This window comes from Pseudoalteromonas sp. BMB (assembly GCF_001709235.1).
Taxonomy (GTDB): Bacteria; Pseudomonadota; Gammaproteobacteria; order Enterobacterales; family Alteromonadaceae; genus Pseudoalteromonas; species Pseudoalteromonas maricaloris.
Genome location: NZ_MBQA01000156.1, coordinates 1 through 57671 on the forward strand (window position 1 = coordinate 1; position 57671 = coordinate 57671).

Consider the following 57671-nt stretch of genomic DNA (forward strand, 5'->3'; position numbering starts at 1 on the left):
TTGGAACGGTGATTTTAGGACGGAGTTACTCTTTGGTTAATCTATAAGCAAAGTGGAATCCCACCCTGGCAATTATCCCTTTACGAAAGATATCTGTAATTTTTATTTTCACCGAACTTCAAACCTAATTGGCACATAACATTTTAGTATTTATGCGACACGCAGTTTGTGTTGCATAATCGCTTGTTGGATTGAGCCGCAACCGGCTCGGCGACAGAGTTGGTGTTGTTTATACTATGGCTTACTTAGAAAAAACAGGCTTTTTGGAGGCTCTCACTTTCCTAGCTAGTATTATGTAAGCTTTCCCTGCATTGCTCAGCGCTTGTTAGGTGTTCATTACGCCTAAACTTGCCCTAATAAGTAATTATATTTTTTACGCGTACAAAGGCCGCTAGCCTGAGCAATTAAGCAGGTTAACTACTTGATTTTAAGAAGCTATCTAGCTGCCAACTCGTTCGGTTTACTTTGGTCGTTGTTGCTTCTACTTGAATACGCATAAACCCTTAATATCCCTTGGTAATCACACTACTACAGCTAAATAGAATAGACTCAATCGGCTACTTGGTTGAGCCTATTCTTCCCTTAAGGTATTTCCAGTTAGCGCGAGCGTAATGTTTTGCGCCTAATTGCAACCACGACGCTACTCAATAGAATAAACAAGTAGCCGAACGCACCGCCTGAACTGCCTTTATCTTCCTTATCGGTCGTCGTTGGCGTTGCGTTCGCTTTGTACTGTGCTTTTACAACCAGCTCACTGGTGACTTGGTCAAAAGCTAGATCCCAGCCGGTAAATGTATGACCATTTCGTTTTGGCTCAGTGGGCGGCGTTGCGGCTTGTCCATGAGCAACTTCTGCTGTTTTGATGACGGTGTCATTCCAATCCACAAACTTCACTTGATACTTGTTAATCTCAAATTGTGCCGTAATGGTAAGATCTTGATTGACATTATTAAAGTCGGTATTCCAGCCAGTAAATGTATAACCTTCCCGGGGCGGAACTTGAGGAGCCGTTGCTGCACTATTTTCTTCAATAGTTTGAGTAGAAAGCACGCTTCCATCCCAGTTCTTAAACACGACACTAAATTGCTGTGGTTCATAGCTTGTTACCTGAAATGCGACTTTGTTGTCTGTGTAGTCTAATTCAGGGGCTTCTGATGAAAAGCGAACAGAGGGTGTAAACACGCCGGCTTCGCTTGGCGTTACAGTAAATGAAACTTGAACAGATTTAATATCAGACGCGCCAGAAAAACTACATAAGTGACTGTTACTCAGGTTGATGCAGTCAACTGTATATCCTTGATCTATAGAATGGAAATCCAATTTGACTGCGGCGTCAGCATCGGGGTAGAGATCAAATAGGCGCGGTAAACTGGACAATGTGTTTTCAGTTATTTCCAGCGTAACTCGATTGCTGGCTCCCGTTTTTACCTGTTTTGCTCCCGTTATATCTTTCACTGAGATTTTACTGATCTGTTCTTCATCAACAAAGATATAAGGCGTGGCACCTAACGTTGTTAATTCTCGTGCTTTTGCACCTTGGCTATAAATGCCAGCAGAATCTATTTGAATGTTGGCATCTAACTGCCAAACACCTTGACCTTTTTGCAAGTCATCTGTGCTGAAATTTAGGCTTGCAGTGCCAACAAACGTGTTCTGAACACTGCCTTGTTGCCACTGTTCTATGGTAAATAGTTTATCTTTTGCCTCGGAGCCTTCCGGTGCCCTGAGAGAGTAGTAGCCTTTAGCCATGCCAGATATATCTGACGCCGTGACGGTTAAGGTAACGTTTTGCTCACCATTCGTTGAGGTCAATTGATGTGACGAAAAAGCGATATTGTCGATGCTTGGTGGCATAATATCTAGTTCAGTTTGATTTTTAACCGTAATAACAGACGGTAGACCGAGTTGATTAAAGTGACCTCGATTGTAAACCCCCATATTCCCATTGCTATCAGTTAGCATCGCTGAGGCAACAAACCATTCACCTGGTAACGCTTTATCAGTAAAGGTAAAAGAGTAATTCGAACGATACACCCCTTCGACGTCCGTTTCTTGCCAATCAGATGACTCAACCTGTTTTATCGCAAGTGATTTATATTGGCTAGGTGGTGAAACCCTTATTACACCTTTAGACATCGTTGAGTGGTCATAAGCTTCTATGGCTATATTTACCGTTTTATCACCTGTATTTACATCAACTTCAGTGTCAGAAATCGTAATAGATTTTATTTCAGGGTTAACGCCCTCTGAGACTTTATCATTCGCGACGATGATATGTGGGTTAAAGCCTGCAGCTTCAATTTCACTCTCGCGCAGCCAAAAGCGAACAGCGTTGTTTACATCAAGTATATGGCCTAGGGTTAAAAACCATTTACCATTTAGGTCGGCATCAGTGAAAGTGAAACTAACCGTACTTTCGTAAACTCCCGGCTCGTCCGTTTTTTGCCAATTAACAGCGGCTGCAGATTTATTGCCACCCCAACTGAAGCCTGTTGGTGGTGATAAATAAACGCGTGCGGCTTTTACACCGCTTTCATCATAAAACCTTAATGTAATATCAACGGTTTTGTCACCGTTGTTGACATTAACTGAGTTGGAACTCAACTGGATTGATCTTAACTCTGGCGGGTTTCGTTCAGTTTCAGTTGTCGTTTTTTGTTCTTGGTAGCAGTGGGTATTGAGTACATCCAACATAGCTTCGGCGGGCAATAAATTGTCACTTGCGCCATTGGCTGCATTTGCCATCAATAATTCAATTTTTGTGTCACAGTTTATTTTTGGGTTAGTGATGGTATCTAAACTAAGCGGTTGGCTTGCTTGTACATTCATTGCTGCTAGCCCAGAGACTAGCGTTGCCAGTGTGGTTTTCTTAAAGAGATTAAAACTCATTTGTTAGTCCTTTAAAGTGATTATGTGTAGCACGATATTAGCGAAATATTCGATAAGTACCGTTTAGCACTACAAAATTGAGTAAACATCCTAAATTACCATGTAGTGCTATATCTTTAGAGGACTTTTTGTACTTGAATTGTGAACAAATGTGTAAGCCAGTTTTCCCTACTCTGTTGAGTTAAGGTGATTTTTTAGATGTTCGATAAAAAGCTGGGTTTTATAGGGGGTGTAGTTTGTCTTGGGATAATACGCCCATAATTGTTTTGTTTCGGATTTTACTTCAGGCAATACTGGTATAAGTAAACCTTGGTCGAGTTCTCTTTTCACATAGCTAGGTGCAATAAATACCAGTCCCAAACCTTGTACTGCAGCTGTCAGCATAGCGTCAAGTTGATCAGAGACAAAGTTATAGTTGTCAAACTGGAAGACATCGCCATTTTCTAAAATAATCCCGCCTAGTTTGTGGTAATAACTGCTTAACAACATTTTATGTTGGCGCAGATCATCAAGGGACTTGATAGGCTCATGTTGTTTGAGATAGTGAGGAGCACCAAAGATCTGCATTTGATAATCAATGAGTCGACTGCCTTTATGAGAGGCTGAGTCAAAAGCTTCATAGTAGCGTGTGATCACTAAATCGTGAGTAAGATCTGGGTGCGCGCCAGGGGCGATGACATTAAGATGAATTTTTAATTTGGGATATTTGGCTAAAAATGAGGCGATATTTGGCATTAAAATGGTGCTGCCTACCGCGAGTGTTGAAGCGATTTTTAAGCTACCAGATGGCGCTTGATTCAGTGCTTGTCCGTGATCAGTTAAACATTCAAACTGCGCTAGCCATAGAGAAGCCTTCGGTAAAAAGTGCTCCCCAGCCTCAGTGAGATTGACTTGGCGAGTAGTACGAATAAATAGTGTTAAGCCAAGCTGTTGTTCTAACCAGTCAATTCGCTTGCTCATTGCAGATGCTGAAACACCTTCTTCATCTGCGGCACGAGTAAAACTGCCAAACTCTACAACTTTGCTAAAACTCCGCACTCCGGTTAGCCAATCCATTAATTATTTCCTAGCAAGAATAAGTGTTTTTATTATTACCTTGTTTTTTGGATATTAAAAGCTCGATAAAATCATCCTCAGTAAATTCAAGGGGGTTGACGTGTTTCAAGTTGTGTTTTTAGCTGTTTTGCTGATGTCTTGCTCTCAAATCGCAAGCCAAATCTATATCCCTGTTTTACCTAATATCACGGATTCCTTACAGCTTACGCCTAGTCAAGGACAAGCAGCAGTAATTAGCTATTTCACTACACTAGGAGCTGCGCAACTGCTGGTTGGGCCGCTACGAGATAAGTTTGGTGATAGACCTTTATTTTTTAGTGGGCTGGGTATTTTGCTGTTAGGGACGGTTTTTTGTTCGATTGCATCTAGCGCCGAGGTATTTTTTATCGGTCGAGTGTTGCAAGGCATTGGTGCTGCGTCGCCGGTGTTAATTGGTAGAACGCTTCTTGCTGCTAGATTATCAGGTAGTGAACTTAAAAGCGCGATGGCGACGCTATCAATGTCGGTGAGTGTTACTGCGATTTGTAGTCCATTCTTGGCTGGGGTGTTATCTGGCTGGGTAGGGTGGCAGGGGATGTCATGGTTTGCGTTTGCTTATTATATTTTGATACTGGTTTATGGCTATAAAACTATGCAGCAGAGCAGTAAAATTACTATGTCGCTGAGGCCAAAAGCGCTCTTTAATGAATATCAAAGTCTATTGTTAAACCGCTCGTTTATTTCCCTCGCGTCGCTCAAGTGGTTGCCTACTTTTTTGTATCTTACCATTCAACTGTATCTGCCATTTTTATTGGCAAGGCAGTTTGGCTTGGAAGCCAATGCAATAGGTCAGGCGATGATGATCCCCATGTTTGGTTTACTCATAGGGTCAATATTAACTAAGGTATTGCAGCGTAAGCGCGCTTATTTAGATATCGTGATTTGGACTTGGCCGGCGCTCGTTGTCAGCGTGTTATTGCTGCTATTTGCAAGTGGTAGTGCGCTTGCTGTTTTGCTTGCTTATGCTGCGATTATGTTTGTATTTGGCGCTTATTTTCCAAGTTACATGCATCTTATTGGCGTTTTACATCCAGAGAAAGCAGGAACAGCAAATGCGCTAGTCGGCGCGGTTGAGTTGTTATTTTTTTCTTTCGTGGCATGGTTGGTCAACAGATGGCTACTGAGTGGCCTTGAGTCACTCGCGGCACTCGTTTTTGGTTGTGCGCTGTTACTGTTTATAACCTGGCGGCATTTACGCACTGTATTTATGCCGATTTGTAAAGAGTAATAGAGTGCGGGGTTTCTGCTACATAGCGTTTATCTATGAGACTGGTGGCTATGTATGTGATCTTAGGGTAGGGAAAAATAACAATGCAGTTCGAAACAGAACGTTTATCCATAAGGCGAATGACAATGGACGACTTAGCTGCGGTTTACAGCCATCGGAAAAACCCAAATACGTCAAAATATATCGGTGCGCCAGCCACACTCGAGTCGGCAAAAGAGAGGCTAATTCAAGCTTGTCAGCCCTGGAAAGGTGCGGTCGATGAGCGTTTGATCCTTGCGATCGTTAAAAAGCCACAGGCTCAACTTATTGGTGAACTCGTTTTTAAATATGTCGACGAAGAGAAAAAGGTTGGTGAAATTGGATTTCGATTAGCGGAGGATGAAATTGGTTGCGGCTACGGTTATGAGGCTGCAGCAGCGCTGATAAAGGAGGCTTTTCAAAGTCTCTCTGTAGATACAATTCAGGCCATATGCGCCGTTGAGAATCTGCAGTCGCAGCGGTTGATACTCAAGTTAGGGATGAGACGCAAAACTCGTTTAAAAGCCTTTTTGGATATAGGCGGTGAAAAGCATGATGTCTATATCTATCAATTAAATAACCTGAGTTGCTAGATAAGGAAATAATTTAAGGTGATTTTAAAACAATGAGTTAGCTCTAAACTTCCAGTTAAATAGAAATTAACTTGAGTTTATGAAGCTTGACCTATAAAAGGGAACTAATTACAGTGCTTGATTTTAAAGGATTAAATGTGACATGAAAAGAATAACCGTTCTGGCGTTGCTACTACTCTCTGGATGTCAAACTAGTAACACTTCTGTGCCGTTAACAGCTGAAGAGCTAAAACATATTCGCTATGTAGATATGCGACATTTACCCATCAAAACTCAAGCGGATGGTTATTGGATTCAAAAACGCCGGATAGAACCCATATATCCAATAGAGGCGGCCAAAGGTGGGATATCGGGATGTGTTTCTTTGACGTTAGGTATAACCCCTGATGGGAGAGTGGGAAGCTATAAAATTACCAGCAGTTATCCCGAGGGCGTTTTTGATATCAGCGCACTTCAGGCTGTAAGAAAGTGGCGTTGGAACCCCGATGATAATAACCCTGCGCGTCAGGCTATATTAATCGATGCGAAGCTTGATTATTTTGTAATTCAAGGGCAAAAAAATTTGGATGAAGCAAAGCGAAACTGTGAATTCACCTCCATTCCGGGGCGTTAAGTGTAGCAGTTTTACTGCATAGCGCGCGAACGTATCCGCGCTTTTATGATTTGAGGCAATTAAAATGGAATTTGAACTTTTAGCGCAGCACAAAGCGCTGATACCAATTATTGCTAAGTGGTATTTTGACGAGTGGGGGAGCATTGTTGAAGAGGCTTCTGTAGAGCGTTTTGAGCAAAAGCTTTTAGATTATCTTAACGAGTCCGCCATTCCTTGTGTAATCGTTGCGCTTGATGGCGATACAGTCGCAGGAGTCGTGCAGCTTAAATTTCATGAAATGAGCATCTACACAGATAAAGAACACTGGATTGGTGGTGTCTATGTGGACAAGCCTTATCGTGGAAATAAACTAGCGTCACGCTTAGTCAAAGAAGCGGAGCGATTAGCCATTAAATTCGGTGTTAAAACGTTATATTTACAAACGGAACACCCAAAAGGTGGACTTTATCGGAAACTTGGCTGGCAACCGCTCGAAAACGTCAATTACCGAGGCGTTGATGTCGTGGTGATGAGTAAAGCTTTGCTTTAGTTGTATACTCTTCCAAACCGAACCTGACGCAACTATGGGATCCTCCTTCCAATGGCAGACCAAGCTATTTCACTTTCTAAATATAATCAAGATTGGCCACGGATGTTCCAAGATGAAAAGCTAAGGTTAGCGCCTTTGCTATGCCCTTGGATTGAAGGTGGTATTGAGCATGTGGGTAGTACAGCTGTGGTTGGTATGGTTGCTAAGCCTGTGATAGATATTATGGTGGGTGTTAAGTCACTAGTGGCGTCAAAAGAAGCCATCCAAGTGCTCACTCAACACGGTTATTGTTATTACCCCTATAAAGCTGACGTAATGCACTGGTTTTGCAAACCAACGCCTGAGTTTAGAACCCATCACTTACATCCTGTTCCTTTCAACAGCCTACTTTGGCAAGAGCGTATTTCTTTTAGGGATAAATTAAGAGCATCATCAGATTTAAGAGCTGAGTACTGTGTGTTAAAGCAGAGGTTAGCACAAGAATACAAAGATGACCGCGAGCAATATACTCAACAAAAGTGGCCGTTTATTAGCCGGGTATTAGCTTAACGATGATTGAAATTCACCCCGTGTTACTTTACCAAGCGTGAGTAAACTGATAGCTTCAAAGTACCAGTCTCTTGAATGAGTTATTTAAGTCGATTGGCAAATCAAAAAATCATTGATAAGGAATATAAAAATGAAAATTAAGCTCAAGAAAAGTAAGCTTGTAGAACTTTCGGTAAATAGTAAGACACTTAATAACAAATATACACCGATGATTGCCGGTGGTGATACAACAATCCAGCCCCCATTGATCACTAACGCACAAGAATGCCCTATACGCACGCAGACCTGCACAAAAATAGGTTTATGCTAATTATTCTTAAAAGAAAGGGAAGCTAATTGCTTCCCTTTACCATGGTTATTACTTTAATTCGCTTTTGTCGCTTTATATTTGATAGTTACATTGTAGTAAGGGAATAAGCCGCGCAGGCGGAAATTCCATTTACCTTCCGCAGGCTCGTCAAATACACAGCTTTCTTCACTCCCCCAAAGGTATGGACGACAGTCGTACTTGAAGAAGTTTGGCATTTTCTTATGGCGCACATATAAGTCTGCTTCGCCTTGACCTGTGATTGATACTTCTAGTTTATCAAAGCCCGCTGGTAGCTCGATTGAGCGATGTTGCCACCAGAACCAACCTGCAAGGCCTGTAAACTCGCCTTCAATAATTGTCGGCTCTTTAGCAAGGTTAAGGTCGATAACTACTGGGTCATGATCCGATGCGCGATAAGCGTGCGCCGCATAAAGACTCGCTTTGTGAGTATCTGACTTGTACTCAGTGTTGTAATCTAGCGCAACGGGTTCGTCAGCATTGATATGCCAATCCGTTACTGACTTTACTTTTTCCATCATCGTGTTTGAAGCAAAGGCGTGATCTAGGCTACCGATACGTCCTTGATACACGTATGAATAATCTAAGCTATTGCCATGAAGCGTTTGCTTGATGTTGGCATAACCATTCTCGACATAGGTGTTGATTGGATCTTCCTGAGCGTACGCGTTCATGTCACCTAGAATAATCACATCATCTTCTGCAACTCCTGTCGGATTTGTGCCAAGCCAAGTTGCTAGGGTATTAACCGCTGTGACTCGAGTTTGGTTCCAACAACCCTGACCATCATTTTGGTCTTGATCTAAGCCCTCAGCTTTTGAACAACTGCCTTTAGAGCGTAAATGGGCCATTACCACAGTGAAGATTTCTTCACCGTTTGCCTCTTTGAAAGTTTGTACGATAGGAGGACGGTTACCGTAATCAAATGGTACTGCTTCGGTAAATGCTGGCGTGCCTACTTCAGCTACCTTGTTACTACGATAGATGATACCGGATGTAATTGCATCCCCACCCACTTGGTCAACATTAAGGTTTACAAATGCGTAAGTGTTAGCAGAGTCTGTCGCGTTCAAAGCGTTAACGAGATCGGCAATCGCACTAAACTCACCAAAGCCGTCATTTTCTACTTCAAGTAGACCAATAATATCGGCATCGAGCGCCGAAATTGCAGCAACCGTTTTTGCTTTTTGGCGTTCAAATTCTTCTAGATTGTCAGCACCACGTGACGTTGGGAAGCCTGCACCTTGACCGTCACCATTGAAGTAGTTTAATACGTTGAAACTAGCAATACGTAAATCTCCACGCACTTCTACCTGAGGTGCTTCTGTACGTAGATTAGTATGAACAAAGTTTGGTGTTGTTGTTGGGTGAATACGGTATTGGCTATAACCATATCCCATTACACCCTCAAGGCCTGTCACAGAATCGCCCAGTCGTAAAGTGTTATAGGCATCTAGTGTGGGTGATGGGTAAGGAATAACGTCAGGGTTTTGTACTGATGAACCATCATCGAGTAAAATTTCTTTGCGCTTGTTCTCAGCTTCTAGCTGGTTTGCTGCATCACCAGGAGTAGCTACTTGAGTGCTTTGGTATAAACGTTCAGTACCTAAGCGTACTTCGCCGTAGCGCGCAAGTCCGTATGTATCGTTAACGACCAACTCATTTGAAATCGAAACCAACATGCCTTCGTAGGCTTCAAGACCATTCTCTGCAGGTAAAGTAACGCTAGTCGCTGAAGCCGTAGCAGAACCACATAACTCAATTGCGTCGACGTTAATAAGTTGAGTTTGACCATACTTCTCTTCAACTTTACCACGTAATTTAACCACATCTCCTGTACTTACTGGTGTTGCAGTATATACGACAAAAATACCTTCGGAAGTATTACTATCAGCATCATAGTCAGTGCTTTCTTCTTGAATGAAGAAGCCACCAAGCCCTGCATCTGATTGCATGCTTGCAGTGACAACAGCTTGAACTTCAACCGTTTCTCCAGCTAATGGACTTGCATCGCCTGCGCCCTGAATGGCACTGATCAAGGTATTATTTTCGCCACAGATAACAGGCTCTGGCTCAGGTACGTCACCGCCATTAATGTGGATACCTAGGTTGCTAAAATCGTCTTTAGCAAGTGCAAGCCATTGTCCAGCGCCAACAAATGCAGAAGTTGCATCGGTGCGGCCAGTGGTTATTGCAGGATCTCTGACAAGCGTTTTATCTTTTGTTCTAATATCGCCATCAATCCATTCACTACCTGGGTCGACACCAACCTGACCTAGGCTATCAACAACTGCACCATTGAGCGTAAGCGTAACGGCGTCATCACCATTAAACCAGCTACTTGTGTTTGTTAACTGTGCCTTTGCGATGATCTCTGCTGCGGAGTCAGCATGAGCAATAACATAAGTTGATTTAGCCGCAAGTTCACCACTTAGTTCTATATTCGTGCGAGCTTCTGTTGCGCCATTAAAGAAAAAATTGACTGAGTAACCAGTTAGATCGACAGCTTCGTCACTACCATTGTAGAGCTCAATGGCTTTGTTATAACTGCTACCTTCAACATACTCAGAGATAATCACCTCTGCTTGTGCATTTAGGCAAGCTAATGCAATAGCTGAAGCTAGGATAGATTTTTTAATCATTTTTTATTTTCCCGTGTATTAGAATTATCCGAATTTTTATTCGGACGCAGTATTTTAAGCGCTATTGATGACAATTCAATTAAACTTCACTGTTTGTTTACATTGGTTTACACTAAATTGTGTGTTGAAGGACAAAAGTCGTTGAATTTTATGCCATATTCAAACGTTGCCTGTGAGCAATTATGTGTATATTTCGAGATGCAACGGTTGCGCTATACTCAATTAGGATCGGAGCAAGTATTTGTAGCAAAGTTGCCAGTCAACTTAGTTTGAAAGTGAAGGCGGGAGTGCGTAAACATGGCGATAAAGAGTGTAAAACAGTCATGCCTTCTGTTTATTGCCCTGTCATGCACATCATCGGCAAATGATGCCATAGTGGGAGCACATAATGTTTGGCCTCCCTACGTCATTAACGAACATTCCGGTTTTACTGTTGATTTAGTTCGCGCGGCATTTAAGGCCGAGAATCAAGATTTTGAAATGCTCATTATGCCATTCAGTCGTGCCATGCGAATGGTTGAAAAAGGGCAGGTCGATATGATCCCCGCTTTATGGCGTTCTGAAAGTCGCGATGAACGCTTTATTTTTAGCAATGCTTATTACAGTAATAGGCTGGTACTTATTTCACGTACAGAGCCAACCATTCATTTTAAAGAGTTGGACGATCTTAAAGGACTAAGTGTATGTGCTATTCGGGGCTTTCGTTCTGAAATTGCACTCGCTCAGATCCCACAAATTCGCCTAGAAAAGCTCACAAACCTGACTTCCTGTTTGTCGCTTCTCAATAAAGCGCGAGTAGATGCTGTAGTTAGCGACGAGCTTGCTTTTGTGTATTTACAATCTCAACACGCTGAATTTCACAGCTTCAAAGTACATCAACCGACCATAGCACAATGGCCGCTTCATATTGGCGTTAGCAAATCTCATCCGAATGCAATAGAAATTATTGAATTGTTCAATAAGGGTTTGATACAACTTAAGACGAATGGTATTTATCAGGCAACACTTAAAAAGTATCATTTAGATGAGTGAATAAACTAGTATACTCGCTTCTGTTAGCACAGTGTTTTATTGCAAAAAGAAGGGGTGATGAAGCTTAACTTCATCACCCCTTATCGTGAGGTTGTTAACCTGTTAAGGTGGTTAACGCGTAGTAGCTTGCCAACGGCGAACTACAGCAAGTGCTAGACTGACCCAAATCAACCATAATGGCATACTACCGCCATCACTCTTGTTCGTGACGGTATCGGTAGGTGCTTTGTTGACAGTAATATTCACACTACCTTGAACACTCGCCTCACCATCTGTGATTGTGTAGGTAACGGTTTCACTGCCAACAAACCCAGAATTTGACTGATAGGTTATGCTGTAATCAGCATTAACTGCGACACTACCGTGCTGTGCCGTTGCCTCAGTTACTTGCAGCGTATCGCCATCACTGTCACTGTCGTTTGCTAGCACATTAATGGTAATTGGCTTTCCTGAGACAACCGTTGCAACATCGGAAACCGTTATGGGAGCTGTATTGGCAATTACAGTAATGATAACGCTCGCTCCCGCGGTTCCTCCATTACCATCAGTTATGGCGTAATTCAAAGTATCAACTCCGACATAGCCTGCGTTTGGTGTGTAGTACAGGGTATTATCTGAATTGATCTGTACTTCGCCAAAACTGGCTGACGCATTTGCTATGGTAAGCATATCTCCATCAGCATCAGTGTCATTCGCTAAGACGTCAATAGTAATATTGGTGTTCCACTTCATACTAATTGTATCGTCTAGGGCTACAGGCATCTGATTATTTGAAAGTAGTACACCCACACCTCCTGGATCTACGATACTGCCATTTGCTTCACCATCGTCATCATTGATACCACCATCTTCTATCTGAAGTTGCACACACCAATGACCTTCAGTCAGTCCTGACGACCAGTTTTCATCTCCTGGAGGAGGACAAATGCCAGGTTCACCTTCTGCACTAAAGACAAGGTTATTTGCGTCTTCCACAAAGTTCACCCAAAGGCCTGATGACGCTTTAAACTTACGGTAAACGGCATCTCTTGGGATTGGTAAGCGCTGTGGCATCACTAATTGATACACTTGACCTGCTTTAGGTAATCCATAAGCGATAAAGTCAAACAAGCCGCCAGTGATTTGTGCATCATCATCGCTGCCCAGTTGTGAGTTACCCTCGTCATCTGTCATAAGTAGGCCACCAGTTTCACCGCTCGCGGTAAACTCGCCTTTACGTAAACAGACTCCAGGGTTACCTTCAACTAAGAAGCCATCCTGTGTCACCACTTCTTGAGGCATAACATTACACTCGGTGATCGCATCTTGGAAATCAGGGATCCCGTCACCGTCGTCATCGGCATAACCTTCTTGGCTGTCAGGGATGAGATCGCCATCGGTATCTTCCGTATCAGATAATTGCTGCAATGATTGGGTCACTTGGATAAATACGCTATCACTATCTTGTGCACTACTTGAATCTGTTGCGGTGTGTGTCACCTTGTAAGTGCCTGGTTGTAGATCCTGAGGGTTAAAGCTCAGTTGCAGTGTATCTTCCGTATATTGGTCGGAAGTCATGCCCGTTACTTTCCATGTGCTCGCCACAGTATCACCAACATTTGGATCACTTACCGTTGCAACGACAGATACCGTTCCTTCATCTTGGCTAACGGTTAACCGGTTTTGGTCGTTCTGAGTGACAACTAGCGAGACTTCAGGCGCAATATTTTGTTCACTCACCGTAATAGTGGTTTCCCGTTTTGCACCAAGATTAACACCGCTATTCAAGCTGACAGTGATCGTCTCATCACCCTCAAACTCCCCATCTGCAACAGTTTGAATTGAAATATTGGCTTTTGTACCTGAGTTTATCGTTACTGAGCCACTATTCAAGTCATGATCCACACCAGATGTTGCGCTGCCCGTCACCGTGTAGTCGACGGTTACTGGATATTGTGGAGCAGGGCCATTTAGGAGCACTTGAATATCTATCCTAGTGCCTTCAGCAATCGTTTTATCTTTACTTAACGATACTAGCGGATTAACTCTCAACAGCTGTTGATCGGTTCCTAAATTACCGTTTGCATCTGTTGCTTGCCAGTAGACGTTATGTACACCCGGTGCAAAAATGGTTTTACCTTCTGTTAGCGTAACAGGTAAAGGCTCACCGCTGCTATTGAGTGCTGTCGCAGTACCCAAGTTCACTTTAGTGAATAGACCCGTAGCATTAACTTCTAGATCGGCAGGGGCGGTGACAACAGGAGGTTCACCATTGACTGCACCACTTATTTCTAACAGCGCACTCGCTTTAGCTCGACCACCATGACCATCACGAATAGCGTAATTCAGAGTGACAGAGCCTGCGAAGTTACTTGGAGCTGTATACTGTAGTGCATTGTCGACTACGCTTGCGCTGCCTAAACTTGCCTTGACGCCTTCAATAATGAGGGTATCTCCATCAACATCCGTATCATTGGCTAACACATTCAGGGTGAATGTATTATTGGCACTACCATCAAGCTGGAAGTTATCGTTATTTGCAATAGGTAAGTCATTTACAGCTGTGATAGTTAATGTAACGGTATAGCTATCACTTTGTAGCTCTCCATCGCTCACTGAATAGGTAAAGCTATCGTCACCATTGAAGTCAGCTCCTGGTTGATATACCCAGCCTGTACCACCACTGCTGGTTAATGACCCATTTGCTGGCTGACTACCAATTGTCAGCGTCAAGGTATCATCTTCGGCATCTTGTAACGTCGGCAGAATAGTTAAAGAGGTATCTTCCTTAACGCTTAGCGAAAGGTTTTCACCCGTTGGTGCTGTATTTTCAGCAACCACTTCAAGGTTAAATGCTGGTAGGTTCGCATTGTCAGTGCCATCACTGACACTGATTTGAATACCGCTAGTCGTACCAATATCTGTCTCTGATGGTGTACCAGATAGTTCGCCGGTTGATGCTGAGAATGATGCCCAGCTTGGCTTATTCGTGATCGTAAAGTTTAGCGTGTCCTCATCTTCATCTGTTGCAGCGGGTATAAAACTATAGTTTTCTCCCACAGTGACTTTCACGCCGGGTGTACCACTGATAGTTGGCAAGCGATTGATGTTGACCACACTTAGTGTGAAGCTAAGGTTTGCGCTTTCATTACCATCACTGACACTGATTGTGATGTTGTATTGCTCACCACCGTCATTAAAGGTAGGAGTACCAGTTAGTGTACCCGTTGTACTACTGAATGTTGACCAATCAGGTGCATTGGTAATGCTAAAAGTAAGATTATCATTATCCTCATCGGAAGCACTTGGGGTAAAGCTATAAACTACTCCTTCATTTACCGTAGAAGCAGGTGTTCCACTTATTGTGGGAGCTCGATTCACATCGTTTACGGTGATAGAAAATGTCAGGTTTTGAGTTGCACTACCATCACTTACCGTGATGACAATACCACTGTAAGTACCCGACTGATCGAAGTCTGGAATTCCCGTTAGTGCTCCAGTCGTCGAACTAAATGATACCCAACCTGGCTGATTAGTAATGGAAAAACTCAGGTTGTCATTATCAGGGTCGCTTGCTGTTGGTGTGAAATTATAAACACCACCTTCAAGTACCGAAGTAGACGGAGTACCACTGATAGATGGTGCCCGATTCACATTTACAACATTAATATTAAAGCTTAGCGTTTGTGTTGCGCTGCCATCGCTGGCCGTTATTACAATACCACTGTAGTCACCTGCATCAGTAAAACTTGGCGTGCCGCTCAGGGCTCCTGTGCTAGTGCTGAAAGTAGCCCAACTTGGTTTATTGGTAATACTGAAAGTAAGCGTATCTCCATCAGGATCAGAGGCGGTTGGAGTGAAGCTATAACTACTATTTTCATCCACGCTGGTCGCTGGTGTTCCACTAATACTTGGTGTGCGATTCACATTGACGACAGTAATATCAAAATTCAGGGTATCGCTGGCTGTACCATCACTCACTGTAATAACAATACCATTGTATGCACCAGCATCGGTATAACTAGGTGTTCCCGTTAAACTACCGGTTGAGGTGCTAAAGGTTGCCCAGCTTGGTTTATTAGTGATGCTAAATGTTAAGGTGTCGTTATCTTCGTCAGTCGCAGTAGGTGTAAAGCTATATGCAACATTTTCGTTAACGGTAGCCGCTGGGGTACCGCTAATAACAGGTGCTTTATTTAGCTCAACTACAAAACTAAAGGTTTGGTTGGTAATAGCGGTAACACCGTCTTCCAAACCATCCTCTAGTGAAAAGACAAAACTATCACTCGCATTTTGAGAGTTGTCGTGGGTATAAAAGAGATTACCGCTCTCAATATCAGCTTGTGTGAATGTGCCATTACTGCCGAGTGCTTCACCACTGTCTAAGCTGTCGTTACTGTTGGCATCTACAAAGAGGCTTCCGTGACTTGGCAAGGTAGTTACCGTATACGTTAAACCTGTACCGCTATCATCCACATCGCTTGCAGACAGAGCAGAATTCGTGATGTTTATCGTTGTGCCTACATCAAGCGTTAAACCTGTATTCGTTGCGACTACGGGGGCATCATTGACATTTGTAACCGTAATGGTGAAGCACTGCTCGCTGGTCTCAGTACCATCGGAAACAATTAAACAAATATAGTGATCGCCAACATCGTCGTTGGTCGGTGTACCTGTTAAGGTCGTTTCAGCAGGTGATATCTTTCGAATTCGATGGTTACCAGTATCTGCAACGTACACAACGTCATTACTGTCAACTGCAATGCCATAGGGTTGACTAAAGCGTGCCACACTTACTAGGCCGTCGGTATTTCCTGAAGCCCCTGCGCTTCCTGCATAGGTTGTTACCACTCCAGTACTGGTGATTTTACGAATGGTGTGTGCAGCTTGCTCGGTTACGTAAAGGTTATCTGCGCTATCTGTGGCCACATCATAAGGTTTATTAAAGCTTGCTTGCGTTCCTGTACCGTTTGTTGAACCTGCAGAGCCTGTGCCTGCAAAAGTGGTTACAACGCTTGCCGAAGTTATTTTACGAATAGCGTGATTGTTGCGGTCAGCAATAAATAGGTCGTTATTGCTATTACTGCCACCATTATAAGGGAAGTTGAATGTTGCAGATGTTCCCGTTGCGTCCGTAAATCCCGACGAATTTTTACTACCAGCAAAGGTGGTTACGACGCCTGCAGGTGTAATTTTACGAACAATATGAGGGTTTGTCTCTACGACATAAAGATTCCCGTTGCTGTCAATAGTAATCCCAGTTGGTGCTGCGAAGGTTGCAGCTGTACCCGTTCCATCATCGCTACCGTAGGTGCCGCTACCAGCAAAGGTCGTTACTACACCTGCTGGCGTAACTTTACGAATAGTATTGTTAGAAGAATCTGCAACGTAAACATTACCAGATGAATCTAGCGTAACGGCTTTGGGGAAGTTAAACGAAGCTGCGCTTCCTGTTCCGTCGTCAGAGCCTGCACTTCCAGAACCAGCTAGTGTCGTTACTACCCCTTCAGGGGTTATTTTACGGATAACATGGTTACCATAGTCAGCGACGTACACGTTACCGTTACTGTCGGTTACCAAGTCATACGGCGATTTAAACGAGGCGGCAGTGCCTGTACCATCTGCATAGCCGGAACTTTGACCTGCAAGGGTCGACACTGTTGCCTCTGTGCTTGTGTTTAAGCTTAACCAGCTAGGAAGCGGAGTACTAGCCGAGATGGAAACGGTGACTGCGTCTTTGTCTGGGTCGCTAGTTGTCACTGAATATTTGTACACTGAATCCTCAGTCGATGTAGTGACTGCTGTGGAAGTAAACGTTGGCTTATCGTTGACTGCCGTGACGTTTACGGTGCTGGTTGCGGCACTACCATCAACGGTACCATCATTCGGTGTGACCGTAAGCGTCATTGCCGTTGTGTTGTCTGTTGCTGTGGTTATGTTGAGTTTAGTCGTCACATCAAGGTAGGTATTAAGCGCAGTCGCTGACCCACTTAATGTCATACTCGCTGTGCCACTCCCCGCCACTGTGACGCTGCTCACTGTACCATTACCATCAGTGCTTGCGATGGTGCCGCTGTCCAGCGCTAAGGTGACTGTTAAGTTGTCATCTTCTCCATCAGCTAACGTTACTGCGGAGAGATCAACCGTTGTCGCGACATCTTCTGTCACAGTAAAACTCGTTGGTAAATTGCTAATTGTAGGAGCTGTGTTGGAGATATTAGCGTCTAGATAGGCTGACTCATGCCATGCAACACAGATAAAGTTGATAGCGTTATTACAGGGAATACTGCCGATTAACGCGTACCAGCTGCCATTTTGATTGACTATTCCTTTGACGCTACTTGAGGATGAAGTGCCTCCTGAGCAGTTGCTTGCGGTACTTAGAGTGCCATTGGATTCTGAAAAGCTCCAAAAGTATTTTACGTTTCCCGAATTTTCTAGTATGTCGGATGGGGTGCTGAACACATTACTATTAAGAGCGCTAAGTGTGCCGTTAACAAAGTCATCCCAGTTGGCGTCAGCAAGCTTAACGCCTCCGCTATTATAGACATTGACATTAGGCATACTGTAATTGGTGTCAAGACTGGCGATATCATCCGATGCAGTGAATGACATAACCGCGTGTGCCTTCACAGGTCCATTACTTACAGCGGTTGTTGCTGAACTATCAATTTTATTGTTTAAGCGGCTATGCTTGCGGATAAATTTACTTTTGCACATTGCATCAGCATTCGCTCTGGCTTCTGCTGCAGTTGCACCAAAGTTACCGTTACTCAATTCGCTTGTTTGGTCGGCGTAGTCAAATACCATGAGTTTATCTGAAGCAGGCAACGTTGTGCCATTACTAACATAGTAGGCCTCAAACACTTCAGGCTTAATACGGTTACTCGCCGGTAACAATGAGACAACACCATTGTAGCTGGCAAGGTCGCCTCCAGAGAGCGTAACATGGTAAATCGAGCTGTTACCTGAGTCGACGGTGACTTGTGTGACTGATGCGGTTGTTTTACTACCTGTGTCAACAGTTGTGTTGTTGTCGGCGTCTTGTTTATCTTCATCGCCTAGAATCGTAAAGTCACTGGCAGTTGGTGCAACGGTATGTGCATTAACAAACGTGACTTTAAAGACCAGTTCATCAGCATTTGTCACTTCATCTGATGGCGTGAGTCGTTCGACTTTCTTCCAATTTTCGAGTGCAAATGCGGATGAGGTTAAGGCGAAAAATATACTGCCAGCTATGCAGCTGTTAGAGACAATCTTACGAACACGGCTTAAAAGTGAGCGCTGTGTAATCATAGTGACCCCTGAGTGTTTCAGTTACTAGGTTGATAACATTAATAGAACTGCTTTGGATGCACCTTTGTGGGTTTTTTATACAAAGATGTCATTTGAGTGTAGTTGATGTTTTGAAACCTAGTATCGACAGTTATTAAAAACCGTCACCTAAAACAGGGACTTATAGGATTTTTGTTTTTATTTTTGCAATTGTTTTTTTCGTAAAAATTTAATAGAACAAATTTATTAACAATATTTCAATGTAATTTGATGAATAAAGTTATTAATTGGTCTGGTTTAATATCGTTCGTTTTGTTAATGTCAATTATTGGGTTGGCATTCATTTTTGACTAGAGGAGGCTGGCTGTGTTGTTACTTTCAAAGCTACATCAACTTCCTCTGTTGTTATATTTATGTTGTTGGAGAAAACTGAAGCCGCTGTTTATCAATCATCATTTCCAATAGGTACGAAATACTGGTATCAAAATCTTGATACGCTTTACCGAACTTTGTACGCAATGTAGCTTGTAATGATTCTTGTATCTTTGCTGGCGTTGTACCTTTTACTAGTGCTTCATGTACTGCATTCGAGGCATAAGTTAAAAATTGAATATCTCTAGAAACTGATTTCACCGAGGTATTTTCCCCGTGTCCGGTTAGTACGAGGAGAGGGCTTAATTGCTCCACTTCTTTGAGTACCGAAATGAGCTGGGTAATGTTACCTCTAGGTGTCATGATGGGCATAAAGTTGGAGTTTACTACGTCACCTCCAATTAGAATGCGTTGTTTGGGTAGCCAAAGCATAACATCACCTGGCGAATGGCCGTCGTTGGCGAGCACAAATTCAACTTCAGTATCACCAAAAGCACGGGCTTGTTGATGTAAAATGGTTGAGGTAGGGATGGCGAGTGTGCTCTCACCAGTTGCGCCTTTAGTCATATTAAAAAACGCCTTAACATCAACCGGTCCATCGCTTTTCATCGTCTCAGCGGACAAAGAGGTGGAGATAAGCTCTGCACCGAGCTTTGCAAAAGCGGCATTACCAAGCCAATGATCGGCATGGCTATGAGAGTTGACTACCCAGCGAATTGGCTGTTCAGTTACACGTTTAACTGCTGCGATAATAGCGTTACCAATGTGCTCGGATGAACCAGAATCGAACACTAACACACCTTGAGTCGTAATAATAAAATGACTGTTTGAATTCCACCCTTTATTTTCAACTGTTGGTCTGCCATAAAAAGGAGATATTACGCTATAGACATTCTTTGAGACCGAAACGGCTTCTAACTCAAGTGATTGAGATTGTGCACTGACGTGAGCACAGAAGAGCCCAACAATCATGAGCCCTGATTTGATTCGATTTAGCATCGTTTATCCATATTGTTATTATTTATATCAGTACTTGAAGCTGTCTACTTCAAAGACCAATTGAAACTACATTTTCTCCAAAATGAGTTCAAGCGCGTACGCTACTTAAAGTGTAAGCAAGCGTGTCACCTTATTAAACTCGCTTTTTAAAGCCTCAAATTATCGTTCAGCAGTCGAACATCGATGATCTTATGCATACGTATTCAATAGATTGTTTAGCTAGGAATTCTATATTGTTAATCTTGTGTGAATAAGAGGCGCAATAATGAAAAATATAAAACTAAACCAAATTGCAGCGGGAGTGTTGTTAGCATCCAGTTGCGTTACACCTGCACATGCCGCTGAAGGCGACCCAACAACATTCGTTCATTTATTCGAATGGTCTTGGGCTGATGTTGCTGCAGAGTGTGAAACGTTTTTGGGGCCAAATGGCTACGCGGCAGTGCAAGTATCACCACCCAATGAGCATATTACAGGGGATCAATGGTGGACTCGTTATCAGCCAGTCAGTTATGAGATTGCGAGTCGTAGTGGCAGTCGAGCCGAATTTGCCGATATGGTCGCGAGGTGTAAATCTGTCGGAGTAGATATCTATGTTGATGCCGTTATAAACCACATGGCTCATGGCAGCGGCACCGGAGTTGCGGGTAACACTTTTGGCAACAAACAATATCCTATCTATAGTCCACAAGATTTTCATGAAACCTGTGCAATAAACCCTGAAGACTACGGTAATAATGCATGGCGAGTACAGCACTGCGAACTCGTAGGGCTTCATGATTTAGACACCGATGCGAGCTACGTACAAAATACCCTAGCGGGCTTTTTGAACGATTTACAGTCTCTGGGCGTGGCAGGGTTTAGGTTAGATGCAAGCAAGCACATGCCTGCAAGTGATATTGGCGATGTGTTAGCCAAGTTAAATCAACCAGCGGTCGTTTTCCAAGAGGTGATTGATCAAGGAGGCGAGGCGGTTTCTGCTTCTGAATATCATCAAAATGGTTTAGTCACTGAGTTTAAATACAGCATTAAACTGAGCGAGACATTTAAGCAAGGCAAGTTGGCTTGGTTAAAAAGCTTTGGCGAAGCTTGGGGTATGATGCCAAGTTATAAAGCCGTGGTATTTACAGACAACCATGACAACCAACGCGGCCATGGTGGAGCAGGGTCCATCGTTACCTTTCATGATGGTAAACTGTACGATTTAGCGAATGTATTTATGCTGGCATATCCTTATGGTTATCCTAAAGTGATGTCGAGCTACGAATTTAATGGCGACACCGATGCTGGCGGCCCTTCGGTGCCTGTTCATCAAAATGGTAACCTCAATTGCACCAGTCAATTATGGCAGTGTGAGCATCGTCGCCCAATGATTGCAGGTGCAATGCAGTTTAGAAATCATACTAATGGCAATTGGACTGTAGCAAATTGGTGGGACAATGGTAATAACCAAATTGCATTTTCTCGAGGTGATTTAGGCTTTGTCGCTATTAACCGAGAATCTTCTAGTATGGTTCAAAGCCTGCAAACGGGGCTTTCTGCCGGAACCTATTGTGATGTGCTAAGTGGAGGTATCGGCCAAGAAAACTGCGCGGGTAGAAGCATCGAAGTTGATACCAATGGTTACGCACAAATTAATTTAGCTGCTATGGATGCCATAGCCATTCATCATCAAAGTAAACTGGCAACACCACCAGAGACCGGTGATTGGCAACGCACATTAGTCTTTATTAAAGCAGAAACTCAATCTGGCCAGGATATGTTCGTTCGAGGTGGCCTTGATCATGCCGCAGCATTGCAGCAAGGGATTGATTGTAGCGCCGACCCTACGCTTTGCTCTTTACCTATCAAGCATTTGAACATGCGAAACATGACAACTTCGGCTTGGAAAGTGGCTGATACCAGATTGGATTGGCTAGCGGCTGAAACTGGGCAGTCTAGTGACGCTGAAGGGAGTCCGCTGGATTGGACAACCAATATTTGGCCTGCTAACTGGGGCGTGGAAAAACGTTACGACAGCGATGGTTTTGGCGTCATGTCACTCAATCAATGGGGAGCACATTACTGGTTGCTGGAAGTAGAAATGGACTGTAGCAAAACATTCAACGGTTGGTTTGAAGTAAAAGCATTCGTCAAAAATGGTCAAGGTTGGGAAGGGGATATTAACCAACAAGACACGCCATACACGAGCAATAATCACTTTGCTCAATGCGGAAAATTGAACGTGTTTGAGTTTGGCACAAACTCAGCCTCTATCTCTTCATTATAATAAAGATGGACTAGGGCTAACCTAGTCCAGATTTACATTCCTCAGTTCTGTAAAGATTACATCCAATCAATACATTAATCTTTAATATTTATATATATCATAAGGTTATATGGTGGTATCAATTCTGCATGCGCTTCTATCTCAATATCAGTAACGTATTGAAGGAGAGAATGATGACGGAGTCAGACAATATTTCAGTCGCGATCTTAGCCACTGATGGATTCGAACAAAGTGAGCTGATTAAACCCAAGCAGGCGCTTGAAAGCGCAGGATTTAATGTTGATATCATTTCATTAAAAAAGGGATATATTACCGCTTGGGATGAAGACCATTGGGGTGAGAAAGTCGCCGTTGATTTAACCTTGGATGAAGCCATACCCAGTAAATATGCTGGGCTCGTTTTACCAGGCGGGTTATTCAACCCTGACAGACTAAGGCAGGAAAAATCTGCGGTTAAATTTATTCAAGCCTTTTCACAGTTTGGTAATAAGCGTCCAATTGCAGCGATATGCCACGGCCCTTGGCTGTTAATCGAGGCCCAGTTGGTGGAGGGAAAAACGCTTACCTCTTTCCCAAGTATCAAAACCGATCTTAAAAATGCAGGCGCAGACTGGATTGACCTAAAAGTTGCGGTAGACGACAACTTGATCACAAGTCGCAATCCAAATGATCTTGATGCCTTTAATGAAGCAATTATTGAGGCTCTGCATCAAGATACTATCAATTAATTGAAAGAGTGGGTTTGTACCGTTTCGAGCAGACGCTAATTGGTATAAATAAGGAGAAGATAATGTCAGACATAAAGAAAACTTTTTGGGAAGCGCTAGACAGCAGCCCCAATGTGATGATTGGTTTGAGTGATGACAATAATCACCATGAGCCAATGCGAGCACAGTTGGATAAAGACGCCAACGGCGAGTTTTGGTTTTTTACCAGTAAAACAAATCGGATTGCTAAGTGTGGCAAAGCAACAGCACAATTTTCCAGTAAAGGGCACAATGTATTTGCTTGTATTCGCGGACACTTAATTGAAGAAACACGACAAGACGTACTTGATGCTCATTGGTCAAGACAGGCCGAGAGCTGGTTTGAAAAGGGTAAAGATGACCCCGACCTTATCATGCTCCGTTTTGAACTGGATGATGCTGAAATTTGGCATGTTAGCCCCGACTTGAGCGGCTTATTAAAACTAGCCGTGGGCAAAAATGTGGAACCGGAAGAAATGGGTGAGCGAGAAACCATCCGCTTTAGGTAGCTATATCACCCAATATAAAGAAACAACTAGGGCGCAAAGACGGTACTTGTTTTTGCGTCTTCATTGCTTCCACTTACATGAAAATGTTCCCAAATGTATTGTTGGTAGTTTAAATATTTAGGACTTTGGGGAATTCTCTGGACAACGGCTAACACTGTGATAACAATGAATGTATTGATTTAAAAGTAAGTTGTTTCAGCGAATTCAGGAGTGTACATGGCCACCGGGGATACCTTTGATAATTGGCAACAGGCCTTATCTGCCAGTTACGAGCAATTAATCAATCAACTTGTTACTCATACACCGCAACTATTGGGCGCGGCACTTATGCTGCTCGTCGGATGGATAGTGGCGTGGCTATTGAGCAAACTGACTATTTCGTTATTTAAGCTTTGCAATCGCGCATTGGCGGGCTTGAGCCAACGAGTGCAAACTGAACAAACGCTTCAGCTAAATCTAAAACACGCTCGATTAATAGGGAAAACCGTGTTTTGGGTCACGATGATGTTTTTTATCGCAGCAGCCACGTCCAGCCTTGGCTTAAACTTCTTCAGTGATTGGATCTCCTCGCTACTTAGTTACTTACCAAATCTACTCGCTGGTATATTTATTATCGTTGGTGGTTATCTGCTTGGCAATTTGGCCAGTGCTATGGCAAGAGCCGGAGCGCAGTCCGTTGGGTTTGCGCGAGTCGAAGTCGCGGGTAACATAGCCAAGCTCGCGATTCTATTTACCGCAACGGTAATCGGTATTGAGCAATTAGGGATCAATATTCAATTTGTGACCAATATGGTGGTGGTGTTGACGGGCGTATTGTGTGCAGGAGTTGCGTTGGCCTTTGGCCTTGGTAGTCGAGAGTTAATCGCAAATACCGTCGCGGCAAAACAAGCGCTGCGTCACTGTCGAATTAACGATCAAATTGAAATTGCAGGCGTTTCAGGCACGCTCACCGAAATCACAGCAACGATGTTAGTGATTGAAACCCAAAAAGGGAGAACCCTAATACCGGCAAGGCAATTTTTAAAAGAATCGGCACATATTACCGCGACACACAGCCATTCAAGTAAGCAGTAGGGAGGCTCTATGTCAGCGTTAAACCTCAAAATTGCGCAACACTTTTTACAAGAAGAGCCAGCAGGCGCCGCGCGCTTACTTTCTTTGCAAACACCAGATGTGGCTGCCGAGTTACTAAAAACGTTACCAAATGAAGTTGCTTTAAACGTGCTTAAAGTCATGCAGCCCCGCAGTGCCGCGGAAATTCTGATAACGCAAACGGATGTGGATATTGCGAGATGGCTTGGCAAAATGAAGTTGGCTGATATTGCTGCTATCTTAAGGCATTTACAGGACGAAGAACTTGCTCGTTTTCTTAATCTCATTTCAGTAAGACGACAAACTCTCTGTAAGATGTTAATTAGCTACCCTGATTATACCGTGGGAGCGTGGGTTGAGACGGACGTATTAATTCTTGAAGAAACAATGACAGTTGAGGAGTCACTACTGCGCTTAAAAAAGCGTGACTATATCGGGTTTGCGCTAGTTTATGTGGTAAATCAGCATCGCCATGTGGTCGGTCAGTTGTCACTAACTCATTTGCTTCGAAAAGCGCCGCAACAGAAAATTGCAGATTTGATGGATACTCACGTCGTTTCTCTAAGTGGTTATACCGAGTTGCATAGTGCATTGAAATCGCCCGTTTGGGCGCAACAAGATCAGGTTGCAGTTGCCAATCGAAGTGGTGATTTTATTGGGGTATTGCCACATTACAGAGTGAGAAGTGCACTTGGCCGAATGGACGAAACACAAGACAAGCCAAGTGAATCTTTAGATTTATTAGATGCCTATACCAGTTCGTTTGTCAGTATGTTAGATACATTGGTGCCAGTTAAGGTCAAGGGGAAATAAGCGATGAGCGTAGCGAAAGATACATTAGATTCAGCGGTAGAGCAGCTCAGTGATGAGTTTTTAAGTAAGTTTCCGCTCAAAAGTGCGCAGCTCCTTGGCACTTTACCTCCAGACGAAGCCGCGGAATTATTACAACAGCAGGCACAACATATCATTTATCGTTTATGGAAATATTTGCCGCCGGGAGCCGCTGAACAAATTTTCCAGCAATTCCCTGTGGATTATCAAGCACAATTTATCGCGAGCCTAGATAGCCATATTGCGGTCGGGCTTTTGAACAAACAGTTGCAGGAAGCGCAGCAGGTACTACTTGCTAAATTAAAGGAGCAGCATTCAACCATAGCGGATGAACTTAGTGAGTTGCTGGTTTTTCCTGAAAATACCGCTGCGAGAATGATGAACAAAAAGGTTCAAGCGTTTTACTCAGATACAACACTACGAGAAGTACTTGCGCAGCTGAAGCGATTAGACGGTAAAGTGCCAGATGTCATCTATGTGTTAAACGAACAGCAGGATTTAGTGGGCGAAACAACACTCAATATTTTAGTGGGAAGCTCCTCAAGTAAAACCCTAATGCAGGTTGCGACACCGATCCGAGTCACGCTAAATGTAATGGATCATAAAGATCAGGTCGTGGAAGCGTTTGAAGGGCACAAAGTGCGAGCAATTCCGGTACTTGATGCGCAGCAACAGCTAGTTGGGCAGATCCGATTTTTTGACGCCTATCAGTCAACCAAAGAAGATTTAGCGAGTGATATGCAAACTATGGTAGGTGCGAGTAAAGACGAAAAAGCTCTATCAAGTAGCTGGTTTGCAGTAAAGAAACGGCTCCCGTGGTTACAAATTAACTTGTTAACCGCATTTGCAGCCGCAGCCGTCGTGGGGGCATTTGAGGGTTTGATTGCTCAAGTTACCGCTTTAGCTATTTTGCTGCCAGTAGCTGCTGGACAGTCGGGTAACGCAGGGGCTCAAGCTTTGGCGGTAACAATGCGAGGCTTAACACTACGAGAAATTTCAACGCGACACTGGTATCAGGTGATGCTAAAAGAAATGATGGTTGGTCTGCTAAATGGCATAGCAATAGCCGTCACTTGTGGCATTGGCGTATATTTGTGGAGTCAATCACTCGGTCTTGCACTTGTTATTGCGCTTGCGATGATATCGTCTCTTGTCATTGCGGGAAGCTCAGGCGCTATTGTTCCAATAGCATTGAAAAAATTTGGACTCGATCCTGCGCAATCTTCATCAATTGTACTTACGACAATTACAGATATAGCGGGTTTTATGTCATTTTTGGGGATTGCGTTGTTACTGTCAGATATGTTGCCGAAAGGCTAAGTGAGGAGTGAGGAAATTCGTAGAGCTAGTGCAGGCACTAGCTCTGAGCAATACGTATTAGTTAACTACTACGTTGCTTGCTTGAGGACCTTTCTGGCCTTCTTCAACTGTGAAAGACACTGATTGGCCTTCAGTTAAAGTTTTGAAACCGTCAGAAACGATAGCACGGAAATGTACGAATACGTCTTTACCGCCGTTCTCTTGAGTGATGAAACCAAAACCTTTCTCTTCGTTGAACCACTTAACTGTGCCGTTTACTGTGTTAGACATAATTGAAACCTTTTTCAAAAAATTAAATATGTGGTGAAAATCACCGATAAAGCGATAGATAAAACTTAGCTAGTAACGCATTGGTATATCTATAAACGACTTTTTAAAAAAAAGAGTATCAAGAAAAAACAGTGCAGCAGTAGTAAGTGCTCTAAGTATCTAAAGCCTGCATATAGTATAGCGTTCTTAAGGCGCTGTCCAATGAAGTTTGCAACTTTTTTGTTTAAAAAGTGAGCGGAAATAAATATTGAGCGGATTTATTGGTGTAACTTTGATTGGGATGGACGAATTTGAAACATGTGTTTTCTTCGCTTTATTATTACCAAACTGTCCATCGCATTCTGTGTTTTCCAGCTTGCTTATTTTAAACTTCGATAAAATAAAGTGGTAACGCGCTCTTCTGGTAGCCAATTAGCATAGTTAAGATTAAGTACTTGTAGTGGGCGAGCGGCTACAACTTCTTCCAAGCTTGTATTATTTTTCATTGCATCTAGCATAATTGTTTTCGCTTTTTGTAATAGTGCCAGATAATCTTGTAAATTTTGTTTATCTGTTACAGGACCATGGCCTGGTATGACGGTGGTCTTGTCGCCGATTTTCTCTATCACATCTTGTACTGCTGCAATTATTCCGTTTAAGGAGCCGCCGCTGTCGACATCGACAAAAGGTAAGCTGCCTAAATTAAAATAGATATCGCCCATATGTACGGCATTTGCTCGGTCAAAAAAAATCACTGCATCGCCATCGGTATGGGCGTGATGATAATGCCACAAGTGAGCATGCTCTTGGTTAAAGTGGAGCTTCATATCACTGCCAAACGTCAAAGTTGGCAAGTAGTCAGAACCATCACCGTGTTTTTGTTCTAACCGCTTGTATACATTGTGATGCGCGATAACATGGCTGCCTGCTTGTGCGAAATTTTCGTTGCCTCCTGTATGGTCGCCATGATGATGGGTATTAATCACAAACTCAGGTGCGTTGGGTTGGATAGTTTTGATTTTTGCTTTAATTTGTTCGCTGAGTTTAGCGAACTGATCATCGACAATGTAAACGCCATCTGAGCCTGAACTTATCGCAATATTACCGCCTTGCCCAAATAGCACGTGAAGGCCCTTTGCTACCTCTTGCAACTTAAACTCAACTGCATCAACTTGTGCGTTTGAAGTATTTATCAATCCAAACGCAATGGCAGCGAACGAATTTCTTGCTAATTTAATCATGATCCATCCTTTTTGTTCTATTTTTTGTTTATTTCTATAAAGCAGTGGCTTAAGGTGTTTTATCATGCGTGTAGATTCACTCTTCTGCCGCTGCTGCGTTGTCTATTACCTGCCTCAATGCAGCATCCATCTTTAGGATAAAATCTTGTTTAAATGGATATTTTTCTTCAAACCCTTTTAAGTACCCAATGTGGGCAGTACGACGCATTACTATTTTATCTTCAACAATATTACTGGTGCTTAGACTTGGTGTTATCTGCGACATTTTATTGATACCAAGTAAAGTGGAAAGGCGATCATTAACGTAACAATCAATGCGCCCACGTGCGAGCTTTTCGATATTTGAACGTGTGCTTTTGTTTTCCCAAAGTTGAATAAGTCCTTGTTTTTGCGCTTCCATTAGGCTTTCATCTAAGATGATATAACCGGCATTAATGCCAATATTAACTACTCTTTCTGGTTTTACATGAGGCAAGTTTTTTAGCGTGATCCCTTGATTGCAAAAGGCAACCACCACCTCTTCTTGAAGAGGAATTGAATATGGCCAGATATAGGGGCGTTTTTTGATATGAATATAAGGTGGCATTAACGCCATTGCATCACCGGATGCCATAGAGGAAACACCTCGCTTCCAAGGTACCGCTTGCAAATTAACTTGATATTCATGACTCAGCAAACGTGCGGCTTGCTTCACTATATCGACATAGATGCCATAAAGCTCGCCGTTAATTTGATAACTATAAGGCGGGTAAGCATCGTCGACCAAAATGGTTACTTTAATAGGTACTGAGTATTCAGGTTTATGGGGAGCAGCGTTAGATAAAAGCGGCAGAGAGATACAGCAGCAAATAAAAACAAAGCGAAATAAATTCATTTTTCACTTATGTACGGAGTAGTCATTTTTTAAATATAGCCAACAAATAGCTAGTTTGTTAGGAGAGGGTACTAAACTTGTGTTATGGAGAACTTGGGCTAAAAATTCCCAATATTTATGTATTTAATATGCTTCATCAATGCTTAGATTGAAGCACTTAGGTATTGACACTGCTAAAGTATATTTAGATCTTTTTAGGGAAGATGTGTACTAAAGAAAGTCAGTTGAATAGTTGGGCAAGAGCAATCAAAGGAGGCTGAAGCCTCCTTTGTATAATGTGAACGTTGACTACAGTTTATTCTCAGCAAGTGCGATAAAGAAACTATAGCTTAATGCGACATCGTGAATACGCTTAAAGCGACCAGACGCACCACCGTGGCCGGCTTCCATATCAGTTTTTAGCAGCAGTAGATTATCGTCTGTTTTATATTCGCGTAGCTTAGCGACCCATTTCGCAGGCTCGAAGTACTGCACCTGAGAATCATGCAAACCCGTGGTTACAAGCAGGTTTGGATATGCTTGGGCTTTAACTTGGTCGTAAGGTGAGTAAGACAGCATGTAATCAAAATACGTCTTCTCATTTGGGTTGCCCCATTCGTCGTACTCATTTGTAGTTAGCGGTAGCGTTTCGTCCAGCATGGTATTGATCACGTCTACAAATGGAACTGCTGCATGCACACCATCGTACAACTCTGGCGCTTGGTTAATGACTGCACCCATTAATAAGCCACCTGCGCTGCCACCTCTAGCATAAATACGTGAAGCATCCCCATACTTTTGCTCAACGAGTGCTTTTGTGACATCAACAAAGTCGTTAAAGGTGTTCTTTTTGTTTAACTTTTTGCCATTGTCATACCAAGGACGGCCAAGCGTTTCTGAACCACGAATGTGTGCAATAGCATAGACAAAACCACGATCTAAAAGGCTTAACCGGCTTATTGAAAAGGTTGGCTCAACATTAGAACCGTATGAACCATAACCATATTGTAGTAACGGGTTTGAACCATCTTGCTTAAACTTATCTTTACGATAAACAATTGAAACCGGTACTTTTATGCCGTCACGTGCGGTGATAAAAATACGTTCAGATTGGTAGTTTTCAGGTGCAAAGTCGCCCAATACTTTGTCTTGCTTTAATAATGTTTTGTCCAAACTAGCAAGGTTGACATCATACACAGAAGCCGGAGTCGTCATACTCTGATAACCAATTCTTACCGCATTTGCATCTAGGTTTTCGTTACTAGTTAAATAAACGGCGTAAGCTGGGTCATTAAAGGTTAAACGCTTGCTTTCGTTATTATCTAAATTTAATACAGTGATTTGGCTAAGGCCATTTTCACGCGTTTCGTAAACTAGGTGCTGATTAAATAGCTCAAAGCTATCTAGTTTTGCATCGGCATTGTGCGGTACAACGGTTTGCCATTTTGAAACGTCACTTGCATCACTGGCTTTAACGCGCATCAGCTTAAAGTTTACGGCATCTTTATTGGTGTGGATGTAATACCAGTCGCCAAGTTTAGCAATGCTATATTCGTGACCACTTTCTCTTGGAATAAAGCGCTCAGGAGTTGCTTTTGCATTATCTGCGTCGAGTAAAGATACACCTGACGCCTCGGTACTTGAATGGTGAATGTATATTTTGCTCTTGTCTTTACTCTTCGAGATATACGTGTAATAGCTGTTATCTTTTTCTTCGTAAATTAATTCATCTGTGCTTTGTGCTGTGCCTAGAGTATGGCGGAACACTTGATAACCAAGCAAAGTAACCGGATCTTTTTTGATGTAATAGATAGTTTTGTTGTCATTTGCCCAAACGATAGGACCCGAAGCGCCTTCAATCGTATCGTCCAATAACTTACCTGTCGTTAAATCTTTGATTCGAATCGTATAAATTCGACGGCTTAATGTATCTTCAGCAAAAGCTAACAGGTTTTCGTTGGTTGAAATGGAAAGACCACCGACACCATAATAGTTTTGACCTTCAGCGCGGATATTCGCATCAAAGATAGCTTCTGCATTTTTACCATCTTGATGTTCGCTGCGGTAATAAGTGAAGTATTCTTTGTCACCTTCAGTGGCACTAAAATAATAATAACTGCCGTTTAATACTGGCACGCTGCGGTCATCTTTGACCACTTTGTTTTTAATTTCGTCAAATAAGGTTTGTTGGAGTTGCTCTGTGTTTACAAGTTTACTGTCGGTATAGGCATTTTCTTTGTTTAAGTGTGACAACACCTTTTCGTCACTTCTAGTATCGTCACGTAGCCAGTGATAATTATCGACAAGTTCTTTACCGTGAATGGTGGTCTTGTGTGGGATCTTTTCAGCTACAGGTGCAGTTACCGCTGTGGATTGTTCAGCTGTGACTTCAGACTTTGTGTGTTGTGACGGCGCTTCTTGACAACCGAGTACAGCAACCAAAGATGCTGCTACTAATGTAAATTTAAATTTCTTCATTTTTATTCTTCTGTAATAAATCAATTTATCGAGTCTAACTAGTTCTTATTATGAGGACAACTAATTGAGACGATATTTTGTAACAATTGCGAAAAACAAGATATTAGTTTTCTATTCAGTCAATATCAAAGCGGCCAACCAAACGCTCTAAGTCTTTGGCTAAGCTAACTAATTGGTCAGCGCCTGCATTTAATGCGGCTGTTTCTTCTCCGACTTGTCGTACAGAAACATCCACTGAGTCAATCAAACGTCTAGTGTGGCCTGCATTTTCTCCTTGTAATGAAGCTTGTGATGCTATATTGGAAACCGAAGTTTTTATTCTTGATACTGCCTGCGCGATATCAGTAAATGCTTGCTGCGCGCTTTGTGATTGTTTGATAGTCGTCTCTGACTCGCCTACGCTTGACGTCATTTGGGCTGATACCGTCCTCGTTTGGGCGATGAGATTGGTTAACACTTGCTCTATTTCCTGCGTGGCGTCATGTGAGCGCTGCGCAAGGGTTCTTACTTCATCAGCAACCACCGCAAAGCCCCGACCTTGTTCACCTGCACGGGCAGCCTCAATCGCTGCATTTAACGCTAAAAGGTTAGTTTGCTCTGCGATAGAGCGGATCACGCCTAAAATATTAGTGATATCTTGGCTTTCACTTTCGAGCTGGTTCATGGCGTTGGCGGACTCAGCCAACGAATGATTAAGCCTCGCAACCTGCGATACTGTACTTTCTATTGTGCTGTTACCACGCTGTGCGTGTCCGTCCGCAGTGACAACATCCTCCAAAGTATGACCGCAGCTTTCACTTATTTCAGTGGCAAGTTGTTCTACGGTTTCAGTGGTTGTGGTAGCACTGGCGGAGTCTTCAGCCTGCGCATGGCATTGATTACGGATATCATTGATACTCTTTTGTGACCCTAATGCAGCATCATTTAATGTTGAGGCATTGCTTTGAATATCTTTTACGAGCGAGTTAATTGAGTCCAAGAATTTATTGAACCACGCGGCCAGCTCTCCAATTTCATCATTGGTGATGACTTTTAAACGTTTGGAAAGGTTGCCTTCACCTTGTGCTATTTCTTTTAAACCATCAGACACCATTTCAATAGGTTCAACTATTTTATTGGCAAGTGTGATTGCAATAATAATAAATAAAATTACCATGATGACTGCGATAATAGTGATACTAATCGTCATATCGTAAGCTGAAGCTAAGATTTCATCTTCATCGATCACCGCGATAAATTGCCAACCGAGTGTGTCAGAGCGATAAATCTTAGCATCATAGGTTTTATTATCAGTTTCAATGGTAAGGTAGGGTTCGTTTGTGGCGCTGCGAATGGCCTTGTAAAGTGGGCTGGTGAGATCTTTAATGTGTTTAAAGTTATGATTTTTATTTTTAGGATCGGCAAGTACAGTGCCTTCGGCATCAAGAAGGATTAAATATCCTGACTCCCCAAGACGAATATTGCTAACGATATCGGTCAGTGTAGCAAGCGTTACGTCTAATGATTGTACGCCAATTACTTTGCCGTCACGTTTTATACCTGTGGCAACAGAAACCATGGCTTGTCCTGTTACTCCTTGATAAGGCTCAGTAAGGATAACTTTGCTGGGATCTTTAGAGGCATTTTGATACCAAGGGCGTTTTCTTGGATCGTAATCGCCAAGGGGCTCCGCAGGATACTGAATAAAACCACCAGATCCAGTGCCAAGATATACAAACAATAATTCTTCGTGGGTTTGTCCAAATGCGCGGTAAAGCTCAAAAATATTGGCTTCTGTTTGACCGTTCTGTAGCGGAGTCATTGGTTTCTCTGCACCAAAATAAGTGGTGGTGTCTTGACCCACTTGTTGCACGGCCTTGGACTCGGCGAGGAAGCGAGCATTTTTCTTCATCTGCTCAAAAAACAGTACAAAAGACTGTTCGGCTTGTCTTATCTCATTGCCAGAAGCATCAAGGAATTTATCGAGAGAGTCACTTTTGGTCTGAGAAATGCTGACCACAGAAATCGCTAAAATAGGAATGATCACAGTGAGAACAAAGCTAATAATGAGCTTTTTGCGCATTTTCATACAGACAACCCTTAACTATCCGAGTGTTTTTATTATGCTCCTAGGAGGAGCGCATATTCTCGGGGCAAACTTGAGCCACGGGCGTGGCTCGTTCAAGTCCGTATAACAAGCTCTTTGCCGTGGTAAATTTGACCAAGCAACGTGCTTCAGAAATTAAAACTAATGTTACCCCTCTAATAGGTTTAGCACTGGATCTCATGTTTTTTAAGTAATTTGTAAAAATCAGAGCGATTGCGTTGTGCAAGTTTTGCAGCTTCCGACACATTCCCTTCGCAAAGTGCCAGTACTTTTTGGATGTAGTCATACTCAAACTGGCGTTTCGCCTCATTTAATCCTGTAAACGCATTCTGCTCTTTATCCTTAGGCAGGGCTTTTTGTACGATATCTTCAGTGATCATTTTACCTGGCGTAATAGCAACACAGTGCTCCACAATATTATGGAGCTGACGGATGTTGCCCGGCCAATGATAATTCAACAAATGCGTAATACTTTGTTGGTTAAATTGCTTTTCGCCATCGCTGAGTGCACTTAAGAAGCGTGATGCAAGTAGTGGAATATCTTCCAATCGCTCTCTTAAGCTTGGGATTTCAACAGACACCACGTTTAAGCGATAGTATAAATCTTCACGAAACTGCTTTTCCGCAACGGCGCTTTGAATGTTCTTATGGCTTGCAGAGACAAAACGAACATTGACCTTATGCTCGGTTTGGCCGCCCACCGGACGAACGGTTCGCTCTTGTAAAACACGCAGTAGTTTAACTTGCAAATCAAGCGGCATATCACCAATTTCATCGAGGAATAGGGTGCCGCCATCTGCCGCTTGTACTAAGCCTTCTTTGTCGCTCACTGCGCCGGTAAACGCGCCTTTTTTATGGCCGAATAGCTCAGACTCCAGCAGGTGAGCGGGCATTGCGCCACAGTTAATCGCAATAAACGGACCTTGCGCTTGGTTACTGGCCAAATGGATTGCTTTTGCCGTCACTTCTTTACCGGTACCACTCTCGCCTTGGATGAGAATGTTTGCATTACTGCTGGCAAGTGCTTGAATTTGTTGTACCAATTGACGCATGGCGGCACTTTGGAATAACAACCCATGGAAGTTATTTGGATCCGAAGTTTGTGCGGTTCTCACTTTTCCTGCAAGCGCCTCATTGATGACATCGAGCATTTGCTGAGAGTCAATGGGCTTGGTTAAAAAGCTCACAAAGCCTTGCTGCATGGCGTCAACAGCGTCAGGAATTGAGCCGTGAGCGGTCATCATCACAACGGGCATGCCGGTATAATACTTCTTTATTTGCTCATTAAGTTCAAAGCCATTCATGTGCGCCATCTTCAAATCAGTGATGACCAAGTCGATAGGCATTTGCTTGAGGATATTTAACGCTTGCGTACCGCGGTGCGCAACTTCAACTTCGTAGCCGTGACTTTCTAAACGCATGGCCAGTAGCTCAGTTAAAGACGTATCGTCATCCACTAAAAGTAACTTTGCACCTTGTTGTGTTTGACTCATAGTGAATCCTCCTCAAGTGATGGGTTTTCAGAAAGATCGGTTTCTAAACGTTGTTTTTCTATGTCAGCAAGTTTTTGTTTTAGCTCGGCAAGCTGTTTTTGGGTTTGTAACAATTGCTCTTGGTGCTGTTGCGCCTTATTGTCAGAGTAATAATTACTGATTTTTTGCTCACGAAGGCTTTGAGTATGCCAAGCTAGCGATTCAAACCAAATGTTGTAATCGTCTGGCCAGTAATCTTGTAGTTTTACTTCTTCAATGGCTTTAAGTTGCTTGGTGGTTGAGTCGGTACCGCAATAGGTGTGAATAAAGCCCTGTAAGTGCAGCGCACCTTTATAGTAATCGTTAAATGTCACGTTATGTTTTTTAGCGCATTGGCTGACTAAGGCTTTGATCACCTCAGCTAAAGGCACAAACTTAGCGCTGGTTTCTGTTTTTACAGGGCCAATAAATTGCTTTGTTTGCTCGACGTTTTGCTCCGTTGTGGCACAACCACCGAGCAAAAATAGCGTGATACTTAATGCGATGTATTTCATTTTGGATCCCTTTTTGGAAAGGCGACTTGAATACTGGCGCCAGATTCTACTGATAGCCATTTCACATAGCCTTTTAATTGCTTCACACACTCAGAGACAATGGCTAAACCTAAGCCACTGCCATTATTATTTTTATTTTTCTCACCACGAACAAATGGCTGGAATAATGAATCGGCTTCATTGATGTCGATGCCATCACCGTCGTCACGGACTATCAGCAATACTTCGCCATTTTGTTCTTCAATTGAAATAGTGACATTGCTTTTAGCGTGATCAATGGCATTGCTCACTAACTGAGTTAACACTAATTTGCACGGAAGATAAGGTACTTTTAGGTCATCATGATTTTGCCAGTTCACTATCACATCAGTCTTTCCTAGCTTATCGCTAAGATGCTTTGAGACTTCTTCTTGGATAAGATTCATTTCGGCGTCGTGATGTAGGCTATCAGGGTGACTGGCCGCACTATAGCTGAGCAAATCATCGATCAATGATCCAAGCTTTGCAACAGAGTTTTCCATAATGATGAGAATACGTTGTTGTTTTGGGTTAACATCTCCAAGCAATCCACTATTTAATAAGCTGCTTCCTTCGTTTAGCGATGCCAAAGGGGTTTTAAGTTCATGAGTAACATGGCGCAAGAAGGTTTCTTTTTGTTGTTGAATACGCTTAAGTTCGAGCCTTAGCCAATTTAACCTGTCACCCAATTGCTGCAATTCATGACTGCCAGAGAGTTCTACCGACTTATCAAAATTACCTTTACCTACCTCAGATACCGCAGATTCTACCTGATTAAGCTGCTGACAAATCCGGTTGATCAAAAAGATGCTGATCACGATAAGGGTGGGTAGCAAGATAACGAGACCGAACATAAACCATGTTTGCAGTTGCACGAAATGAGCTTCTTGATCAGATAAGCGTTTATTAAGTGTTTGCTGAAAGCTTTCCTCGAATTGATTAAGCACCTTAACCAATTGTTGGAACTCTTCAGCTTTTGAAGTGGCATTGATCTCATCGGGAGCGAATTGTCGCCATTTAGCAACAAATAGCGAATCGGGTAGGTTTATTTTTAATAATTGAATGCGCTTTTTGGTGTTTTGCCACTTCTGCTCGATGCTTTCTTGCAGTGTTTCACTTTGCAACAGCTGATTATTTTGCAGTGCTTTTTCAAGGGCACTGATATCCGCTTTTACAAAATTGTATTCAAGGATAAGTTTTTGATTTTTATTATAAATTTCCTGAGTTTTTTGTTGGTTTTTGGATAGTGCTTGGGCGTACCACAAAGTCAGTGTGAGTATTGGAAGCACACCAATAAACATGGCAATAAGTGCCTGTTTTTGTAATGACTGAGAAAAAATTTTTTTCACGATGCTAAATCCTTTAAAAGGGTGCACAAATTTCAATCAAATGGCGTTGCGAGATTTGCAAAATTTTCCATCCAAAAATTTACTTGTTGCAAAGCTGCGACAATCTAACTTCAAGAAAAATAAAGACTTTTTATTTTTCGCTTTTTTAACTGTTGCCATTTAGCAACAGCTTGCCTTAATCCAACCTTAATCTTTTCATGTGGTTTTCCTTAACTTGTTGATAAACGGTGTTTTTTCAATTTTGGCATCAAAGTTGGAATAGTTATCTCGAAAGCGAAAAACGAAACGCAAAAACAAACAAATGCAAAATCAGTTTTTAGCTTTAATAGCAAAACGAACACAGAATTTAGTTTTTAATCTTATGAGGAAAGCACGATGAAAAATCTAGCAATCGCAGTATCAGCAGCAGTAATGACTTTGGCATCAGTAGGTGCACATGCAAACACTGATTTCGACAAACTAGACATGAATGGTGACGGTTACATCTCTATTGAAGAAGCAAAAGCAGATGAAGGCCTTCTTGCTCAATTTAATGAGCTAGATGCTGACCAAGATGGTCAACTAAGCCAAGCAGAATTTGATAACTACGAAGGGTAATTTGCCGAGTTATCACATCACGTTAATCGTTAAGGAGAAGATCATGAAAAATTTACTAGCAGCACTATCAATCACAGGTATGACATTAGTTTCAGCATCGGCAATGGCGATGGACGACTTCGAAAAGTACGACACTGATGGCAGCGGCACAATCAGCATGGCTGAAGTAGAGGTTAATCCTAAGTTGGCTGAGCAATTCAAGACACTTGATGTTGACGGTAACGGCGAGCTGAGCGAGTCAGAGTACGAGCACTTTGAAGGCTAATTTAAAAGCTCGATATCGGTGAGTCTTCGGACTCTCCGTCAAGACTGAACTTTAAGGAGAATATGATGAAAAATCTACTAGTAGCAGTATCCCTTGCTGGCCTGTCAATGGCATCAGTTAATGCAATGGCTGGTGACGACTTTGCCAAATACGATGCCGATGGTAGTGGCACAATTAGCATGAGCGAAGCGAAAGTAAATCCAAATCTTGTTGAGCAATTCACTCAGCTAGACGGTAACGCTGACGGCGAGTTAAGTGAATCAGAATTCGCAAATTTTAAAGGCTAAGTAATAGCCCTCTAATTTCATGAAACGAACAGTATTTAAATTTTTGAGGAATAAATGATGAAAAACGTACTAATTGCACTGTCAATCACAGGTTTATCTTTCGCTTCTGCTAATGCAATGGCGGGTGAAGACTTCGCTGCGCTAGATACAGATCAAAGCGGCACAATCAGCATGAGTGAAGCACAAGCGCACACTGCACTTGCAGAGCAATTTAAAGAATTAGACGTTGATGCTAATGGCGAGCTAAGCGAAACAGAATTCGCAAATTTTAAAGGCTAATCAATAGCCCTCCAATTTCACGAAACGAACAGTACTTAAAATTTTTGAGGAATAAATGATGAAAAACGTAATAATTGCACTATCAATCACAGGTTTATCTTTTGCGTCTGTTAATGCAATGGCGGGTGAAGACTTCGCTGCGCTAGATACAGATCAAAGCGGCACAATCAGTATGAGTGAAGCACAAGCGCACACTGCACTTGCAGAGCAATTTAAAGAATTAGACGTTGATGCTAATGGCGAGCTAAGCGAAACAGAATTCGCAAATTTTAAAGGCTAATCAATAGCCCTCCAATTTCACGAAACGAACAGTATTTAAAATTTTTGAGGAATAAATGATGAAAAACGTACTAATTGCACTATCAATCACAGGTTTGTCTTTCGCTTCTGTTAATGCGATGGCGGGTGAAGACTTCGCTGCGCTAGATACAGATCAAAGCGGCACAATCAGCATGAGTGAAGCACAAGCGCATACTGCACTTGCAGAGCAATTTAAAGCGCTGGACGTTGATGCAAACGGCGAGCTAAGCGAAACAGAATTTGCAAACTTTAAAGGCTAATTAGAGCTGGAGAAGTAAATTTACCTGCGCAAAGGAGTGACAGAGGAAAAGGAACTGATGTCAGGGAGCAGGGAATAGAGTTCAAAGATTATGATTGTTGTTGAGTAACAGGCAACATTACTGATTTGTTCAACTAAGCGCCTTCTTTCGGGCAAGTTTAAACAAACTGGTATAAAGGAATACTTACAGCGAGGCATCGCTATCAGAATCTTTGAGCTCCAAATAGAGAGTTTGGATGTCATTAGGGAAGTAAAGTGAAGGATCATAGTCGGTAAGAGTAAGGCGGTTATTCGCACCGCACCCAAAGCTTGGCTTAATAGCCAAGCTTTTTTTGTTTTGAGTGTATTGATTTTTGTAAGGTGTTAAATGTAATTCTGTGGATAGCACTTAAAGTTAATATTTTTTCAATCATTGGCTATGGCAGCGCAAAGCTAACAAAAATGAATTTTGTACTTTTTGGCAAACTTAAGTCTGTCTTGTTCACTCAAAGCTGTTCCATCTGACAACCTTGCGATATCTCGAATAAAACTTTCCGACGGTCCTGAAGGTAAATTTATGACAAGTAAATGACTATCGGTCAACGCTTTAAAACGCCTCTTAACATTAGGACCAGCCATAAGTAAGTCACCTTTACCTGCAGTAATAACCTCGTTTTCAACACCAAATTCTATAGAGCCATGGATGATATAGAAAATTTCATCATCTATTTCATGGTAGTGCCAAGGTGCGGCATTGCCTTGTGGTAACAGGCTATCAAATATTGAGACTCTATTGTTGGTATCTTCTCCCGTAACAAGTAGTGATGTTATTTCTCCACCTACAAGGCGATGAGTTTCTGCGCTATTAGCTTTAATGTATTTGTATCTCATAACAAGCTTCTTTTTTCAGCTAGCCATAAATCGTTCAAGGCGAGGCTTCACAGTCAATGTCATAAAAACTGAAATTAACAACCCGACAGGCAGAGCGGTGGTAAATGCATGAAACCAAGTGTTGATAAATTCACTCATGGATCTGTAAGGGACATTATTAATAGTTGTAACCGCGGCCATAATTCCTTCCATGATAATGGCCATTGATATACCAATTACAGTGTTTTTAAAGATCTTTGCTGTGTTTGGCATCAGTGATTCAGCAACCTTTGAGATTACCATAACGATGACAAAGCCAATTGGAGTAATAGTTGTGGCAGACAATAAAGTAGAGGTCAGCCATTGCTCAACAAACCGGTTGGTAAACCCTATATTTTGATAGGTCATCACGAAAGTTAATATACCCACCAATGCGACTACCATAGGGGCCGCAACAAGTACCTTTTTAACTAAATTCATAATCGATTCCTCATTAAGGTTGATATTATCAACTATTGATGCTGTAAAGGTTAGGTGTTATTGTTGATAATGTCAACCAATAAAGGAGTGGATTTTGAACAGAGAACTTCCAGATAGCTTTTTAGCATTAACCTTTAAGTTTAAATCTCTAGTTTTAAAAGCAGTTAGAGAGCAGGGGATTGATGTGGTACCGATGGAAATTCAGTCGCTTCATCTAATTAATAGAACAGAAAACTGTACAGCTGCTCTGATGTCAGAACTAATGGATAGAGATAAAAGTCAATTAGCGAGATTGATTAAAGAGATGTCAAAGAAGGGGTTAATAGAAAAAACAAAAAATCCAAATGATACTCGAAGCCATTTTTTAGGTTTAACAAAGGATGGCAAAGCGATATTGAAACGAATGCTTGTCATAGAGGCTGGGTTGATACAAAAAATGTGTACTGGCCTATCTCACGAACAAGTAGAAGTATTTAACAATATTGCGGTGAGCATGACTGCTAATTTGACAAGAGAACCATAGATGTTGGCTTAACTGTTGTTATCAATGTTTTATTATGAATTGTATGTTATATGTCTTGAGATGAACGCCTGTGGGAGCGACCCCAAATTATCTATAGATACCAGTTTGCTGTTCAGAACGTTTTGGAGATAACTGCGCTTCCTGCTCGCACTAAGGTGTCTACACTTTGTAGGCAAGGCGAATTGAGCTGGCGATTGGAACTGAGTTTAACGCTGCTAGCTTAAAACCTACTCAACGCTATAAAATGGGTAAACTAGCTACTCAAAACAAAAAAGTCGCCCGAGGGCGACTTGGAAACGTGACATCATGTAAAAACAGGGGGAAGTGATTTCAATCGATTATTTATTTTCGATGAGATTGCCTTTGCCAATTTCAATCTTTCTTGGCTTGAGTGCTTCTGGAATCTCGCGCTCAAGGTCAATGACTAACAGGCCGTTTTCAAGTCCTGCGCCAATCACCTTGACGTGATCGCCAAGTTGGAATTTACGCTCAAAGTTACGCTCTGCGATGCCTTGATGAATAAATTTGCGCTCAGCTTTGTCTTCTTTGTTTTGCTTTTCGCCTTTGACTGTCAGAGTATTGTTTTCTGACTCAAGGCTAAGCTCTTGCTCGGTAAATCCGGCAACAGCCATGGTAATTTGGTACTTGTCTTCACCGGTGGCTTCAATGTTATATGGTGGAAAGCTTGGTTGCTTTTCGTTGCGTGATGCTGCATCCATTAGCTGTGCTAAATGGTCAAAACCGATGAATGAACGATAAAGTGGAGATAGGTCTACTGTACGCATAATTTGTATCCTCATAAAGCGATAATTAAGCTATTTATTGCTTCAATTAAAGCCAATAAATAGCATATAAAACATTTACTTAGTTTAGGTTGGGACCCTGTCGGCGTCCTCACAATACTATCTATGGACGAGGTAAATACTTTTCAAGAAACTTTTTTAAAAAAGTTTTTATTTACCTGAATTTTATAAGATTCTTTTTCAAGAAAATTGTCTTTGCAGGTGAAGAAGCACCATTTGATGCCTCTTTTTTATTGCGTTATTTAGAATTTAAGTTTTGCTGTCTCAACATAGAGACTTGATCAAACCCTATTCCCCAGTCGTCAGTTTCAACTTCTTCTATAACGACAAAAGTAACTTGTGGCGCTTTATCAAGGACATCCACCATAAGCTGAGTTGCACCTTTTATTAAGGCTTGCTTCTGAGCAGGTGTAACGCCTTCTTTTGTGATTTTAATATTAATGATAGGCATTGATTATCTCCTACAGATCATCATACATTTTGTTGACGATACGCCATTGTCCATCTTCTTTAAGTAAACCAATAAAGTCGATATAGTGATGTTCAAACAGTGGGCAATACAGCTTGACCATTGCTTGATGGTTTACAACATCCACCGACAAAATACGGTAATTAAAAGCAGCGCTTTGGCTTTCGGGCGTTTGTCGAGATGAGACCAAATCTAGCCACTGTGATTTGGTGCGCCTCATTCCTGGAGCTTTGAGCACCGCGTCAGCGTGGAAAATCGCATCCAACTTTTTAATATCTCCTTGGTGTAGCCCTTCAAAATATTGTTGAATAACTGCAGTTACTTTGTCTAAATCCTGTGGTTTGAAAATAGGCTTAGTCATATTAAGCTCATGCGTCTGTACTGTGTGCTTGTTCAGCTGCTATTGAGGCGATAAAGCTGGGTCTTGCCTCAACTTCAGCTAACATTTTGCTGACCTTTTCTGGAATGACAATGTCGACTGGAAAATAGGCGCTCCAACGCGCATATACAGCCAGCATGATATCCGCAGTGGACACCTGATCGCCGCCTAAAAATGCTTGCTGCGCTAATTTTTTCTCGACTAACACCCATAATTCGTTGATGGCAACTGCTGCCGCTTCTAAAAATGGCTGGCGTGCATGCTCGTCAGCAATCGCACCTGTGGCAAAAAACAGACGATTGTAAGCCGGGTGCATCGTAGCATTAGCAAACAGAATGTTTTCTATCGCTTGTTGCTTTTGAAAAACATCAGCTTGAGGAAGCAGGTTATTTTCGTGTTTATTGAGTAGATAAAGTAAGATTGCAGCTCCTTCTACTAAGCTGTTTTCGCCATCATTAAGAACCGGGATTTTACCTGTTGGGTTAATGGCTAAAAAGTTATCAACACCGCGTTTGTCAACCAGCTCGAAGGGTTGTTTTAGTTCTCTTAATATGACTTGCGTTGCTAACGCACAAGCACCTGGTAAGTAATATAACGTATACATAATGGTTTTCCTTATTTGCTTCTTGGCTAAAAGACAAGCTCAGTGTATAAACTAGATGTTGTTTGATATATAGCTACAATGAGAACCAAGAGTTCACATTGTGGAAACAATAATCAAGGAAAGTATGAACAAGCTACGAGCGATAGAAATGTTTGTAAAACTTGCTGAGGTACGCAGTTTTACTCGTGTTGCAGAGCAATATAATACGTCCAAATCCATGATCAGTAAGGAGATCAGCCGACTAGAAGCTGAGCTTGGTGCGCGGCTTATACATCGCACCACGCGCAATTTGCAGCTCACGCATGTGGGAGAAGGCTATTTACAACGTGCTAAGGATATTCTTAATAAGTTAGAGGATGCAGATACCTTCATACAAGAGTCGCAGCAAGCACCAAAAGGCAAGCTAAAGGTGAATGTGCCAATGGTGCTTGGGATCACTGACTTGGCAGCAATGTTCGCCGACTTTATGCAAGCGTATCCCGATGTCGATCTTGAAATACATTTAGGGGATGAGGATATCGACTTAGTTGAACAGGGGTTCGATTTAGGTTTTCGGGCTTCCAGTCGCCCGTTTGACTCAAGTTATATAGGAAAAGAAATTACTCAATTTAGCTATCATGTATGCGCCTCACCACAATATTTAGCGAGTCACCCTGCAATCGATTCAGCACAAGATTTAATTCATCATAATTGTTTTGAATATAGCTATTCAAAACGCAAGAACTTATGGCCATTAGACGAAGGTGTGCGAATAAAAGGCTCCCTTAAAGTGAACAATGTCCTTTTTATGTTGCAGGCAATTAAAAGCCATTTGGGAATAGGAGTTTTACCTGAATTTGCCTGTAGAGAAGCACTTGAAAAGGGCGAGGTCGTTAGTATTTTACAGCATGCTGATAAACCTACACTCGCCTTATATGCACTATATCCAGCACGCCAATTTGTGCCAGCCGCGGTGCTTCAATGTATCGAGTTTTTGCAGGCTTGGTTTAAGCGTGAAGGGCACTGATTGTTAAGCAAATAAGGTGGTTTACATTACTTCATTACTTTGCCACATTAACTACTGGTTTAGATGATGGAATAGTCAATGAAATGTGATAAACAAAATGCCAATCGAAAAATAGGTTTGGGGCTCGCTATCGGCGCGGGAATAGGCACAGCCGTGGGCGTTGCATCAGGGCAAATCATGTACACCTTGCCTATTGGTATTGCGATGGGAATATTGATTGGTCGTAAGTATTTTTAATCTATTTTGGCACTCGGTGCGTATGTGTGATTCTGATTAGAACACAACAAGATTAAGCAAGTGCAACTTAGTGACTCAGAAATTTCCAGGATCATTGAAATGGCGTGGGAAGATAGGACGCCATTTGAAGCTATCGAGCGACAGTTTGAGCTTAGCGAGCCTGACGTGATCAAGTTGATGCGTTGTAGCCTAAAATCCAGTAGTTTTAAGCTATGGCGGCAACGAGTAAATGGCCGTAATACAAAGCATAGTAAACTTAGAAGCAAAGCGGTAAATCGCGGATACTGCAAAACGCAATACAAGCAAAGGTAATTAAAATGCAGAGGCCGTTAAGCCTCTGCCTATACTAATGAAGGTTACCTATCGTAAAGTGGTAGCGCAACGCCTTCAACGTTAGTGAATTCTAATACCGCGATAGGAGTAAACTGCGTTTTGCGTAAAAATCGCGTGGTGATACTTTTTGGTGAGTGAATCGTAAACTTACCAACGAAAGGCAAGATCCAGCCGCTAGCTGAGGTCAATACACCACTTAGTTGAGGGATCTTAGACTCATCGGGAAGGTTAAAGCTGGGCACAACGTTGTCACCGACCGAGTATAGTGGTGTGTTTGTGCCAATTTTGCGCTGATATTCAGCACTGAGTAAAGGCTTACCATTTTTCTTGGCCAGCTCAAGACGATGTGTATTTTCACTTAGGGTGATGTCAACTTGGGCCAATTGTTTGGGGTAACCCCATATTTCACCGGCCTCAACCGCTTTTGCATTGTCCAACATCAAATGAAAGTTGAATGAGGCGTAGTCGTGAGGGAGCCCCATCGACTGCTTTTCAGCATTAGCAGTATTGATAGTTGTAAATGCAGCCATCGCATAGTTTACTTGTGCTTCAAGGGAGTTCAGGTCGCTTGGACAAGGTAAGTCGAGATCTGGCGCATTTCTGCGTTGAATAAAAAACGTTGCAACCGTTTCGTTGTATGCGCCTGCTGGACTTTCTGTGATTTTTTGAGTGTAAAAAGCCGCAATACCTTTTCCGGAGCTTTTGCCATCACATTTTGGCGTAACAACTTTCCAACCGTCATTCCATAAAAATCGTCTTGCTCGTTTCGCATTAATTAAACCTAGGACTGCACTGGTTGCTTCTCCCTTGACATGAAAAGGCACAGAGATTTCAGTGCCGTCATCCAAGTATTTTATTTCAGTGGTTGGGTATGTATTCTCGAGGTCAAAGGCGAGAGTGTGGGCGCTAAAGATGAGTCCTAGCACGACTGCATTTTTTATCATTTTGCTTTCCTTAAGTAGTGAGATCAACAAAGTAGATTGTCAAATTCAAGACAAGTTTGGTAATTGTTTCCTTTTTGGGGATGTTATGTTAACAGCGGAATGTGAAAAATCAAAGTGCTTTAGTTGATAGAATATATTGGTGGTTAGTTCTCACAGCGACATTAAGTATGTCGCTGATTTAAAGTGATTAAGTTTAGGGAGAAGGCGATCACTTTGGTTAATTTACGTCGCTTGCAAGTAAGCCGAATAGTGCAGAGTCTGAAACTTCGCCAGCAATTTCCCAGCGAGCACGTAAGTAACCTTCTTTAGTAAACCCAAGTTTTGTAAGTACTTTGGCTGAGCCGATATTAGCAGGATCAATTTCAGCTTCAATACGCCTCAACTGCAGTGTTGAAAAAGCATAGTTAATGAGTGCAGAACCCGCTTCTTGAATGACACCTTGCCCCCAGTGAGATTTGGCAATACCAAAGCCAATTTCGGCGCGACGTGACTCTTTATCCCAGCTAAACAGTAAACATTTGCCAATTACTGTATCATCACTTTTCGAAGCAATGGCCAGTGTGATCGCTTGTTGTGTAGTCAGACCTTCATGTGATTGCTTGATAAATTGTGTTGCATCGTCAAGGCATTCCCAAGGTGGCGTGTTCCAATAGCGCATGACGTCTGCGTCCGAGAATATGGCAAATAGTGCTTCTGCATCTTCTGAGGTTAAGGGTCTAAGTGTGAATCGCTCGGTGTCGAGTTTGATTGTAGTTAATTGCAATATCTTTTTTCCTTGATAAAAAAGGGCGCTAATTAGCGCCCTCAAACATTAAGCTAGCTTACTTATTTGTTCGCGTCTTTGACGGCTTTTAGTTTCGCCGCGTGGTCAATTTCATAATCTGGCATGTCTTTTTTGCCTTCGATTAGGTAGTTGTCCATCCAGCGCATCAAGCGCAAGCTGTAGTCATATTGAGCCGCAGCTTTACGGTTACCGTGACCTTCGCCTGGATAGTAAACTAGACGTACGTCTTTACCTTGCACTTTCATATAGCGATATAGCTCCATAGATTGTGCTGGGTGTACACGTGGGTCATCTTTACCATGCATAATTAGTAATGGCGTCTTCGATTGACCAGCCCAGTAAATCGGACTGCGCTCTAGGTACCACTGCCATTTATCCCAAGGGTAAGAGCGAGCGTGCACTAGGTACATTTCGTTTGAGATATCGGTAGTACCAAACTTAGATAGTTGGTTAGTTACCCCAACAAACATCACGCTTGCCGCAAAGTGTTCAGTTAGTTTTGTAGCACCCCAAGCAGAGGCATAACCGCCGTAAGAGCCACCAGTAATACCAACACGCTTGGTGTCTACTAAACCGGTATTGACTAGGTATTCTTTCATATCTACTAAGTCGTCAAACTCTTTACCTGCGTAGTCGCCTTGGCCAAGTTTTGAGTAATCAACGCCTTTACCTGTCGAACCACGGTAGTTTGGATAGAATACCGCATAGCCGCGTGCTGCGCCCATTTGACCTGGATCTGAATAGCTCGTGAGCCAGCCATTCTTATCGTGGCTTTCAGGACCACCGTGCACTGACATGATCAGTGGATAACGCGTACCTTCTTGATAATCAAGTGGATAAATTAATACGCCACCAATTTCAACACCATCGCGGGCTTTGAAGTTAATAGCCTCTTGTTTTGCAAAACGTTTGTTGTCTAACCATGGGTTTGAGTTTGATAGACGAGTTGCCTTGCTTGAGCGGATCACAAACACTTCATTTGGGTGCTTAGCTGTATTCGCACGTAGGGCAATGGTTTTGTCTGAATCAGAGATTGATAGATTCGATGCGATAAACTTACCTTCTTTGATAAGTTTCTTGTATTTGTTTGAGCCAACTTTAATTTGGCCAATAAAACTTTCAGCGCCGACGTTTGCGACAAAAGTCAGCTGGTTCTTACGGCTTGACCACTCAAAATCACCGATGTGACCCATAAAGTTTGGGATCCACTCTTCTACTTTGCCGCTTTGTGCATCGGCAAGGTACAAGCGACCAGTTGCTGGGTCGTGCTTGTCTTCAGCGCCTAAAATCGCGATGTATTTACCATCGTGAGAAAACTCCGCGGTACCAAGCTTACCTTCTGTTTTGAATGACGTGGTAATTTGTTGTGTTTTCGCATCAAGTACATGCCATTGTGACTTCATATACTTGTCATCAATAAGCGCTGTTGGCTGGGTTTTTACCAGTAATTTAGAAGCATCATCAGCCCAGTTGATTTCACTAACATAGCCTTCGATGTTCAGTGCCGCTGGAGTCAGCGGTTTTTCTGATGCTGCAAGATCAATGATATGAAGCTGTTTGTTTTTTAAACCCAGTTCATACACTTCAGCCATAAAACCAAGCTTTTTCAGCTCTTTTTCTGACTTATCGGCAGCTGGCATTGCAAGGATAGCAACCTGTTTGCCATTAGGGCTTAGGCTATAAGCCGAGATCCCAGTTCCTTTTAGTGAAAGCACTTTCTGTGCTTCCCCACCGTTTACCGCGATGCGATAAAGGGCGCGTTGCTTGTCTTCTTTTTTCTTGGTTAGGAAATAAATGAACTGACCGTCGGCCGACCAAGAGATGCTTGAGATGCTCACTTTACCGGTGATAAATGGGCGTTCTACACCTTCGTCGTCAATCACATAAAGTTCACTGTAATTCGAACCATTTTGGTCAACGTAAAGCTCGCGCGGTACAGAGCGAGTAAAAGCAACGAGTTCGCCGTCAGGACTCACCGACGTTGAGCTTACCGATTGGATCTTTGGGATGTCTTCAATAGTGATGGTATCGCTTGCGAGGCTTGCAGCACTGGTGAAGCCCATTGCTAAAGCCAAAGCAGACTTAAGTAGTTTCATTATTTATCCTAAATTTTCATTCACTTGTTGTAACTTCAAGATGAAGTTTTTAGGCATTCTACTTGTCACCAGAATAAAAACCAATGTTTGCGATTAATTGTCGGTTAAGCCTGATAAAGTGAAGCAGCTATCTTTTATAGGCCAAAATTCAGCACGCCTGAATAATCAGCCTGAAACGGCATAAGGTGATTAAGTGCATACGAAATGTTGCCTTTGTCATCCATGATGTAGATAGAAGCACCACAGTGTTTGCAAAAACCATGCTCTTGAATGGTTTGAGCTTTCGAATGCGGCACCACAAATCGTTCGAGAGATTTACAGGGATTTTCGATAAGACCGTGAGCCTGAATAAACTGTACACCAGCGCATATTTCGCTGGCTGTTGTCGTGGTGAAAATACGATAGTGGATCTGGCCGCAGTGGCACGACGTGGTGATCATGTTGATGTCCTTTATTTTCTTTTGAGTTAAGTTTACTTTTTATTTTTAGTTAATATATATTAATTTGGTGTAAAGACTTTTTCCCAGGAGGAAATAATGAGAAAGGAATACGATAAACTTCACTTACTTAAAATATTATGTTGTGTCGCTGAACAGCACTCCTTCAGCCGAGCAGCAGAGCAGCTCGGTACCACGACATCAGCGGTGAGTAAATCGATAGCTCAGCTAGAGTCATCTTATGGACAAGTACTTTTAAATCGAACAACCCGTAAACTCGCATTGTCTGATGCCGGTAAGTTGGTGTACGAAAAAGGGAAAAAGATCCTTCGCGCGCTACGCGATTTGGAAGAAGAAGTCGAACAGGTTGGAGTGCATCAATCTGGTCAGCTAAAAATAACCTTTCCAAATACGATAGGGCGTATGCTACTGAGCCAAATTTGTATCGATTTTCAAAAGCGCTATCCGCAAATAAAGTTAGAGCTGATGTTTACCGCAGCAAATCAGGATTTAATCGAAGATGAGATTGATGTCGCTTTTAGGCTCTCAGCTGCACTCAAAGACAGTCAATTTTATGTCTTGAAATTAATCAATATAAACTCGACTTTTGTTGCCACGCCCAGCTATTTAGCGGCGCACGGGAAGCCCGAGCAATTAGATGAACTGAGTAGGCACAACATGTTGCTATCTAAACTTAATCATGTTGAAGATAGTTGGCATGACGGAACTCGGAGTTATGCTCTGCAAGGCAATTTGATAGCGAATAGTCGCTTTCACATTCGAGAGGCGGTGTTGGCAGGATTGGGGATTGCCATGTTACCGTCTTATTTTTGCCAACGAGATATTGATTCGGGTGCTTTGGTTGAGCTGTTCCCCGAGCAAAATAGGCCCCAAGTTACTTTGCATGCCATATACAAAGTGAAACGAGAGCATTCTGCAAAGCTAGATTTATTCTTAGGGTTTGTACAGGCGCAATTATCATGCAAATCAGAATTGGTATCTTAGCCCTGCGTAGTAGCGCCGACCATTCACATATATCCCTGTTGGTGCGTACTCATTGCGATCATAGGTATAGATTTGTTCATCGGTTAAATTAATAAACTCAAATTGTGCATCGAGGTTATCACTTAATTTCACCGTGAGGCTGCCATCCAATTGGCCGTAATTATCCATCATGGTCTCGCCTACACCGGTGGCAAACTGGGTTCGATAATTATAGCTAAGTCGTGCGCTAAATTGATGGTTCTCGTAGTAAGCGGTGAGGTTAGCGCTGTGTTTTGAGGTGCCTGGCACTTTGTCCTGTAAGCCAACGTCAGCGTTGTCACGTTCTCCATCAACGTAGGTGTAATTGGCGATTAACCCAAATCCGTACGCAAGTGTCTGCTGGTAACTTAGTTCAACGCCACGGATACTGCCGCCAGCGCCATTACTGGGCCTATCGATAGACATCAAAATGCCTTCGTGACGTTCAAGTTTCCGCTCAAACTCGATAAAAGACTCCACATCCTTGTTAAATAAGGCGATTGAGGCGAGTCCTGCATCGTCAAAGTACCACTCAAGGCTGGCATCAAACTGCGCCGCTCTATATGGATCTAAGCTGGCGTTACCACCTTGTCCTTGAGCCTGGGTCACGTTGTAATTGGTTGAGGGCATGAGGTGATGAAATTGTGCTCGTGACATGACACGTGCAACGGAAAAACGGCCAACTAGACTTTCGCTTAAATCAAACTTGATATTGGCGCTGGGTAGAATATCGATGTAATCCCGAGATTCTTCATGCCAAACATAGCTGTCGGGCGCTTCGATGGGGGAGGCGACACGTTTAAATGCGGCAGAGTCTTGAAAGGTTTTGACCACCCGTACCCCAATGTTGGCAGCATAGGATTCACCAGCGAGTTGCATTTGACCGTAAGCGGCGGCGGTTTTTTCTGTAATATGAAAACGACTGGCCTTTTCTATCTCTTGTTCAAAATTGAGCGTATCGAAGTCTTTGGCGAGCAGTGTAATATCGGCATAACTGTAGTTTTTTAAGGTGTTTGCACTACCTACGCCGCGCAAATAATCATCCACAAAAGTGCCCGGATAGGCGGCCAGTGTAGTGCCAAGCTCGCCGGCTAAACCATCAAGCCCTCCATCTTTGGAGCGATAGCGCAAAAAGTCCCGTTGATGGTCCTTAAGTTTAATGCCAAATTTAATCGCGTCGACCTGTTTAAAGTCGATATCGTACGCAAAATCGGCTTGCGCGAAGTATGATTTATCTTTGCCATCTTGGCTGTCATTTCGAGCTTCGGTGATAAACCAACTCGCCGCATCTAACGGAGAAGCCCCATAACTTGCGACGATGTTTTTTCGCATTGACGTATCGACATGAAAACGGGTGTTAGCAGAAAACTGTGACGTGACGTCTTCTTTGGTGCCACCAGAGCCGTGGCTTAGACCCACTTGAAACTGGCTTGACCAATAAATGCCATCATAGACCAAGTCTAGATGGGCACTTTTGGTGCTGATCTGCGAGTCTCGCCAAATGGCTTCCATGCTGGTATTGAACGGCGCTGCTGTGGGTAAATAGTGGGCGCTCACCAAAGTACCATCTTGTACTTGTAAATCGGTTACTCCGCCGCCTAGGTCAATAGACTTTGCACTTTGCCAGAGAAAGTTTTGATTGTTGTTGTCTGCGTTTAGGTGAGAATAAAGTAAGTGACTATTTAACCTAAGTCGTGGGGAAAGCTGAAACGCGGCATTGACTGTATAAGCCTGCAACTCTCTTTGCTGCTGAAAAATCGCGGAACCCCCACCTCCTGGAAACCATAACGTCTGGCTTTTATCTTGTGGGGTCTGCTGGGTGGCATACCAAGTATCATCATCACCTTGGTATAACGCTCTATCGTGCCATCCCCAAGATTCTAAGCCGTCGCGTCTGAGGCTGCGATCTCGTCGTGTTGCGGTAAAAAGCACAGCATAGTCGCCACTTTCGCTATGGTAGTTATAAATTGCAGATAATTGTGGATCGAGTTTATCGCTCAAGTCACTGTATTGGAATTGGGCCGTTACAACGCCATAGCCTGAAGGCGTAAGCAGAGGGTCGCGAGTTTTTATATTGATTGCACCACCTAATGAACCTTCATCCTGCATAGCTTGTGGTGTTTTAAACACCTCAAGGCTAGAGACTATTTCACTGGGTAATAAGGTAAAATTAAAGCCTCGGCTTGGCTGACTTGAGATCCACCAATCAGCGGAGGCGAGATATTGACCATTCAAATAGGTTCTATTTTGCTCGGGGGTTGTGCCTCGCACGCCGATCCGCTCACCTTCACCTTGTGCTCGAGAGAGTGAAATACCGGTGATCCGTTGCAGCGCCTCTGCGACGTTTTTATCTGGAAACTTACCTATGTCTTCAGCACTGATCGTATCTGAAACTTGTTGATTGTGACGTTTATTACTGAGAGACTTGACAACGCTGTCATGGAAGGCACGGATTTCGATGCGCTCTATGGTATTTTCAGCTGTCTGATTTTGCTCAACGGCATAACTTGCAGCTGTGATAAAGAATGCGCTACAAGAAACTGTTCGGATGAGAAATTCTGACATTGTGCTCAACTTATAATACGAGTAAGTTACCTTTAGTTGATACTCATAATACGCTTTTATTACGAGCCTAACCATAGTTTTACAAATTTTTAGTAGTTGATGGTTGAAAACTTAGATAAACGTTTTTTAATCAATGAGATACTTGTCGACCTGAGTAATTTATCTGTGTGTGTTGACGGTTCTTGGAGAAGCATCGAAGCGAAGCATGCGGCATTATTGCGTCTATTGATTGCTAACAAGGGGCAGGTTGTTACCAGAGACGCTATCTTAGATATCGTATGGCCCGGTACTATCGTCAGTGATAACTCTGTTAGCCAGCTGGTAGTACAGCTACGTAAGCTGCTTGGTGACAGTTCTAACGAGCCAAAAATAATTAAAACGGTACCACGCCTAGGTTATCAATGTATTGCACAAATTGAAAAAGCCCCGACGCTACTTGAGCAAGTAGAGGAGCTGTCTCGTGGGCGTGGCGCGCAATTTGCGCTGCTTGGGTTTTTTATGGGTCTTGTGGTGACTTTGCTTGGCGTTTTTATTGCAAAGCAGTGGAAAAGTGAATTGCAACAGCAGCCCGTCACTGCAACTCGGATCACATCCTCGCCGGGTGCTGAAGTTTTTGTGCGCTTTTCTCCAAATGGTAACTATTTAGCCTACAGCTATTTAGCTGAGGGAGCCGATCAATTTGATTTGGCGGTCTATGATCTTGAGACCAAAACAACTCATACGATAAAAAGCAGCGGTTATAGTGAAGAGTCGGCAAGTTGGTCTTTAGATGGTAACTGGCTGATTTATTCGCGCTCGGATCCGGTTTCCTGTGAAGTACGGGCGTTACACGTGAAAGGTCCAATAGAAATGTGGCGACTAGCGCGCGATAGCGTGCTTGGCAGCTGTAATAGCGCACAAGACTCAGCGCCTTGGCTTGAATATCGAGCGGGCCATTTTATCACTAAGTCTTGGGATAAAGCTGGGACCTATTTGCAATCTGTAGCGGTCACTTTTGCGGATAATCATCCTAAAGTGCTCAACACTATGGCGTTGCCTATTCGCGATGTAACACATTATCAAGTTAACCAACAAGCGCTGTTGTATCAGGTAAAAGAGCAGGGCGTTTATCGGCTTAATCTGGGGCAACTTGGGGACCCTGAAAGGCAAACTACCACACTCTCCAAGCAGTCTTTTTCGGCATTGAGTCATGGTTATCAGGACGATACGGTTATTATCGCTAAACAAAACTTGAGTGTACTGAAAGGTCGTGAGCAGCAGTTGTTATACTCCGGATTTGGTGCGATATCTGAGATTGATGTTAATACGCATTTGCGTGCTTCGGCGCATACTGAGGGCGTGGCTGAAATTAACTTTTATCAGCTCGCTGTAGATGCACAAGGCGAAGCACAGCAAAAGCAGTTGACGTCGCCCGCAAGGATGGACTTACTTGCCGCTTTGTCTGATGATGGCGCACATTTTGTATATGCCTCGGTGACAGCCAAAAATAATGATGCGCCACAATTTGAGCTGTGGCATAAACATGCTTTTCGACCAACATCGAGTTTGCTTGGTACTATGCCGCTGGGAGAAGTGCCTATTTTGCTCTTGCTGTCGCCTAATAACGAATATCTCGCCGTATTATCAAAGTCGCATAAAGTGTATTTAATAAGCTCTTTTACTAAAGAAGTGAAAAAAGTAGTTGATAACTTTGCCGAAGTTGCTGACTTGCATTGGTCACAGGATGGTAGAAACCTGTATTATCGAGCAAAGCTCTCGACGGAAGCCAAATGGCAGGCATGGCAATTTACCGTATCTCAAGGGCGCAGTGAGCAACAACCTCTGGTGACTCGTTCGTCTGATTTATCCCTGACCCAGAAGAACTCAAGCTTTGTGGGGTACAAAGAACAAGTTAGGGAATACCTAGTTGCTGCGCTGACTGAAACAATTGATGTAGAGCAGTTACGTGGGTCTTTATCTCTTTACCAGCCAGCAGTATACCGAGACGGGGTTTATTTTGTACTGAAAAGAGGTCACCAACTGGTGCTTTATCGCTATTTAAGTAGTGAAAACAAAGTCGAAGAAATTCAACCAATTGGATTACACCTTTATGCGGGGTTTACCGAGTTACAGGTACTAGCAAGCTTTGATGGCAGTCAGATCATATTCAATCGGATCAACAATTATGAAAGTGACATAGTATTACTGGAGTACGGTGAGCGATGAAGATATCAATGTTTCGAAGCTCAGGTTGGGTACAGTTAGTTAGCTAGTTTTTGCTGGAATAAGCGTATTGCTTTACTACTCCAATTGCGCTGTGATGCCGACCTCAATGCTTGTGATGCAAGCTTCTTGGCCTCTGCCTGATTATCTGTAAGCTTGGCAGACAGTAGCAGCAGTTCAGGGTGTTCGGGATCGATGGTAAGACCATGACGCAACCAAGTCTTGGCCTGAGTTTTGTCGTTGAGACGAGTTAAATAGGTGTTTACTAATAAAAGTGTGGAGCGCAAATGGCCGTTATTCGAGGCCTCGGTTAGTACTTGTAGCGCACGTGGAGCATCCTGCTGTTCTGTGTTTGTAAGCAGTGATCGAGCTAAGCGATATTTTGCTATATCCATGGTCTGTGCTGCGTGTTCTAGCCAAAGTACACTAAGTCGATGCTCTCCCACATTAATAAGCTGAGTTGCTAAGCGATATTGTGCCAAGTCCAAGCCATTTTTGGCTGCGGCTAAATATAGTTCATTTACCGGCTCTTCAGAGCGCCAGTGATAGCGCAGTAGCTGATACGCGTTGTAATCTTTCATACTCAACCAGTTGGCAATATAGTATTGTACTTGCGCCACACCACGCTCTGCCGCATCGATATTCTGCTTAAGCTGTTTTTCGTAGGCCTTCTTTTGAATGGCTAAGGTTTCGCGATATTGCTCGCCTTTATATGTCGCAAAATGGTAAATCAAGGTGTGTGCTTGTTTTGGACCACTATAGCGCCACTTCTCTACAGCATTTAGCAGGCTAGCGGTGAATATATGCTTGGGGTAGCTATCTACGACCTCAATATTGGTTGCCTTACCGCTTTGGTCGATATCAAACTCTAACCAAACCCAGCCCTCAATCCCTTGTCGTACGGCCTCATCAGGGTAGTCAGGTAATACATCGTGAGTTTTACTCGGCGTAGAAACGATATTAGGTTGTTCGAGCCGGGCAAGTGTTGAATCAAGTAAATAGGTGTCTGCCAGACGATTTTTTTGAAGTGTTACGAAATCTTTTAGGCCACTTTGGTCGTCGGACTGCTGCAAAACGAGTTGCGCAGTTTGAAAGGCTTCAGCAATACCGAACTCTTTAGCCAATGAAAACCAAGCAAAGGCATTTGCGGCACTTTGTTCGGTTCCTTGGCCGTACAAATACATCACCCCAAGATTATACATGGCGTCTGCATTACCTAACTGAGCCAGGCGATTGAATTCAGAAAATGCAAGAGTGAATTCTTCATTCTGATAGGCGAGGGTAGCATCATAAAGATCGGCTTTTGTCAGCCAACTCATGCTCAGAAAAAATGAAAAAATAAGCCCAGAAATGAGATTGTTGCGCATTTTATTGATTACTCATCCTCGGACTGTTCTTTGGGGTTGCTGTGGTCATTTTTAATAGGCTATATAACCACAATATAAGGGAAATTTAAATAATAAAAGCTGATAGCAAACGCTATCAGCTTTTTGGAACTCCGGGCAGGGAGTTTACTAAGTCGAACCTGTGTTAGCTTGGAAGCGACTTAATTCGAGTCATGAAACTATTTTCTTTACGGCTAATAAGACCAGATTTAGCGGTAAAAGTTTCATACGCTATTCGGTGTTAAAAGTTAAATCTAACCCCTGCGCTAAAACGCCTTCCATCAGCATAGACACCCGTTAGTGCCTGCTCAACTCCCTTTTCCTGATAGCTAAATGTATGTTCATCCGTCAAGTTGATGGCCTCAAGAATAAATGCCACATTCTCATTGTAGTTATAGGTAAGGTTGGCATCTACTTGACCATAATCGTCAATGTATCCCGGCCAGTCTCGACCTGTATCATACCCTGTTCTGAAGTTGTATGAGATACGGGCACTAATGAATTCGTTTTCATAATAAGAACTCAAGTTAACAGTATGCTCTGAGTTGCCTGGGATAGTGATGTCGTTACCTTCATCGTCTTTGGCTTCACCATCTACATAGGTATAGTTAGCTGCAACGCCAAAACCTTCGTATAGCTCTTGTTGATAACCGACTTCCAGACCTTGAATACGACCCGCTTTCCCATTAACAGGGCGGCTGATCAGCACTTCTTTACCTTCATGAATTTCAAGTGCCGGTTGGCTCTCGATAAACGACTGAATATCTTTGTAGAAAAATACCGCAGAAAACAGACCTGCGTCGCTAAAGTACCACTCGATACCGGTATCAAACTGCGTCGCTCGATATGGGTCGATGTCAGGGTTACCGCCAGTGCCTGTTTGTGTTTCTAGGTTGTATGAAGTTGATGCGGTCATATCGGCGTAATCTGGGCGAGACATAACTCGCGCGGCAGAAAAACGCATTAATAAATCGTCATCTAAGTCAATTGCCAAGTTAATGCTTGGAAGAATGTCGAAGTAGTCCTTTTCTTCCGTTGTCCATACCTCAGCACCTGACTCACCTGCAAACGCGGATGAGGTTTGTTTGGTATTTACAAGTCTTACACCTAAATTACCGCGTAGACCATCTGCATCCAGATTCGCTTTAATGTAGCCTGCGGTAATTTTTTCATTGATATCGAAAGTACTGGCCTTCAATACTCGGTAATTCCAACCCAGCGCATCACCTTCTTGGCGTATTTTGTTTGAATCAGTAATTGCGTAGCTGCGCGTTGTGCCCGATGAGCCTATGCCTGATAGGTAATCAGATGGCATGGCTTTAGAGTAATCAGCCAAACTCCAGTTTAAGTCTGTGCG

General features: G+C 42.8%; 50 protein-coding genes (1 of these 50 running past the window's edge). 24 read left to right on the forward strand and 26 right to left on the reverse strand.

The window, feature by feature from the left end; all coding sequences use genetic code 11:
* Positions 1-597 precede the first annotated feature (597 nt).
* Both BB427_RS09265 and BB427_RS09270 read right to left on the reverse strand, forming a co-directional pair.
* On the reverse strand, positions 598-2889 hold the full coding sequence (locus BB427_RS09265) for an InlB B-repeat-containing protein (RefSeq protein ID WP_069020470.1): 2292 nt from the start codon (positions 2887-2889) through the stop codon (positions 598-600).
* 168 nt (positions 2890-3057) lie between these two features.
* The gene (locus BB427_RS09270; protein WP_069020472.1) at positions 3058-3945 is read right to left on the reverse strand and encodes a LysR family transcriptional regulator; all 888 of its coding nucleotides are present in this window, start codon (positions 3943-3945) and stop codon (positions 3058-3060) included.
* Positions 3946-4045: 100 nt separating this feature from the next.
* Here BB427_RS09270 and BB427_RS09275 point away from each other — a divergent pair, with 100 nt between their 5' ends.
* The 5 genes from BB427_RS09275 to BB427_RS09295 all read left to right on the forward strand — a co-directional run bounded on the left by BB427_RS09275 (position 4046) and on the right by BB427_RS09295 (position 7514).
* A complete protein-coding gene (locus BB427_RS09275) occupies positions 4046-5212 on the forward strand; it encodes an MFS transporter (protein ID WP_069020474.1) in 1167 nt (388 codons plus the stop codon).
* 83 nt (positions 5213-5295) lie between these two features.
* Positions 5296-5823: a GNAT family N-acetyltransferase gene (locus tag BB427_RS09280; RefSeq protein WP_083229859.1), complete on the forward strand. Its 528-nt coding sequence runs from the start codon at positions 5296-5298 to the stop codon at positions 5821-5823.
* Between the two features lie 142 nt (positions 5824-5965).
* Entirely contained in the window at positions 5966-6436 is a 471-nt protein-coding gene (locus tag BB427_RS09285) for an energy transducer TonB (RefSeq protein ID WP_039491296.1), read from the forward strand.
* 64 nt (positions 6437-6500) lie between these two features.
* Positions 6501-6965: a GNAT family N-acetyltransferase gene (locus tag BB427_RS09290; RefSeq protein ID WP_069020478.1), complete on the forward strand. Its 465-nt coding sequence runs from the start codon at positions 6501-6503 to the stop codon at positions 6963-6965.
* 51 nt (positions 6966-7016) lie between these two features.
* Entirely contained in the window at positions 7017-7514 is a 498-nt protein-coding gene (locus BB427_RS09295) for a GrpB family protein (RefSeq protein ID WP_083229860.1), read from the forward strand.
* A gap of 363 nt (positions 7515-7877) precedes the next feature.
* On the opposite strand, the gene BB427_RS09305 is transcribed toward BB427_RS09295, so the two are convergent.
* Complete coding sequence (locus BB427_RS09305) at positions 7878-10484, reverse strand: ExeM/NucH family extracellular endonuclease (protein ID WP_069020480.1); 2607 nt, start codon at positions 10482-10484, stop codon at positions 7878-7880.
* A gap of 297 nt (positions 10485-10781) precedes the next feature.
* On the opposite strand from BB427_RS09305, the gene BB427_RS09310 reads away from it, so the two are divergent.
* The gene (locus BB427_RS09310) at positions 10782-11516 is read left to right on the forward strand and encodes a substrate-binding periplasmic protein (RefSeq protein ID WP_254663614.1); all 735 of its coding nucleotides are present in this window, start codon (positions 10782-10784) and stop codon (positions 11514-11516) included.
* Positions 11517-11627: 111 nt separating this feature from the next.
* On the opposite strand, the gene BB427_RS09315 is transcribed toward BB427_RS09310, so the two are convergent.
* Both BB427_RS09315 and BB427_RS09320 read right to left on the reverse strand, forming a co-directional pair.
* Positions 11628-18791, reverse strand: coding sequence for an Ig-like domain-containing protein (locus BB427_RS09315; RefSeq protein WP_069020482.1), 7164 nt, complete (start codon positions 18789-18791; stop codon positions 11628-11630).
* A gap of 390 nt (positions 18792-19181) precedes the next feature.
* A complete protein-coding gene (locus tag BB427_RS09320; protein ID WP_069020483.1) occupies positions 19182-20141 on the reverse strand; it encodes an MBL fold metallo-hydrolase in 960 nt (319 codons plus the stop codon).
* 265 nt (positions 20142-20406) lie between these two features.
* Here BB427_RS09320 and BB427_RS09325 point away from each other — a divergent pair, with 265 nt between their 5' ends.
* The 6 genes from BB427_RS09325 (at position 20407) to BB427_RS09350 (ending at position 26908) form a co-directional block, all read left to right on the forward strand.
* Entirely contained in the window at positions 20407-22410 is a 2004-nt protein-coding gene (locus BB427_RS09325; protein ID WP_069020484.1) for an alpha-amylase, read from the forward strand.
* Between the two features lie 173 nt (positions 22411-22583).
* Positions 22584-23138 (forward strand): type 1 glutamine amidotransferase domain-containing protein, encoded by a 555-nt coding sequence (locus tag BB427_RS09330; RefSeq protein ID WP_069020485.1) that lies wholly within the window; start codon positions 22584-22586, stop codon positions 23136-23138.
* Positions 23139-23200: 62 nt separating this feature from the next.
* Complete coding sequence (locus BB427_RS09335) at positions 23201-23665, forward strand: pyridoxamine 5'-phosphate oxidase family protein (RefSeq protein WP_069020486.1); 465 nt, start codon at positions 23201-23203, stop codon at positions 23663-23665.
* A gap of 216 nt (positions 23666-23881) precedes the next feature.
* Positions 23882-24739 (forward strand): mechanosensitive ion channel family protein, encoded by an 858-nt coding sequence (locus BB427_RS09340; RefSeq protein ID WP_069020487.1) that lies wholly within the window; start codon positions 23882-23884, stop codon positions 24737-24739.
* Between the two features lie 9 nt (positions 24740-24748).
* Positions 24749-25570 (forward strand): magnesium transporter MgtE N-terminal domain-containing protein, encoded by an 822-nt coding sequence (locus BB427_RS09345; RefSeq protein WP_069020488.1) that lies wholly within the window; start codon positions 24749-24751, stop codon positions 25568-25570.
* 3 nt (positions 25571-25573) lie between these two features.
* Positions 25574-26908 (forward strand): magnesium transporter, encoded by a 1335-nt coding sequence (locus tag BB427_RS09350; RefSeq protein ID WP_069020489.1) that lies wholly within the window; start codon positions 25574-25576, stop codon positions 26906-26908.
* Between the two features lie 57 nt (positions 26909-26965).
* On the opposite strand, the gene cspE is transcribed toward BB427_RS09350, so the two are convergent.
* From cspE to BB427_RS09390, 8 genes are all read right to left on the reverse strand, one after another.
* Complete coding sequence (gene cspE, locus BB427_RS09355; protein WP_010369631.1) at positions 26966-27178, reverse strand: transcription antiterminator/RNA stability regulator CspE; 213 nt, start codon at positions 27176-27178, stop codon at positions 26966-26968.
* 359 nt (positions 27179-27537) lie between these two features.
* Positions 27538-28398, reverse strand: a complete 861-nt coding sequence (locus BB427_RS09360) for an MBL fold metallo-hydrolase (RefSeq protein ID WP_069020490.1) — start codon at positions 28396-28398, stop codon at positions 27538-27540.
* Positions 28399-28474: 76 nt separating this feature from the next.
* Positions 28475-29272 carry a substrate-binding periplasmic protein gene (locus BB427_RS09365; protein WP_069020491.1) on the reverse strand — a complete coding sequence of 266 codons (798 nt, stop codon included), beginning with the start codon at positions 29270-29272 and terminating at the stop codon, positions 28475-28477.
* 288 nt (positions 29273-29560) lie between these two features.
* Positions 29561-31729 carry a S9 family peptidase gene (locus BB427_RS09370; RefSeq protein ID WP_069020492.1) on the reverse strand — a complete coding sequence of 723 codons (2169 nt, stop codon included), beginning with the start codon at positions 31727-31729 and terminating at the stop codon, positions 29561-29563.
* 115 nt (positions 31730-31844) lie between these two features.
* Positions 31845-33797, reverse strand: coding sequence for a methyl-accepting chemotaxis protein (locus tag BB427_RS09375; RefSeq protein ID WP_069020493.1), 1953 nt, complete (start codon positions 33795-33797; stop codon positions 31845-31847).
* Positions 33798-33979: 182 nt separating this feature from the next.
* The gene (locus BB427_RS09380; protein WP_017217572.1) at positions 33980-35308 is read right to left on the reverse strand and encodes a sigma-54-dependent transcriptional regulator; all 1329 of its coding nucleotides are present in this window, start codon (positions 35306-35308) and stop codon (positions 33980-33982) included.
* Entirely contained in the window at positions 35305-35841 is a 537-nt protein-coding gene (locus BB427_RS09385) for a hypothetical protein (protein WP_010369621.1), read from the reverse strand. The genes BB427_RS09380 and BB427_RS09385 overlap by 4 nt, the downstream gene beginning before the upstream one ends.
* Complete coding sequence (locus BB427_RS09390) at positions 35838-37208, reverse strand: sensor histidine kinase (protein ID WP_069020516.1); 1371 nt, start codon at positions 37206-37208, stop codon at positions 35838-35840. The genes BB427_RS09385 and BB427_RS09390 overlap by 4 nt, the downstream gene beginning before the upstream one ends.
* A 375-nt stretch (positions 37209-37583) precedes the next feature.
* Here BB427_RS09390 and BB427_RS09395 point away from each other — a divergent pair, with 375 nt between their 5' ends.
* From BB427_RS09395 to BB427_RS09420, 6 genes are all read left to right on the forward strand, one after another.
* A complete protein-coding gene (locus BB427_RS09395) occupies positions 37584-37805 on the forward strand; it encodes an EF-hand domain-containing protein (protein WP_010369619.1) in 222 nt (73 codons plus the stop codon).
* A gap of 43 nt (positions 37806-37848) precedes the next feature.
* Positions 37849-38070: an EF-hand domain-containing protein gene (locus BB427_RS09400; RefSeq protein WP_069020494.1), complete on the forward strand. Its 222-nt coding sequence runs from the start codon at positions 37849-37851 to the stop codon at positions 38068-38070.
* A 65-nt stretch (positions 38071-38135) separates the two neighbouring features.
* On the forward strand, positions 38136-38357 hold the full coding sequence (locus tag BB427_RS09405; protein ID WP_039491255.1) for a calmodulin: 222 nt from the start codon (positions 38136-38138) through the stop codon (positions 38355-38357).
* Positions 38358-38414: 57 nt separating this feature from the next.
* Positions 38415-38636: an EF-hand domain-containing protein gene (locus tag BB427_RS09410; RefSeq protein ID WP_069020495.1), complete on the forward strand. Its 222-nt coding sequence runs from the start codon at positions 38415-38417 to the stop codon at positions 38634-38636.
* Positions 38637-38694: 58 nt separating this feature from the next.
* Positions 38695-38916, forward strand: a complete 222-nt coding sequence (locus BB427_RS09415; RefSeq protein ID WP_069020496.1) for an EF-hand domain-containing protein — start codon at positions 38695-38697, stop codon at positions 38914-38916.
* A gap of 58 nt (positions 38917-38974) precedes the next feature.
* Positions 38975-39196, forward strand: a complete 222-nt coding sequence (locus BB427_RS09420) for an EF-hand domain-containing protein (protein WP_017217565.1) — start codon at positions 38975-38977, stop codon at positions 39194-39196.
* Between the two features lie 431 nt (positions 39197-39627).
* Here BB427_RS09420 and BB427_RS09425 read toward each other — a convergent pair whose 3' ends face one another.
* Together BB427_RS09425 and BB427_RS09430 are read right to left on the reverse strand one after the other, a co-directional pair.
* Positions 39628-40065 (reverse strand): cupin domain-containing protein, encoded by a 438-nt coding sequence (locus BB427_RS09425; RefSeq protein ID WP_069020497.1) that lies wholly within the window; start codon positions 40063-40065, stop codon positions 39628-39630.
* Positions 40066-40080: 15 nt separating this feature from the next.
* A complete protein-coding gene (locus BB427_RS09430) occupies positions 40081-40524 on the reverse strand; it encodes a DUF2798 domain-containing protein (RefSeq protein ID WP_069020498.1) in 444 nt (147 codons plus the stop codon).
* Positions 40525-40618: 94 nt separating this feature from the next.
* Here BB427_RS09430 and BB427_RS09435 point away from each other — a divergent pair, with 94 nt between their 5' ends.
* Positions 40619-41047, forward strand: a complete 429-nt coding sequence (locus tag BB427_RS09435) for a MarR family winged helix-turn-helix transcriptional regulator (protein ID WP_069020499.1) — start codon at positions 40619-40621, stop codon at positions 41045-41047.
* Positions 41048-41385: 338 nt separating this feature from the next.
* On the opposite strand, the gene BB427_RS09440 is transcribed toward BB427_RS09435, so the two are convergent.
* The 4 genes from BB427_RS09440 to BB427_RS09455 form a co-directional block, all read right to left on the reverse strand.
* Entirely contained in the window at positions 41386-41832 is a 447-nt protein-coding gene (locus tag BB427_RS09440) for an Hsp20 family protein (protein WP_010379331.1), read from the reverse strand.
* Positions 41833-42088: 256 nt separating this feature from the next.
* A complete protein-coding gene (locus BB427_RS09445; RefSeq protein WP_069020500.1) occupies positions 42089-42301 on the reverse strand; it encodes a tautomerase family protein in 213 nt (70 codons plus the stop codon).
* Positions 42302-42311: 10 nt separating this feature from the next.
* Positions 42312-42680, reverse strand: a complete 369-nt coding sequence (locus BB427_RS09450; protein WP_069020501.1) for a nuclear transport factor 2 family protein — start codon at positions 42678-42680, stop codon at positions 42312-42314.
* Between the two features lie 7 nt (positions 42681-42687).
* On the reverse strand, positions 42688-43302 hold the full coding sequence (locus BB427_RS09455) for a glutathione S-transferase family protein (RefSeq protein ID WP_069020502.1): 615 nt from the start codon (positions 43300-43302) through the stop codon (positions 42688-42690).
* Between the two features lie 124 nt (positions 43303-43426).
* On the opposite strand from BB427_RS09455, the gene BB427_RS09460 reads away from it, so the two are divergent.
* The 3 genes from BB427_RS09460 (at position 43427) to BB427_RS09465 (ending at position 44857) form a co-directional block, all read left to right on the forward strand.
* Positions 43427-44308 carry a LysR family transcriptional regulator gene (locus BB427_RS09460; RefSeq protein ID WP_069020503.1) on the forward strand — a complete coding sequence of 294 codons (882 nt, stop codon included), beginning with the start codon at positions 43427-43429 and terminating at the stop codon, positions 44306-44308.
* Between the two features lie 78 nt (positions 44309-44386).
* Positions 44387-44545 carry a hypothetical protein gene (locus BB427_RS24455; RefSeq protein WP_019647622.1) on the forward strand — a complete coding sequence of 53 codons (159 nt, stop codon included), beginning with the start codon at positions 44387-44389 and terminating at the stop codon, positions 44543-44545.
* A 60-nt stretch (positions 44546-44605) separates the two neighbouring features.
* A complete protein-coding gene (locus tag BB427_RS09465) occupies positions 44606-44857 on the forward strand; it encodes a TIGR03643 family protein (RefSeq protein ID WP_083229861.1) in 252 nt (83 codons plus the stop codon).
* Positions 44858-44901: 44 nt separating this feature from the next.
* Here BB427_RS09465 and BB427_RS09470 read toward each other — a convergent pair whose 3' ends face one another.
* The 4 genes from BB427_RS09470 to BB427_RS09485 form a co-directional block, all read right to left on the reverse strand.
* On the reverse strand, positions 44902-45822 hold the full coding sequence (locus BB427_RS09470) for an acetoacetate decarboxylase family protein (protein WP_069020505.1): 921 nt from the start codon (positions 45820-45822) through the stop codon (positions 44902-44904).
* A 217-nt stretch (positions 45823-46039) separates the two neighbouring features.
* Positions 46040-46585 (reverse strand): GNAT family N-acetyltransferase, encoded by a 546-nt coding sequence (locus BB427_RS09475; protein WP_069020506.1) that lies wholly within the window; start codon positions 46583-46585, stop codon positions 46040-46042.
* A gap of 62 nt (positions 46586-46647) precedes the next feature.
* A complete protein-coding gene (locus BB427_RS09480) occupies positions 46648-48702 on the reverse strand; it encodes a S9 family peptidase (protein ID WP_069020507.1) in 2055 nt (684 codons plus the stop codon).
* 134 nt (positions 48703-48836) lie between these two features.
* Positions 48837-49142 (reverse strand): hypothetical protein, encoded by a 306-nt coding sequence (locus tag BB427_RS09485; RefSeq protein WP_045989302.1) that lies wholly within the window; start codon positions 49140-49142, stop codon positions 48837-48839.
* Positions 49143-49238: 96 nt separating this feature from the next.
* Here BB427_RS09485 and BB427_RS09490 point away from each other — a divergent pair, with 96 nt between their 5' ends.
* The gene (locus BB427_RS09490; protein WP_069020508.1) at positions 49239-50144 is read left to right on the forward strand and encodes a LysR family transcriptional regulator; all 906 of its coding nucleotides are present in this window, start codon (positions 49239-49241) and stop codon (positions 50142-50144) included.
* Here the strand turns inward: BB427_RS09490 and BB427_RS09495 are convergent.
* Positions 50127-52727, reverse strand: coding sequence for a TonB-dependent receptor (locus BB427_RS09495; protein WP_069020509.1), 2601 nt, complete (start codon positions 52725-52727; stop codon positions 50127-50129). The genes BB427_RS09490 and BB427_RS09495 overlap by 18 nt on opposite strands.
* A 99-nt stretch (positions 52728-52826) precedes the next feature.
* Between BB427_RS09495 and BB427_RS09500 the strand changes: the two genes are divergently transcribed.
* Positions 52827-54932 (forward strand): winged helix-turn-helix domain-containing protein, encoded by a 2106-nt coding sequence (locus BB427_RS09500; protein ID WP_069020510.1) that lies wholly within the window; start codon positions 52827-52829, stop codon positions 54930-54932.
* 35 nt (positions 54933-54967) lie between these two features.
* On the opposite strand, the gene BB427_RS09505 is transcribed toward BB427_RS09500, so the two are convergent.
* Both BB427_RS09505 and BB427_RS09510 read right to left on the reverse strand, forming a co-directional pair.
* Complete coding sequence (locus BB427_RS09505; protein WP_069020511.1) at positions 54968-56296, reverse strand: energy transducer TonB; 1329 nt, start codon at positions 56294-56296, stop codon at positions 54968-54970.
* A gap of 259 nt (positions 56297-56555) precedes the next feature.
* A protein-coding gene (locus tag BB427_RS09510; RefSeq protein WP_069020512.1) for a TonB-dependent receptor crosses the window boundary here: on the reverse strand, positions 56556-57671 show its end. It continues 1461 nt past the right edge of the window; 1116 of the gene's 2577 nt are visible here — the last part of the coding sequence; its start codon lies off the right edge, out of view; its stop codon occupies positions 56556-56558.

Excerpts from the sequence above, each read along its gene's own strand:
- BB427_RS09265 (WP_069020470.1), bottom strand. The coding sequence starts at position 2,889 with ATGAGTTTTAATCTCTTTAAGAAAACCACACTGGCAACGCTAGTCTCT.
- BB427_RS09270 (WP_069020472.1), bottom strand. The coding sequence starts at position 3,945 with ATGGATTGGCTAACCGGAGTGCGGAGTTTTAGCAAAGTTGTAGAGTTT.
- BB427_RS09280 (WP_083229859.1), top strand. The coding sequence starts at position 5,296 with ATGCAGTTCGAAACAGAACGTTTATCCATAAGGCGAATGACAATGGAC.
- BB427_RS09285 (WP_039491296.1), top strand. The coding sequence starts at position 5,966 with ATGAAAAGAATAACCGTTCTGGCGTTGCTACTACTCTCTGGATGTCAA.
- BB427_RS09290 (WP_069020478.1), top strand. The coding sequence starts at position 6,501 with ATGGAATTTGAACTTTTAGCGCAGCACAAAGCGCTGATACCAATTATT.
- BB427_RS09295 (WP_083229860.1), top strand. The coding sequence starts at position 7,017 with ATGGCAGACCAAGCTATTTCACTTTCTAAATATAATCAAGATTGGCCA.
- BB427_RS09305 (WP_069020480.1), bottom strand. The coding sequence starts at position 10,484 with ATGATTAAAAAATCTATCCTAGCTTCAGCTATTGCATTAGCTTGCCTA.
- BB427_RS09310 (WP_254663614.1), top strand. The coding sequence starts at position 10,782 with ATGGCGATAAAGAGTGTAAAACAGTCATGCCTTCTGTTTATTGCCCTG.
- BB427_RS09315 (WP_069020482.1), bottom strand. The coding sequence starts at position 18,791 with ATGATTACACAGCGCTCACTTTTAAGCCGTGTTCGTAAGATTGTCTCT.
- BB427_RS09320 (WP_069020483.1), bottom strand. The coding sequence starts at position 20,141 with ATGCTAAATCGAATCAAATCAGGGCTCATGATTGTTGGGCTCTTCTGT.
- BB427_RS09325 (WP_069020484.1), top strand. The coding sequence starts at position 20,407 with ATGAAAAATATAAAACTAAACCAAATTGCAGCGGGAGTGTTGTTAGCA.
- BB427_RS09330 (WP_069020485.1), top strand. The coding sequence starts at position 22,584 with ATGACGGAGTCAGACAATATTTCAGTCGCGATCTTAGCCACTGATGGA.
- BB427_RS09335 (WP_069020486.1), top strand. The coding sequence starts at position 23,201 with ATGTCAGACATAAAGAAAACTTTTTGGGAAGCGCTAGACAGCAGCCCC.
- BB427_RS09340 (WP_069020487.1), top strand. The coding sequence starts at position 23,882 with ATGGCCACCGGGGATACCTTTGATAATTGGCAACAGGCCTTATCTGCC.
- BB427_RS09345 (WP_069020488.1), top strand. The coding sequence starts at position 24,749 with ATGTCAGCGTTAAACCTCAAAATTGCGCAACACTTTTTACAAGAAGAG.
- BB427_RS09350 (WP_069020489.1), top strand. The coding sequence starts at position 25,574 with ATGAGCGTAGCGAAAGATACATTAGATTCAGCGGTAGAGCAGCTCAGT.
- cspE (WP_010369631.1), bottom strand. The coding sequence starts at position 27,178 with ATGTCTAACACAGTAAACGGCACAGTTAAGTGGTTCAACGAAGAGAAA.
- BB427_RS09360 (WP_069020490.1), bottom strand. The coding sequence starts at position 28,398 with ATGATTAAATTAGCAAGAAATTCGTTCGCTGCCATTGCGTTTGGATTG.
- BB427_RS09365 (WP_069020491.1), bottom strand. The coding sequence starts at position 29,272 with ATGAATTTATTTCGCTTTGTTTTTATTTGCTGCTGTATCTCTCTGCCG.
- BB427_RS09370 (WP_069020492.1), bottom strand. The coding sequence starts at position 31,729 with ATGAAGAAATTTAAATTTACATTAGTAGCAGCATCTTTGGTTGCTGTA.
- BB427_RS09375 (WP_069020493.1), bottom strand. The coding sequence starts at position 33,797 with ATGAAAATGCGCAAAAAGCTCATTATTAGCTTTGTTCTCACTGTGATC.
- BB427_RS09380 (WP_017217572.1), bottom strand. The coding sequence starts at position 35,308 with ATGAGTCAAACACAACAAGGTGCAAAGTTACTTTTAGTGGATGACGAT.
- BB427_RS09385 (WP_010369621.1), bottom strand. The coding sequence starts at position 35,841 with ATGAAATACATCGCATTAAGTATCACGCTATTTTTGCTCGGTGGTTGT.
- BB427_RS09395 (WP_010369619.1), top strand. The coding sequence starts at position 37,584 with ATGAAAAATCTAGCAATCGCAGTATCAGCAGCAGTAATGACTTTGGCA.
- BB427_RS09400 (WP_069020494.1), top strand. The coding sequence starts at position 37,849 with ATGAAAAATTTACTAGCAGCACTATCAATCACAGGTATGACATTAGTT.
- BB427_RS09405 (WP_039491255.1), top strand. The coding sequence starts at position 38,136 with ATGAAAAATCTACTAGTAGCAGTATCCCTTGCTGGCCTGTCAATGGCA.
- BB427_RS09410 (WP_069020495.1), top strand. The coding sequence starts at position 38,415 with ATGAAAAACGTACTAATTGCACTGTCAATCACAGGTTTATCTTTCGCT.
- BB427_RS09415 (WP_069020496.1), top strand. The coding sequence starts at position 38,695 with ATGAAAAACGTAATAATTGCACTATCAATCACAGGTTTATCTTTTGCG.
- BB427_RS09420 (WP_017217565.1), top strand. The coding sequence starts at position 38,975 with ATGAAAAACGTACTAATTGCACTATCAATCACAGGTTTGTCTTTCGCT.
- BB427_RS09425 (WP_069020497.1), bottom strand. The coding sequence starts at position 40,065 with ATGAGATACAAATACATTAAAGCTAATAGCGCAGAAACTCATCGCCTT.
- BB427_RS09430 (WP_069020498.1), bottom strand. The coding sequence starts at position 40,524 with ATGAATTTAGTTAAAAAGGTACTTGTTGCGGCCCCTATGGTAGTCGCA.
- BB427_RS09440 (WP_010379331.1), bottom strand. The coding sequence starts at position 41,832 with ATGCGTACAGTAGACCTATCTCCACTTTATCGTTCATTCATCGGTTTT.
- BB427_RS09445 (WP_069020500.1), bottom strand. The coding sequence starts at position 42,301 with ATGCCTATCATTAATATTAAAATCACAAAAGAAGGCGTTACACCTGCT.
- BB427_RS09450 (WP_069020501.1), bottom strand. The coding sequence starts at position 42,680 with ATGACTAAGCCTATTTTCAAACCACAGGATTTAGACAAAGTAACTGCA.
- BB427_RS09455 (WP_069020502.1), bottom strand. The coding sequence starts at position 43,302 with ATGTATACGTTATATTACTTACCAGGTGCTTGTGCGTTAGCAACGCAA.
- BB427_RS09460 (WP_069020503.1), top strand. The coding sequence starts at position 43,427 with ATGAACAAGCTACGAGCGATAGAAATGTTTGTAAAACTTGCTGAGGTA.
- BB427_RS24455 (WP_019647622.1), top strand. The coding sequence starts at position 44,387 with ATGAAATGTGATAAACAAAATGCCAATCGAAAAATAGGTTTGGGGCTC.
- BB427_RS09470 (WP_069020505.1), bottom strand. The coding sequence starts at position 45,822 with ATGATAAAAAATGCAGTCGTGCTAGGACTCATCTTTAGCGCCCACACT.
- BB427_RS09480 (WP_069020507.1), bottom strand. The coding sequence starts at position 48,702 with ATGAAACTACTTAAGTCTGCTTTGGCTTTAGCAATGGGCTTCACCAGT.
- BB427_RS09485 (WP_045989302.1), bottom strand. The coding sequence starts at position 49,142 with ATGATCACCACGTCGTGCCACTGCGGCCAGATCCACTATCGTATTTTC.
- BB427_RS09490 (WP_069020508.1), top strand. The coding sequence starts at position 49,239 with ATGAGAAAGGAATACGATAAACTTCACTTACTTAAAATATTATGTTGT.
- BB427_RS09495 (WP_069020509.1), bottom strand. The coding sequence starts at position 52,727 with ATGTCAGAATTTCTCATCCGAACAGTTTCTTGTAGCGCATTCTTTATC.
- BB427_RS09500 (WP_069020510.1), top strand. The coding sequence starts at position 52,827 with ATGGTTGAAAACTTAGATAAACGTTTTTTAATCAATGAGATACTTGTC.
- BB427_RS09505 (WP_069020511.1), bottom strand. The coding sequence starts at position 56,296 with ATGCGCAACAATCTCATTTCTGGGCTTATTTTTTCATTTTTTCTGAGC.